The following is a 57,671-nucleotide window of genomic DNA, read 5'->3' as shown; positions in this document are numbered from 1 at the left end:
CGGCCCCCTACGGTCCGCCGCCGGGGTACGGCGCACCGGCCCCCTACCCCGACCAGCGGGTGGCCGGATACCCGCCGCCTCCGCCGTCCGGCCCGCCGGCGCCGCTCGCGCCGCCGCACCAGCCGCGTCCGCAGCCGCCTGAGCCGCGCGAGCAGCGTCCGCCGTACCGCACGGGGCACCCGCTGCTCGCCGCGTTGCTGCTCGTGACCGTGGTCGCGGGGGCCCGCATGCTCCCCGTGCTGGTCAGCACCCTGATGGTCGTCGTGGTGATGTGCCTGCGGGTCGGCGAGTACCTGTGGGCCGACCTCGCGCAGCGGCGCTCGATCAGGGGCAGCAGCCCGAGCGACCCGCTGCTCGCGGTGCTCGGCACGCCGTGGGCCCTGGTCAAGGCGGCGTTCGCCACGTTGTTCGCGAGCACGGTCGCCTTGATGTTCGGGGTGCTCGTCTGGGGAGCGCTGTACTACCTGGCGGGCTTCAACGACACGTCGTCCGGCGGGGACTCGGCCGCCGCGTGGGGTGCCGCGGCGTTCGTCGCGGGCCTGTTCCTGCTGCCAGGCGGCGGCAAGCCGCGCAAGGCGGTGGCCCGCACCCTCACCGCGGCGATCCGCAGCCCCGGAGCCGGCATGGTCGTGACGATCATCGTCGGCACGGTGGCGTTCCTCGCGGCGGCGACCGCGCTCAACACCGTGCCGTCGTGGGTGCCGTGGCGTCCGCCGTCGGACGCCATCACGGCGCTCGGCCAGTCGGCCCGCGACAGCGCCATGGGGGTGATCGGAGGCCTGCTGCAGGATCTGCTCGGCCGTAACGGATTCGGGTTCTTCCCCTTCACCAGGTGACGTCGCGCGTGGCCTCCGGTTTCCCCGCACGTGACCGTGGAAAGGTGAGGGGACGGAAGGAGAGGCATGGGTGTGCCAACGGCGGACCGCCTCGGGCCCTACCGCCTGCTTTCCCGGCTCGGGGCGGGTGGTTTCGGCGAGGTCCATCTCGCGCTCGACCCCGAGGGCCGCACCGTCGCGGTGAAAGTGCTGCATCCACATGTCGCGGCGGACCAGACGGCGCTGGCGCGGCTGGCCCGCGAGGTCGAGACGATGCGGCGGGTACGCGGGCCGCACGTCGCCGAGATCCTCGACGCCTCGCTCGACGGTGAACAGCCGTACGTCGTCACGCGGTACGTCCAGGGCCGTTCGCTCGCGGCGCTGCTCGCGGGTGGTGAGCCGCTGCGTGGGGAGGGCCTCACGCGGCTGGCCAGGGGGCTGGCCGAGGCGCTGGCGGTCGTCCATGGCGCGGGGGTGGTGCACCGCGACCTCAAGCCGGCGAACGTCATCATCTCCGACGGCGAGCCGTACGTCATCGACTTCGGCATCGCCTACGCACTGGACTCGGCGTCGGTGACCGCTTCGGGTGCGGTGCTCGGCACCCCCGGCTACCTGGCGCCTGAGGTGCTGGAAGGCGGCGCGGTGGGGCCGGAGGCCGACGTGTTCTCGTTCGGCGCCACGCTCGCGTACGCGGCCTCGGGACGGCAGCCGTACGGCACCGGGCCGGCGTCGGCGGTGGCGTACCGCGTGGTGCACCACCCGCCTGACCTGGACGAGGTGCCTGCCTGGCTGGCGCCGGTGCTGCGCGACTGCCTCCAGCGTGTCCCCGCCGACCGTCCCACCGCGCCGGCGCTGTGCGAACGGCTCGGCGCGGCCGTGCCGCCGCCGGCTCCGGTGGAGCGGCGGCGCCTGGTGAGCGGCGACGAGCCGCAGACGATGGAATGGCGGCCGGACCGGCGGCAGGACGAACGGACGTCGCTGGAACAGGCGCGGGCCAGGCACCGCGAGAAGGTCCGCAGGCGCTGGATGGTGTCGACCGGCGTGGTGGCGGGGCTCGCGGCGGCCGCGGCGGAGGCGTACGTGCCGGAGTTGTCGCTGCTGCTGCTGGCGGCGTACGGCCTCGGGGTGCTGACCGACGCGGCGTTCGGCCTGGCGGCCCGCGCGCGGGCCCGGATCGTGTTCGACCTGGTCAGCGGCGCGGGTACGGTCGGTCTGTACGCGCTGCTGACTACTCTGTTCAGCCCGTTCACGCTGGTGCTCGCCTTGGCGACGGTGCTGGTGGTGCTGGTCATGGTGGCGTTCGCGGGGTGAGGCACATCGGTCTGGAACTATGTTCGGTAGGGTGACCCTCGATGGTCCGGTGGGTTGCCGGAACCGTAAGCTACTGTTGAGTAACATATGACAGGGAGTGCGCGCACCCCCCGCGCGTGCGACCGAAGCGGCGCCAATGCGGCGGCGCCTGGCAAACAGGAGGTCGGCCACCGGTCATGAACATCGTCGTCTGCGTGAAGCAGGTCCCCGACACGGCGACCGAGCGCAAGCTGAGGTCCGATGACAACACGCTCGACCGTGACGCCGCGGACGGCGTCATCAACGAACTGTGCGAATACGCCGTCGAGGAAGCCCTCAAGGTCAAAGAGGCCCACGGCGGCGAGGTGACCGTGCTCACCATGGGCCCGGCCAAGGCCACCGACACCATACGCAAAGCCCTCGCCATGGGTGCCGACAAGGCCGTCCACCTGGTGGACGACGCGCTGCACGGCTCCGACGCGCTCTCCACGTCGTACGCCATCGCCGAGACGCTGAAGCGCATCGGCTTCGACCTCGTCATCCTCGGCACCGAGTCCACCGACGCGCGCATGGGTGTGCTCGCCGCCATGCTCGCCGAGCGGCTCGGCGTGGCGCAGCTGACCTTCGCGTCCAAGCTCGACATCGACGGCTCCGACGTCACCATCCACCGCGTCACCGACTACGGCTACGACAAGGTCCAGGGCAGCCTGCCTGCCGTCGTGTCCGTCGTCGAGAAGATCAACGAGCCGCGGTACCCGTCGTTCAAGGGCATCATGGCCGCCAAGAAGAAGCCGGTCGAGACGGTCGGCGCCGACGGCCTCGACGCCGGGCTGCTCGGCCTCGCCGGCGCCTGGAGCGAAGTCGCCGACTTCGCCGTCGCGCCGCCGCGCGCCGCCGGCACGATCGTCAAGGACGAGGGCGACGGCGGGGCCAAGACCGCCGAGTTCCTCGCGTCGAAGAAGTTCATCTGAGGAGTGACCTGTGGCTGAGATTCTGGTACTCGTCGAGCACGTCGACGGCGCGGTCAAGAAGGTCACCCTTGAACTGCTGACCCTGGCCCGCACCCTCGGCTCCCCCTCCGCGGTGTGGGCCGGCCCCGGCTACTCGCCGGACATCCAGGCCAAACTGGCCGAGTACGGCGCCGACAAGATCTACGTCGCCGACGCCGCCGACCTCGCCGACCACGTCGTCGCACCGAAAGCCGAGCTGCTGGCCCAGCTCGTCTCCACCGCGACCCCCGCCGGCGTCCTCGTCGCCGCCACCGCAGAAGGCAAGGAGGTCGCCGGCCGCCTCGCCGTCAAGACCGACTCCGGCATCATCACCGACGCCGTCGGCCTCGGCGAAGGCTTCACCGCAGAACAGTCCATCTTCGGCGGCGGCGTCAACGTCACCTCGCGCGTCACCAAGGGCACCCCCATCATCGCCGTGCGACCCAACGCCACCACCCCCGAACCGTCCCCCGCCGCCGGCACCGAGCAGCGCGTCGAGGTCACCCTCTCCGACACCGCACGCCTGGCCCACGTGGTGGACCGCGTGAAGCAGGAAAAGGGAGCCCGCCCCGAACTCACCGAAGCCGCCATAGTCGTCTCCGGCGGCCGAGGCGTAGGCTCCGCCGAGAACTTCTCAATCATCGAGAAACTCGCCGACTCCCTAGGCGCCGCCGTAGGCGCCTCCCGAGCCGCCACCGACGCCGGCTGGTACCCCCACCAGTTCCAGGTAGGCCAGACCGGCAAAACCGTAGCCCCCCAGCTCTACATAGCCGCCGGCATCTCCGGCGCCATCCAACACCGCGCCGGCATGCAAACCGCCAAAACCATCATCGCCATCAATAAGGACCCTGAAGCCCCCATCTTCGAACTGGCCGACTTCGGCGTAGTAGGCGACCTCCACCAAATCGTCCCCCAACTCACCGAAGAGGTAGAAAAGCGCCGCTGACCTAGCTCCGCCGTACGCCGGTAACCCGAGGTCCGCTGTACCCCGGCATCCGAGGTCTGCCGTAGGTCGGTAATCCGAGGTCCGCTGTACCCCGGTATCCGAGGTCCGCCGTACGCCAACCTCTTCCGGCGTTCCGGCCTCCCACCGCGTTCAGCGTCGCTTCCCAGCGGCGCCGACGCGGTGGGACGCGGTACGGCGAATCCGGCGCCTTCGTACGCACGTCAACCGGCGGTACGGGAGGATGCTCACCGTCCGCGCCGTGGTCCTCACCTCCAGGCGCCGAGGCGCCTTCCGGCTCGGGCCGTATTCCCCAGGGGCTTCGCCCCTTCGTTTGAAAACCCAACTTCGGCCTTGTGGCCTTAGCCCACCCATAAGAGTCGTCCCACCCTAACTCGGCCACCCACCCAACCCCCACCACGTCCTGACCGGCACATAGCGTGCCGCCTCAGACGACGTGACCGGAATCGGAACCCCACGCCGACCCCCGCAGACCCTGCCGGCACTTACCGGAGTACTCAGATTTCGGAGTGGTCCTCGCCTCCGGCGCCGGGACGCCTTCCGGCTCGTGCTGTGTTTCTCCGGGGCTTCGCCCCTTCGTTTGAAACCCCAACGTCGGCTTTGTGGCCTTGGCCCACCCATAAGAGTTGTCCCACCTCAACTCGGCCACCCACCCAACCCCCACCACGTCCTGACCGGCACATGGCGTGCCGCCTCAGACGACGTGACCGGAATCGGAACCCCACGCCGACCACCGTAGGCATTGCCGACACTTACCGGAGTCCCTGCCGGAGTTTGGGGACGGACAGCTCGACGGTGCCGGCACGGGTGTCCCATTCGCGGGTCCGATAACCGTTACGCCGGTTGGTCCACTCGCTGCTGCGGGTGCCGTATCCGGCGCCGCACAGGCCGTCGGCCTCGGCCGACATCAACGTCTCGGCCATGGTCTTCATCATGGATGGCAACAGATCCCGATCCCCGGACTCGATCTGCTTCGCCAGCCAGCCCGCAGCATCCACACTGTCGTTGACGGCCATCCTGTTCTCCTTCGATCTTGATCTTCGCACTCGAAGGATCACGTGGCCGTCCTCATTTCACGACGCCACGCTGACTACCAGCGGAAACTCGTACACCACCTCCGCGGACGCACCCCCGCACACGCCGATCACCGTAGGCATTGCCGGCACTTACCGGAGTACTCAGATTCCGGCCCCGTAAGCGCACCCCACCCCCACCATGACCTGTCGGCATAAAACAACGCCGCGAGTCACGAGACAGGATGTGTCGGTCGAAACGAACCCGCCGGAACAGACCCGCCACCCGGACCCGGACAGGAAAGCACCAGACCGGCCCACGTTCCCCTCCCTGGACCTGTTCCTCCCCGGCGCCGACGCGGCGGGAAGTGGTACGACGAATCCGGCGCCTAAATACGGCGGCCGACAGGCCGTGGCCGGTCGTCAGGCGGCGAGTCGGGCCGGCTCTCGTGTGGTGGATTCCTTTTCGCGCGGTGGTTCACGCCGTGCCTCGCCTAGGACAGGTAGGGAGACGCGGGGGAGGAGCAGGGCCGTGACGGTCATGAGGAAGCCGAGGCCGATGGTCAGGGTCAGAGCGGCGCGCAGGGACGTGGCGTGGGTGAGCATGCCGATGACCACAGGGCCGAGGAGCAGGCCGGCGTAACCCATGGCGCCGGTCTGTGCGATGGCCGGTCCAGGGGTGCGGGTCGCGGAGCCGGCCAGGGACAGGGCCATGGGGGAGACCGTGGCGACTGCCAGGCCGATGAGCACCATGCCTGCGACGGCCACCACCACCGATGACGTGCTGAGGACCAGTGCGAAGGCGGCGGCCGTGGCCAGACCGGAGGCCGCGATGAGAGCGCGGGCACCGAAACGGGCCCGCAGGCGGTCACCCGTGAGGCGGGAGATCAGCATGCCGCCTTCGAAGATCGGGTAGCCGATCGCGGCGACGGCCTCAGGCGCACCGATGGTGTCGCGCAGGAACAGGCCGTTCCAGTCGGCCACCGCGCCTTCCACCATGAACGCCGCGAACGCGATGACACCGAGCAGGTAGACCACCGGTGGCATCCGGCGCCGCGCACCACCGGACGACGTACCGGCCGCGAGGTCAGGCACATACGTACGGCCGAGCAGGAACGCCGCGGGAACGGCCGCCAGGGCCACGGCCACGAGGTTGGCGGTGAAGGACATGCCGAGCGTGATCGCCACGGTGCCGAACACCCCGGCGGACATGGCGCCGACGCACCACCCGGCGTGCATGCCGTTCATCAGCGGACGGCCGTACGACCGCTCCACCGTCGACCCTTGCGCGTTCATCGCCACGTCCACCGTGCCGAAGAACATGCCGAACAACGCGGACGCCGCCACCACCAGCGGGTACGACGGTGCCACGGCCACCGCGAGCAGCGACACCGCGCACAGCGGCGCCGCGACCCGCAAGACCGCCGCGCTTCCCATCCGGGCCATCACCCCCCGCATGGCCTGCATCGTCACCAAGGCCCCAAGACCCCAGGCGAGCAGCACCACCCCCATCGCCGCCTCGGACACGCCGAGTTTGTCGGTGAGGGCTGGAATGCGGACGGTATACGTACCGCACACCAGTCCGGCGAGAACGAAGGTGAGGATCACGCCGTAACGAGCGGTCCTCAGAGCGCGGCTCATCGCTGAGCTCCTTTCACGTACTTTCAGGGCAGGCGTCACCACGCGGTGACGCAGGAGAGAACCGGCGCGCCGGGGAACGACAGGCACGCCGGGAGTAGTGATATCGGGACGGAAAGTGGAATCGGGTCGAGGAGCGGCAGGCCGCCATCTCCGGCGGAGACTTCCACGAGGGGACTCCGGCGACCGGACTTCGGCAGACCAGACCGAGACCAGGATCAGGTCTCGTATCTGAACCAGGACTCCGGCCCGGACCAGGACGTGGACCAAGTTCAGGACTCAGGGCAGGACGGGAAGACCCTGGTCAGGACTGGGACCTTGGTCAGGACAGGAACTCGGACCTGGACCAGAACTCAGACCGAAACCGGGCCTTCGACCCGGACCGGGCCCCAGCCGGGGTCCGGACGCGGACCAGGACTTCGACCCGGCCCCGTGCTGTGACACGGGCCGAAACCCGGGCCCGGACTTCGACCCGGACTTTGACCAGGACCCGACTTTGACCAGGACCAGGACCAGGACCAGGACCAGAAGCAGGACCAGGCCCCGGTCTTTGACCTGACCTGGTCTTTGATCTGGACCTGGATCCGGACTTCGACCCTGACCCTGACCCGGACCTCGACCCGGTCTCAGCCCTCAGCCCGACCCAGAACCCGAGCCGGGCCCAAGGCCCAAGGCCCAGTCCACAGGTGGAATGAACGTGTCGCGCCGTCCCATCACCCTGGCAGCAGCCCGCAGAGCCGCTGGTACAGCTCCTCGTACTGACCCTCGTCGTAGAAGCCGGGGTCGTGCGTAGCCACTTCCCAGAGCCCTTCGCAGGCCAGGCGCACGATCCGGGCCGCCATCGGGTCCGGCTCGTCGGCCAGGCCCTCACGATGCCAGCGCGCCATGGCCTCCCGTAACGGCGCCAGCAGCTCGGGGTCCCCCGCCGCACCGGTCGCCACGGCCCAGCGCCGCAGGCTCCCGCTCCGCACGGCGGCAAATGTCGCCGCGAGGTAAGCCCGCGTGTACGACGGCTCGTCCTGCGCCGCCACCAGCTCGTCGAAATCACGGACCAGCCGCTCGATCAAGCCCTTGATCAGCGCTTCTTTGGTGTTGAAGTGATAGAGAAGCCCTCCTTTGCTCACACCGGCGCGCTCGGCCACGGCCGCCAGCGTGAGGCACGGGGCCCCCTGCTCGGCCAGGAGCGCCTCCGCGGCGTTCAAAAGCTCATCTCTTCTCACACCCGTTACTGTACCGTCCGGACGGTACACCTGGCAAAGTGGGTACGCTTGAGTACGCCATGGCTTATCTCGACCACGCGGCGACCACGCCGATGCTCCCCGAAGCGATCGAGGCGATGACCGCGCAGCTCATGCGCGTCGGCAACGCCTCCTCCCTCCATTCCGCCGGCCGCCGCACCCGCAGGGTCGTCGAGGAGGCGCGCGAGACCATCGCCGCGGCCCTCGGCGCACGTCCCAGCGAGGTCGTCTTCACCGGCGGTGGCACCGAGGCCGACAACCTCGCCATCAAGGGCCTCTACTGGTCCAGACAGGCCGCCACCGGCGCCGGCCGCGTCCTCATCAGCGCCGTGGAGCACCACGCCGCTCTCGACCCCGCACACTGGCTCGCCGACCGGCAAGGCGCGTCCGTGGAGCATCTGGCCGTCGACGAGTACGGCATGGTGCATCCCGAGACCCTCCGCGCCGCCATCGAACGCGACCCCGCGAGCGTGGCCCTGGTCAGCGTCATGTGGGCCAACAACGAGGTCGGCACGATCCAGCCCGTCAGCGAACTGGCCGCCATCGCCGCCGAGTACGGCATCCCGTTCCACACCGACGCCGTCCAGGCCGTCGGCCAGCTCCCCGTCTCCTTCGCCACCTCAGGCGCCGCCGCTCTCACCGTCTCCGCGCACAAGCTCGGCGGCCCCATGGGAGTAGGCGCACTCCTGCTCGCCAGAGGCGTCGACCCCGTCCCCGTCCTCCACGGCGGCGGCCAGGAACGCGAAGTCCGTTCCGGCACCCTGGACGCCCCCGCCATCGCCGGCTTCGCCGCCGCCGTCCACACCGCTGTGGAACGCCGCGAAGCCAACGCCGCTCACCTCCGCACCCTGCGCACCGACCTGATCACCAAGATCCGCGAAGCCGTCCCCGACGTCATCCTCAACGGCCACCCCGACCACCGCCTCCCCGGCAACGCACACTTCTCCTTCCCCGGCTGCGAAGGCGACGCACTCCTGATGCTCCTCGACGCCAAAGGCATCGAATGCTCCACCGGCTCCGCCTGCTCAGCAGGCGTGGCCCAGCCGTCCCACGTCCTCCTCGCCATGGGCGCCGACCCCATCCGTTCCCGAGGCTCCCTCCGCTTCTCCCTGGGCCACACCTCCACCAACTCCGACATAACCGACCTCATCACCGTCCTCCCCCCCGCCGTGGAACGAGCCCGCCGAGCCGGCATCAGCTGACGAACCAGAACCGACCACGTGGAACCGACTGACCAGAACTTTCCGTGACGGTTACGGGTGGTCGTCCTTCCCTGCGGAGGCCCCGGCCGGCCGAGGCTTCTGCTGTGAGCATTGGCCGGACGGCACCGGGCCGGACTCGTAACCGGACGCGGTGCTGGAACCGGACCAGATTCGGACTCGGTACGTGACTGCGAACCGGACGGGACTCGGAACCGGCACTGGACGCGGCACCGGACTGGATTCGGCACCGAATTCGGCACCGAATTCGGACCCGGAACCAGCCTCGGACTTGGAACGGGAGTCGAAACCGGACTCGGTACTGGATTCGGACTCGGACCGCGACGCGGGAACCGGAACCGGACCGGACGCGTAACCGGAACGGACGCGGAACCGGAACGGACGCGGAACCGGACTCGGAACCAGACCGGACTCGGAACCGGAGACGGAACCGGAACCGGAGACGGAATCAGACGCTGAACGGGACGCGGTACCGGACTGGACGCGGTACGGATTCGGACTCGGTACGGGACTCGGACTCGGACTCGGTACGGGACTCGGACTCGGACTCGGTAGGGGACTCGAACCGGCGCGGGTGCCGGAACTGGACTTGTACCGGTGACGGAACCGGACGCTGAACGGGACGCGGTACCGGACTGGACGCGGTACCGATTCGGACTCGGTATGGGATTCGGATTCGGTAGGGGACTCGAACCGGCGCGGGTGCCGGAACTGGACTTGTACCGGTGACGGAACCGGACGCTGAACGGGACGCGGTACCGGACTGGACGCGGTACGGATTCGGACTCGGTATGGGATTCGGATTCGGTACGGGACTCGAACCGGCGCGGGTGCCGGAACTGGACTTGTACCGGAGACGGAACCGGAGACGGAACCGGACGCGGTACGGGACTGGACGCGGTATGGATTCGGACTCGGTAGGGGACTCGAACCGGCACCGGTGCCGGAACTGGACTCGTAACCGGGCCGGATCGGGCTCGGAACCGGAAACGGAAACCGGCCAGCCGGATCGGCTGGCCGGTTGTACATCTTGTGTCCGGTGTGGTGACTGCTCACCTTCGCCGGTGTCGCCACTTCCCCGTCACGTCTGGTGTGACCTTGTCGGCGCCGGTACGGCGGGACGTGGTGCGGTGAATCCGGCGCCGTTTACGGCGGTTCACCCGGCGGACGTTCGCAGAGCACCATCAGAAGATGATGTCGAAGGCGCTCCAGTTGTTGCCGATGTTCTCGCCGGTGCCGCTCTGGAAACCCCCGGATCCGTTCCCCCGGTAGAGGTGCAGGTCCGTGGTGGACGCGTTTCGAGCCAGCACATCGGCCTTCCCGTCACCGTTGAAGTCACCGACCGAGAAGACCTTGTCGAAGGCGCTCCAGTTGTTGCTGATGTTTTCCCCGGTGCCGCTCTGGAAGCCCCCGGAGCCGTTCCCGCGGTAGAGGTGGAGGTCCTTGGTGGTGGCGTTCCGGGCCAGGATGTCGGCCTTTCCGTCGCCGTTGAAGTCGCCAGGCGAGAAGAGGACGTCGAATGCGCTCCAGTTGTTGCCGATGTTCTCGCCGGTGCCGCTCTGGAAGCCGCCGGACCCGTTACCCCGGTAGAGGTGCAGGTCCTTGGTGGTGGCGTTGCGAGCCACCACGTCGGCCTTTCCGTCGCCGTTGAAGTCGCCGGCGGAGAAGATCAGGTCGAATGCGCTCCAGTTGTTGCCGATGTTCTCGCCGGTGCCGCTTTGGAACCCGCCGGACCCGTTACCCCGGTAGAGGTGCAGGTCCTTGGTGGTGGCGTTGCGAGCCACCACGTCGGCCTTTCCGTCGCCGTTGAAGTCGCCGGCGGAGAAGATCAGGTCGAATGCGCTCCAGTTGTTGCCGATGTTCTCGCCGGTGCCGCTTTGGAACCCGCCGGACCCGTTCCCCCGGTAGAGATGCAGGTCCTTGGTGGTGGCGTTCCGGACCAGGATGTCGGCCTTCCCGTCACCGTTGAAGTCCCGGTCCGCTCCGCCGCCGACGCTGTCGTCGACGATGTTGTCGTACCGGATCGGCCGGTAGTTCTGCATGCTCGACCACGACTCGCTGCCGACCTGACCGTGCGAGTTCTCGCTCGGTCCCTTGGCCCAGTCGTTCTCCCAGCCGTCGCCGTCCGGGTCCGACCCGCCGTTCAGCGAGTACGTCCAGGCCCCCTGCGTGTGGTCGGAGGAGTTCTTCCACCGCGCGAACAACTCCATGTGCCCGTCCTTGAGAATGGCATCCCCAGGCTTGAGCTCATGCAGACTCGACAGGTAGGACTTACCGGACCATCCCGCGAAATCGGAGGTGCTGTTCCCACCCTTGCCGGAGTTCGCCGTGATGTGCCAGGCCATGGACACCAGCCCGGAGCAGTCCGGCCCGTACTTGTGCGACCCGTCCACATCGGTCACCAGCGTGTTGGACCGGCGTGTCAGGTTGTACTGCACATTGCGGTTCACCCAGTTCTGCGCACGAGCGAGCACCTCGGAACGCGTGATGGGCCCCCCGGCGGTACTCGCGTCCGCATGATTCCTCTTCGCCCCCTCGTCCAGCGCGGCAAGAGCGAACATCGCGGTGACGAGCGCCGCGAACACCGCGACCGTACGGACCAAGCCGAGGCGTATGACTGATTGATTCATTGCCACTTTCCTTCGTCGTGATCAAGTGTCTGTGGATGAAAGCCTGATGTGTGGCGCTGTAAATCCTCTGGAAGTCCCCGACAGAGCGGCCGGGACAACGGCGCCGCCAGCCCGACGCCGGCCCTACGTCCGCACCGGTCAGAAGATGGCGTCGAAAGCGCTCCAGTTGTTGCCGATGTTCTCGCCGGTGCCGCTCTGGAACCCGCCGGAGCCGTTCCCGCGGTAGAGGTGCAGGTCCTTGGTGGTGGCGTTCCGCGCCACCACGTCCGCTTTCCCGTCCCCGTTGAAGTCGCCAGGCGAGAAGATCAGATCGAAAGCGCTCCAGTTGTTGCCGATGTTCTCGCCGGTGCCGCCTTGGAACCCGCCGGAGCCGTTCCCCCGGTAGAGGTGCAGGTCCTTGGTGGTGGCGTTCCGCGCGAGGATGTCGGCTTTCCCGTCGCCGTTGAAGTCGCCGGCGGAGAAGACCTTGTCGAAGGCGCTCCAGTTGTTGCCGATGTTCTCCCCGGTGCCGCTTTGGAACCCGCCGGAGCCGTTCCCGCGGTAGAGGTGCAGGTCCTTGGTGGTGGCGTTGCGAGCCACCACGTCGGCCTTTCCGTCCCCGTTGAAGTCGCCAGGCGAGAACACGACATCGAATGCGCTCCAGTTGTTCCCGATGTTCTCCCCGGTGCCGCTCTGGAACCCGCCGGACCCGTTACCCCGGTAGAGGTGCAGGTCCTTGGTGGTGGCGTTCCGCGCCAGGATGTCGGCCTTTCCGTCCCCGTTGAAGTCGCCAGGCGAGAAGAGGACGTCGAAGGCGCTCCAGTTGTTGCCGATGTTCTCGCCGGTGCCGCTCTGGAACCCCCCGGAGCCGTTCCCCCGGTAGAGGTGCAGGTCCTTGGTGGTGGCGTTCCGCGCCAGCACATCAGCCTTACCGTCGCCACTGAAATCAGTCGCCGAAACCCCGCCCCACAGCGTGTCCACGATGATCTGCGCGTCGCCGGCCTGCGGCTGGTACCGGTCCGGGTAGGCGGACACCTGTACCGCCTGGCATATCTCCCCGATCGGCGCCGTCCGCCAGGCGTTGTTCGGATACTTCGACAGCATCTTGTTCAGAAAAGCGTTGGTGGCCCATATCGGGTCCAGACGCTGTGCTCGCGTCCCCCAGGAAGCCCGCTGCTGGAACAACCCCAAACTGTCGTGGTCGAGTTCCTCACTGATGTTGTCGATGCTGCTCTCCACGATCGTCGTCGTGATCGCGATCACCGCGGCCCGCGAGTGCAGCCCTCTGTCCCGCACCGCTTTGACCACCATCCGCGCGCACGACACCCGGTACGCCGACATGTAGCCGCGCATCTTCGCCTTGAGCTTGCCGTTCAACTCCGCCGCGAGCGCCGAGTCCGTCCCCGTCGTCCCACTCGGATCACACGCCGCCAGAGCCCGCGCCGCGTTGACATCACTGGCCTGCGGCCCCGGCGTCGGCTCCGCCACCGCCGGCCCGGGAAGCCCCACCACCAGCCCGGCCGAGATCGCCACGACCAGCCCGGCCGGCTTGCCGGCACGCCGCCGCGTCTGCCGAGTCCATGCGAAAGAAAGGTTCATCGAAGTTCTCGTCTCCTCGGTATCGGGACGAGATCAACGAGACTCCGAAGCCCTGTAAATCCGCTCCAAGACGGCTGCAAGCCGCTGATGGAACCGCCTCGGCAACGGTAAAGTATCCAGTAGCTGGAGTCTTCGAGGTGGTCTGGAGGAGCCGTGGCGCCGGGGGAGGGGTACACGATCGGACAGCTCTCCCGCATGTCAGGGCTGCCGGTGAAGACCATCCGCTTCTACTCGGACGCCGGTGTCCTGCCTGAGCGGGACCGCACCGCGGCCGGATACCGCGTGTACGGCGAGGACGATCTGGCGCGGCTGGAGCTCGTGCGAGCGTTGCGCGAGATGGGGGTGAACCTCGCGACGATCCGCACACTGGGGGAGCAGGACCTCAAACAGGTCCTCGCGCTGCATCTGCGCACAGTGGAGACGCAGCTCACGAATCTCCAGCGAACCCGTGCCGTGCTCCGGGCCACCCTGGAGAAAGACGACCCGTCCGAAGCCGACCTGCGCAAGCTCAACACCCTTGGACGCCTCGGCGCGGCCGAGAGAGCGGCGCTGCTGGACTCGTTCGTGGCCGAGGTCGGCGGCGGCAACGAAGCACGCGAGCGGTGGCTCACCGGCCTGCGGGAGGCCATGGTCCCCGACCTGCCGGCCGAGCCCACCCCCCGGCAGCTCGACGCCTGGCTCGAACTCGTGGAACTGATGTCCGACGAGGACTACCGGGCCAGCCTGCGCCGCCAGAGCGAGGAGTTCTGGGAACGCCGGCAACGCGAAGGAGCCGCCGACCTCGACCGATGGCGCCAGGACAACGAGACCGTCACCCGCATCGCCCTGACCGCGGTCTCCGACGACATCGACCCCGCATCCCCCCGAGCCGTCCCCATCCTGAACAAGATCGCCTCTCTCCTGGCCGCCATGCACAAATCCGAAGACGGCCCCACCTTCCGCCGCACCCTGGCCCGCACCTACCAGGACCACGACCCCCGCGCCACCCGCCAGTGGCAACTGGCCGCCATCATCACCGGCTCCCCCTGGCCCCACCCCGAGACCAAGGCCCACGACTGGATCGGCAAAGCCCTCCAAGCCCACACCTGACCCATCTCCACCACCGGCTGAACCGTGCCACTACGGCGCCGGCCCGGCGCACGCTCAAGGACACCCGGACCCCTTTCTCCGGCTGACACGATTGCGACTTTGCCATGTACGGAGAGTATTCATAAGATAACTTTGCGTCATGCCCGCTTCCACTCACGAGGCGCTGCACAGGATCTTCCAGCGAGACACCGACCTGCTGCCTCGCGTCCTTCGGAACGAACTGTCCATGCCCCTTCCCGACACGGTCAAGGTCGAGATCATGAACGTCGACCTCACCGACCTCACCCCTGTCCCCCGCTGGGTCGACACCCTGCTCAAGCTCCATCTCCCCGACAAACAGATCATCGCCGCCATCGAAGCGCAGACCGGTCGATCCGAGGAGAAGCGCCGCCGCTGGGCCCGATACCTGGCGCATCTGCACGACACCTACCAATGTGACGTGCTGCTCATCGTCACCTGTCCCACCGCCGCCACCGCCTGCTGGGCCCGCGAACCCTATTTCGTGGGCCTTCCCCAGTGGCACACCATGACCATCCGGCCGCTCGTCCTCGGCCCCGACAACATCCCCGTGATCACCGATCCGGTCGAAGCGGCCCAGGACATCCACCGCGCCATCTTGTCTGCCGTCGTACACGCCACGTCACCCAGCGTGGATGCGATACTGAGCACACTGTCCGACGCACTGCGCGACATCGATACGCGAGAAGCCGCCGACCTCGCCGAATTCACCGAATCCGGCCTCGGCAAGGGGCACGCACTCGACATCTGGAGGACACTTATGACCACTCGGACCCACCCTTACGTGTCCGAACTCCGCCTCAAGGGCCGCGAAGAAGGCCGCGAAGAAGGCCGCGCGGAAGGACTGCTGGAGGGCGAGGCCAAGGGCGAGGCCAAAGGTGAGGCCAAAGGTGAGGCCAAGGCCGTCCTGCTGGTGCTGGAGGGACGCGGCCTCCCGGTCACCGATGAGCAGCGGCAGCGCGTGACGTCCTGCACCGACACCGGTCAGCTCGAAGGATGGCTGCGCCGCGCGGCCACCGCCGCGAGCGCCGACGAGCTTCTCGGCTGATCGGCCTCCTGGCCTGAGGGCTCCTCGTCGAGAGGCGTCCTTTCCGTGATCCACCCCCGGCTGCTTCGTCCACAGTGCGGCGGCCAGGGGGTGGGGGAAAGGTAGTCTCGAAGGGTTATGAGTCTTCGTGTGCTGGCCGCCATGTCCGGCGGTGTGGATTCCGCGGTGGCGGCGGCTCGGGCGGCTGAGGCCGGTCATGACGTCACCGGGGTTCACCTTGCGTTGTCGTCCAATCCGCAGTCGTACCGGACCGGGGCCCGGGGGTGTTGCACCCTGGAGGATTCCCGGGACGCTCGGCGTGCGGCCGATGTGATCGGGATCCCGTTCTACGTGTGGGACATGGCGGAGCGGTTCCATCGGGACGTGGTCGAGGACTTCGTCAGTGAGTACGCGGCGGGGCGGACGCCTAATCCTTGTCTGCGGTGCAACGAGAAGATCAAGTTCGAGGCGGTGCTCGACCGTGCGGTGGCGCTGGGGTTCGACGCGGTCGTGACGGGGCATCACGCGCGGCTGGACGGCGGGGTGCTGCGGCGCAGTGTGGACGCGGGGAAGGACCAGTCGTACGTTCTCGGGGTGCTGACGCGGGAGCAGCTCGCGCGGGCCGTTTTCCCGCTGGGGGGGTCGACCAAGGCCGAGGTGCGGGCCGAGGCGGCGGTGCGGGGGCTCACCGTGGCCGACAAGCCGGACAGTCATGACATTTGCTTCATCGCGGACGGGGACACGCGCGGGTTCCTCGCCGACAGGCTCGGGTCGGAGCCGGGGCCGATCGTGGACGAGTCCGGTGAGGTCGTGGGGGAGCACGCGGGGGCTTACGGGTTCACGATCGGACAGCGCAAGGGGTTGCGGATCGACCGGCCGACGCCGGACGGACGGCCGCGGTACGTGTTGTCCATCGAGCCGGTGTCCAACACGGTGACGGTGGGGCCGCGGTCGTCCCTGGCGGTGAGTTCGATCGTGGGGAGCCGGCCGATCTGGAACGGGCCGGTCGCCGAGCCGCGCGAGCCACTGGTCTGCCAGGTGCAGCTGCGTGCGCACGGCGAGGTGTACGGGTGCCGGGTGCAGCTTTCGGGTGACGATATGCACATCGAGCTGGACAGTCCGGCGACGGGTGTGGCGGCGGGCCAGGCGGCCGTCCTCTACGACGGGGACACCGTGCTGGGGTCCGCCACCATCACCTCGTCGTCCTGAGCGAGGCCGCGCGTTCTTGAGTGGTCATGCGGGTCCCGGTACGGACGGCGTCTTCCCGCCGGGACCGGCGGCCGGCGACGGGTCGCCTGTCCCTGTGGGAACGTCAGGGCAGGGTGACGCTTTCGCCGGGCTTGAGGCGGCGGAAGTCGGCGTTCTGGGCTTCGCCGCGACGGTTCAGTGTGTTGTCCACCAGGGCCAGGCCGATGTCGTTGTACAGGCCGTCGTGGATGGAGTACGCGCGCTGCGGCGCGACCTCACGCAGGTAGTCCACGAATTCGGCCGCCTTGAGCCAGGGGCCTGAGGTCGGGGTCAGCAGGGTGCCGACGGGGACGCCGGGGACGGTGAAGGCGTCGCCGGGGTGGAACAGCTCGCCGTCCACCAGGAAGCCGATGTTCGGCACCACCGGCATGTCGAAGGCGATCCTCGCGTGCTGTCGGCCGGCCACCCCGACGTCGAATCCGGCGGCGGTGAAGGAATCGCCTTCACCGACGACGTTGACCGTGGCGCCGATGCCGTCGAGTTGACTGGCCACGGCGTCGCATGTCCAGATCTGGACGTGCGGTCCGAGGGCGGCGAGGCGTTCGACCTCCAGGTGGTCGAAGTGCTCGTGCGTGATGAGCACGGCGTCGGCTCCGTCGAGCGCCGACTCCTCGGTCAGCCCTCCGGGGTCGATGACCAGGGTGGCCCCGTCCTTCTCCAGCCGCACACACGCGTGCCCGTGTTTGGTGAGCTTCATATCTCCCATCATGGTCCTCGCCGCGCGGCGTTCCCCGGCACCCCGTGAAGTACGGCGCGCGCCGGGCTGCCGAGCAGGTGGAGGCCATTTCTCTACGGCTTCTCTATGGCCGGCACTCCGGAGACGTGAAGGCGCGGAAGGCCGGAGTCGGCCGGACCCGGAGTCGCCTGGGTCGGAGTCGCCACGGCCGGAGCCGCTGGGGTCGGAGTCGCCACGGCTGGAGTCGTCCGGGTCCGGTCGGAGCGGACGATGTGTGGCGGTAGCAGATGGCGCCGACATTCCTTGCGTTGTCCACAGGGCTCGTCCGGGCTGTTCGCGCCGGTCCTAAGCTTCGGGCTGTGAGTCAATTTCCCTGGAATCCCGCTGCGGCGACAGGGGTGGGTTCCCATCCCGGTAACGATCACGTCGAGACGTTGCGAGTGGTCTTCGGCGAGTTGCCTGATCTGCCTTATCTACCCGAGTTGCCGGATCGCGGTGTGGGAGCCGACATGATCGGCCGCACGGCGTCCCTGCTGGTCGAGTTGCCTGTGGAGGTGCAGCCGTCGGGGTGGCGCATGGCCGATCATCCGGGACGGGACGCGCGCAGGGCCAAGGAACATCTGGCACGCGACCTCGACGGGCTGGAGGAGGTCGCGCAGGGGTACGAAGGGCCATTGAAGATCCAGGTCTGCGGGCCGTGGACGCTGGCGGGGGCCATCGAGCTGCGGTACGGCGACAAGGTGCTCGCGGACGGCGGCGCGGTGCGCGACCTCGCCGACTCGCTGGCCGAGGGGCTGGCGGGCCATGTCGCGGCGGTGCGTTCACGGGTGCCGGGAGCCCAGGTGGTGGTGCAGATCGACGAGCCGGGGCTGCCGGGTGTGCTGGCCGGCACCGTGCCGACCGCCTCGGGGTTCGGCCGGCTCGCGGCGGTGGAGCCGCCGCTGGTGTCGGAGCGGTTGCACGCCGTGCTGCCGGCGGACGTTTTCACGCTGGTGCACTGCTGCGCGCCGGGGGTGCCGTTCGATGTGCTGCGTGGGGCCGGGGCCGGTGGTCTTTCTCTCGATCTCTCCCTGCTGCGGCGCCGCGACGAGGACCACATCGGCGAGGCCGTCGAGGCCGGCACCGCCTTGTTCTTCGGCGTCGTCCCCGGCAGAGGCGGCACGCGGCTTCCCGACAAGGGGGTCGTCGCCAAGCCCGTCATCGAGTTGTGGCGCCGTCTCGGCTTCGACCCCGGCGCACTGGCGGCACAGGCGGTCCTCACGCCGTCCTGCGGCCTGGCCGGCGCCTCCCCGGCGTACGCGCGCGCCGCTCTGGCCCGCTGCCGTGAGGCCGCGCGTGTGCTGCGCGAGGACCCGGAGGATCGTGAGGACTGACTCCTGATAGGGGTGTATTGATGGGACTTGTGGGGCGATGGTGGTGATGGCGAGGTTCGTGGAGAAATGTCGGTGCCGAATGGCATGGTGGAAGTAACGATTCCCCAGGTAGAGCGGCCAAGCGGGGGTGCGGGAGCATGTCGGCGGCCGTAGCTTTTCTGCGGGGGACGAACGATGAGGGGAGACGGCATGGCTGACGAGGTGGAGAACGTTCCGGTCGAGGCGCCGGAGCGTGACACCGCACCCGCCGGACCGGCCAAGGACGCGGCGGACGTGCCGGAGCGCGACGCCGAGCCGTCCGGCTTGGTGGAGGACGCGGCGGACTCGTCGGAGCGTGCGGCCGGGTCGGTGGAGTCGTCGTCCGTGCCGGCGGTGGAGGTGTCCGGGGAAGGTGTCGAGCCGTCTGCCGCGGTGGACTCGTCGGTTGTGGACGGGTCGGAGCGTGGTGGTGGTGGGGCTCGATCTGATGAGGTCGAGGGTGTTCCGGTGGAGGCGTTGGAGCGGCACGCCGAGTTGGCCGAGTTGGCTGATGAGGCGAACTGGCGGTATTACGTGCTCGACGCGCCGACCGTCAGTGACGGCGAGTACGACGTGTGGATGCGTGAACTGCGTGAGCTTGAGGCGGCGCATCCCAGCCTGGCGACGCCTGATTCCCCCACGCAGAAGGTCGGCGCGCCGATCTCCACCGAGTTCGCGCCGGTCTCCCACCTCAGGCGCCTGGAGAGCCTCGACAACGCCTTCAACGACGCCGACCTCGCGGGGTGGCTGGCCAGGGCCGAGCGGCTGCTCGAGCGGGACCCGGCGCCGTTCCTGTGCGAGCTGAAGATCGACGGGCTGGCCATCGCCTTGGTGTACGAGAAGGGACGCCTGGTCCGCGGCGCGACCCGCGGGGACGGCCGGGTCGGTGACGACGTCACGCCGAACGTCCGCACGGTGGCCAACATCCCGCACCGGCTCAAAGGGGACGTGCCTGAACTGCTGGAGGTCCGTGGCGAGGTCTATCTCACGGTCGACGGCTTCGAGCGGCTCAACGAGCAGCTCGTCGCGTCCGGCAAGCCGCCGTTCGCCAACCCGCGCAACTCGGCGGCGGGTTCGCTGCGGCAGAAGGACCCGCGTATCACCGCGCAGCGAGCGTTGCGCATGATCGTGCACGGTGTCGGCGTGTGGGATGGCGGGCCGCCGTTCCCGACGACCCAGTCGGGTGTGTACGAGAAGCTGCGCGACTTCGGGTTGCCGGTCAGCGATCTGTACCGGGTCGTGCCCGGCCTCACCGAGATCACCGAGTTCGTCGAGCACTACCGGCAGCACCGTCACGACACCGAGTACGAGATCGACGGTGTGGTGGTCAAGACCGACCGCATCGAGCTGCAGCGGCAGCTCGGCTCCACCTCACGGGCCCCCCGCTGGGCCATCGCGTTCAAGTACCCGCCGGAGGAGGTCAACACCAAGCTCCTGGACATCCAGGTCGGTGTCGGCCGCACCGGCAGGGTCACCCCGTACGGCGTGATGAAGCCGGTGATCGTCGCGCAGTCCACCGTGGAGCGGGCCACGCTGCACAACGCCTCTGAGGTGGCGCGCAAGGGTGTGCTGATCGGCGACACCGTGGTGCTGCGCAAGGCCGGCGACGTGATCCCCGAGATCGTCGGCCCGGTGGTGCCGCTGCGCGACGGCACCGAGCGCGAGTTCGTCATGCCGACCCACTGTCCCGAATGCGGCACCGAGCTGCGGCACATGAAGGAAGCCGACGTCGACATCCGCTGCCCCAACGCGCGCTCGTGTCCCGCGCAGATCCGGGAGCGCATCTTCTTCGCGGCGGGCCGCGGCGCGTTCGACATCGAAGGCCTCGGCTACGTCGCCGCGACCGCGCTGACCGCGCCTGAGCCGCCGGAGGAGCCACCGGTGCGGACCGAGGCCGACCTGTTCGACCTCACGATCGAGCGTCTGCTGCCGATCCGCTCGGTGGTCCGCGACCAGGACACCGGCCTGCCGAAGACCGACCCCGAGACCGGCGAGCGCAAGATCGTCACGTTCTTCGCCAACATGAACGGCGAGCCGAGCAAGAACGCTCAGCACATGCTGGCGCAGCTGGAGAAGGCCAAACAGCAGCCGTTGTGGCGTGTCCTTGTGGCCCTGTCCATCCGCCACGTCGGCCCGACCGCCGCGCAGGCTCTCGCCATGTCGTTCCTCTCCCTGGATCGCGTCTTCGGCGCGTCCGAGGAGGAACTCGCCGCCGTGGAAGGCGTCGGCCCCACCATCGCCGCGAGCATCCGCGAGTGGTACGCCGAGGACTGGCACCGCGAGATCGTCGAGCGCTGGCGCCAGGCCGGTGTCCGCATGGCCGACGACCCGCCGGCCGCCGCCGGCCCCCAGTTCCTCGCCGGCCTCACCTTCGTCGTCACCGGCACACTGACCGACTTCACCCGCGACGAGGCGAGCGAGGCCCTCGCCGTCCGCGGCGGCAAGGTCACCGGCTCGGTCTCGAAGAAGACCAGCTTCCTCATCGCCGGCGAGAACGCCGGCTCCAAGTACGACAAGGCCGAGAAACTCGGCGTCCCCATCCTGGACGAGGAGGAGTTCCACACCCTCCTGCGGGACGGCCCCGAAGCCGTGACCCCCGTCGGGGACGTCGAGCCCGAGGACTCCGCCGACGAGCCGGCCCCGGCGGAGGCCGAGGCGGCGGAGACTCCACAGGAGGCCACTGTCGAGACCGTGTGACCGTACAACGGCTCCCACCGATGAGCCCGTCCTGGGTGAGGGCCGTGATCGGGTTCGCCTGACCGTGCCGCGCGGTGCGGTGCGGTGCCGTGCCGTGCGGTGCGGTGCCGTGCCGTGCCGTGCGGTGCGGTGCCGTGCCGTGCCGTGCGGTGCGGTGCCGTGCCGTGCGGTGCCGTGCGGTGCGGTGCGGTGCGGTGCCGTGCGGTGCGGTGCGGTGCGGGTTTTCCGGCTCGGCGAGGTGGGGGCCAGGGTTGTGTAGCCGTGTCGTGTGGTTTCCATGGTGCAGGGTGTGGTCGCCGCCTCGGGTGGTCAGGAGGAAGGCGCCGGTGATGGCGGGGCCCAGATGATGTCGCCGACGATGACGGCGGCGGAGGCGTTCGTAGATGGGTGGCCGTGGTCTGACGTCTCGCTGATCACTGGGTGGGCCTCGGCGCTGGGTGCGAGGGAGTAGGGGTCGTCCACGCCGGCCAGGCGCCGGGTGCTGACGGACTGGCCGATCGTGTCGGGGTGGTCGCGCGGCTCGGCCGGCGGAGGCGAGGGTTGAACGGGGCAACCGCGGACGCCTCCGATGCCCGCGGCGGGGTAGCCCGTCGACGACGGCACGGTCCTCGGCGGAGGCAATCTGGCGTGCGGCGGCCTTGACCGGCTTTCTGCCGACGTCCACGGCTCGCGGTCGGTGGGAAGTATGCCGTCGCGCAGGTTAACGGGATGTTCCAGAGGAACGGCGCGGGAAGGTGTCGGTGGGTTTGTGATCAGTCGTGGAAACTTCTGGTGACGGAACGTGCCCAACCGGTTTCGCGAAGTGGCCCAGAGGTCGTACCCTCCCATAGTGACCTCTTGGGGGTTTAGTTGCCTATGACGGACCCATCCGACACGCGCGACCTCGGGCCGAGGCGCTACTCGCCGCTGTGGACGTACCTGGTGGCGGTCATCGCCGCGGGCCTCGCGGCGCTCGTCGTCGCCGAGATGCGGCTCGGCGTCGAGGAGTTCGCCGCGCTCGCGCGCACGTCCTCGCTGTTTTGGATGCTGGTCGTCCTGGTCGTGCTGGGGGAGCTGCGGCCGATCATCGTCTCCAACTCCCGGCTGGCCGGAGGCACGGCGACCTCGACGCTGTTCACCTTCGCGGTCCTGCTCTACCACGGGCTCTCCGTGGCCCTGCTGATCCACACGCTGGCGGTCGTGGTGAGCGGACTGCTGCACCGCAGGGCCTGGCACCGGGTGGCGTTCAACGTCTCCCAGGTGGCTCTGGCCTCCACGGCGGCGGCCGTGGTGCTCGGCGCGTTCGGCCACCATCCCCACCCGGCGGCCCCGTGGGTGCCGGACGGCGCGGACATCGCGCCGGTCGGGCTCGCGGCGGTGGCGTACTTCGCGGTGCGCTGCGTGCTGGTCTGCGGCGCCGTCGCGCTGCATGAGCGCCGTCCGCTGCGCCGCGTGCTGCGGACCACGATCGGCCACCAGAGCGCCATGTACGCCGCGCTGCTCGGCCTCGCGCCGCTGGTCGTCGTCGTGATGAGCCGTTCCCCGGCCATGGTGCCGCTGTTCGTGGCGCCGCTGGCGACGATGTACTTCACCGCGTCCCTGTCGCGCCGCCGCGACCACCAGGCCATGCACGACGGCCTGACGTCGCTGCCGAACCGCAAGATGCTGATCCTGCGCACCGAGGAGGCCCTGGCCGAGGCCCGCGACCGGCAGCGTGTCGGCCTGCTGCTGCTCGACCTCGACCGGTTCAAGGAGGTCAACGACACTCTCGGCCACCCTGTGGGGGACCGGCTGTTGCAGATCGTCGCGCACCGCCTCACGCACAGCGTGCGGCCCGGCGACGTGGTGGCGCGGCTCGGCGGCGACGAGTTCGCCGTGCTGCTGCCGACCGTCCGCGACGCGTTCGCCGCGCGCGAGGTCGCGGCACGCCTGCGGGTCGCGCTGACCGAGCCGGTGCGCCTCGAGGGCCTGACCTTCGACCTGGACGCCTCCGTCGGCATCGCGCTGTACCCCGACCACGCTCCGGACTTCGAGTTGCTGCTGCAACGCTCCGACGTGGCCATGTACTTCGCCAAGGAGGCGCGTACCGGCGTCGAGGTGTACGTCGCGGAGAAGGACCGCAACTCGCCTGAGCGTCTCAACCTGCTCGGCGACCTGCGCAGAGCCATCGGCGGCAACGAGCTCCAGCTCCACTACCAGCCCAAGGTGGGCCTCGCCACCGGCGTGGTGGAGGGTGTCGAGGCGCTGCTGCGCTGGTGGCACCCGGTGCGCGGCCCGGTGTACCCGGCCGACTTCATCCCGCTGGCCGAGCAGTCGTACCTCATGCGCGAGCTCACCCAGCACGTGATCGACATGGCGCTCGAACAGGCCGCCGAGTGGTGGCACCAGGGCCTCAAGGTCCCCGTCGCGGTCAACGTCTCGGCCCGCGACCTGCTGGACCCCGCGCTTCCCGACCTGCTGGAGGCCGGTCTCGTCCGCCTGAGCCTGCCTCCTGACGCGGTCCAGCTGGAGGTCACCGAGCGCATCTTGATGACCGACCAGGCCTACACCGCCGATTCGGTGCGCGCTCTGGTGCGGCTCGGCGTGCCGCTGGCCCTGGACGACTTCGGCACCGGTTACAGCTCGCTGGTACGCCTCCAGCGCCTGCCGGTGTCCGAGGTCAAGATCGACGGCTCGTTCGTGCAGCGCATCGGCAAGTCCGGTGACGACGAGCGCATCGTCCGTTCCATCGTGGACCTCGTGCGCTCGCTCGGCCTGCGTTCGGTCGCCGAAGGCGTGGAGACCGAGGAGGCCGCGATCCTTCTGACCGAGATGGGGTGTGACGCGGGCCAGGGCTGGTGGTTCGCCGAGGCGATGCCGGCCGTGGAGACCACCACCTGGCTCAAGGCCCGCCGCATGCGCGGCGCACTGCCGCTGTGCGGTTCGGCTGAGGTCACCGCGTCCTAGCCGCCGGGTCGTCACGGCCGGGAAAGCGGTGGTTAACGGTTCGGTCCCGTCCGGTGGCGAGCCCTAGGATGACACTGTCCGATTGCCGTCCATGAAACGGGTTGACGACTCATGTCCGCCATAACCCGCGACGAGGTCGCTCACCTCGCCCGCCTGTCACGGCTGGCGCTGGCCGACGCCGAGCTCGACCACTACGCCGCGCAGCTCGACCAGATCATCGCCGCGGTCGCGCGTGTCGCCGAGGTGGCCTCCGGTGACATCCCGCCGTCGTCGCACGCTCTGCCGCTCACCAACGTCTACCGGCCTGACGAGGCGCGGCCCTGCCTGACGCCGCAGGAGGCGCTGGCGATGGCCCCGGCGGTCGAGGACGACCGGTTCCGCGTGCCGCGCATCCTCGGGGAGGAGGCATGAGCCTCACCCGCAGGACCGCCGCCGAGCTCGGCGAGCTGATGGCCGCCGGCGAGGTGTCGGCCGTCGAGGTCACGCAGGCCCACCTGGACCGCATCGCCGAGGTGGACGGCAAGGTCGGCGCGTTCCTCCACGTCGCCGCCGAGGCGGCGCTGGAGCAGGCCCGCTCGGTCGACGCGCGCCGCGCCGCGGGGGAGGCGCTCGGGCCGCTGGCCGGGGTGCCGATCGCGCACAAGGACGTGTTCACCACCAAGGACATGCCGACCACGGCCGGTTCCAAGATCCTCGAAGGTTACCGGCCGCCGTACGACGCCACGGTGACGGCCCGTCTGCGCGAGGCGGGCCTGGTGATCCTCGGCAAGACCAACCTCGACGAGTTCGCGATGGGCTCCTCCACCGAGAACTCCGCGTACGGCCCGTCGCACAACCCGTGGGACCTCGGCCGCATCCCCGGCGGCTCGTCCGGCGGTTCCAGCGCGGCCGTGGCGTCCTACCAGGCGCCGCTGTCCACCGGCACCGACACCGGCGGCTCGATCCGCCAGCCGGCCGCGGTCACCGGCATCGTCGGCATGAAGCCGACCTACGGCGGTTCGTCACGGTACGGCCTGATCGCCTTCGCGTCCTCGCTGGACACCCCCGGCCCGTTCGCGCGCACCGTGCTCGACGCGGCGCTGCTGCACGAGGCGTTCTCCGGCCACGACGTGATGGACTCCACGTCCATCCACGCCGAGGTGCCGCCGGTGGTCGAGGCCGCGAGGCACGGCGACGTCGCGGGCCTGCGGGTCGGCGTGGTCAGGGAGCTGTCCGGCGAGGGCTACCAGCCCGGTGTGCTGGCCCGCTTCCAGGAGGCGGTGGACCTGCTGGAGTCCCTCGGCGCCAAGGTCACCGAGGTCTCCTGCCCGAGCTTCACCTACGCGCTGCCGGCCTACTACCTGATCGCGCCGTCGGAGTGCTCGTCGAACCTCGCGAGGTTCGACGGCATGCGGTACGGCCTGCGTGTCGGCGACGACGGCACCCGCAGCGCCGAGGAGGTCATGGCGCTCACCAGGGCCGCCGGTTTCGGCGCCGAGGTGAAGCGGCGCATCATGCTCGGCACGTACGCGCTGTCCAGCGGTTACTACGACGCCTACTACGGCTCGGCGCAGAAGGTCCGCACGCTGATCTCCCGTGACTTCGAGGCGGCGTTCCACCAGGTGGACGTGCTGATCTCGCCGACCACGCCGACCACGGCGTTCCCCATCGGGGAGCGCGCGGACGACCCCATGGCGATGTACCTCGCCGACCTGTGCACCATCCCGGCCAACCTCGCCGGAAACGCCGCCATCTCGGTTCCCTGCGGCCTGGCCGACGAGGACGGCCTGCCGGCCGGGTTGCAGATCATGGCGCCGGTCCTCGGGGACGACCGGTGCTACCGCGTCGGCGCCGCCGTCGAGAAGGCGTTCCAGGACCGCTGGGGCGGCCCGCTGCTGAAGGAGGCTCCGGCACTGTGACCACCACCCGCGCCACCATGCCGTTCGACGAGGCGCTTGAGCGCTTCGAGCCGGTGCTGGGCCTTGAGACCCACGTCGAGCTCGGCACCGAGTCCAAGATGTTCTGTGGCTGCCGCACCGAGTTCGGCGCGCCGCCGAACACCCATGTGTGCCCCGTGTGCCTGGCCCTGCCGGGTGCGCTGCCGGTCGCCAACGACAAGGCGATCGAGTCGACCATCCGCATCGGCCTGGCGCTGAACTGCGGCATCGCCGAGTGGTGCCGTTTCGCCCGGAAGAACTACTTCTATCCGGACATGCCGAAGAACTACCAGATCAGCCAGTACGACGAGCCGCTGTGCAGCGACGGCTACCTCGACGTCGAGGTCGAGGGCCGCACGTTCCGCGTCGGCATCGAGCGGGTCCACCTGGAGGAGGACACCGGCAAGTCCACCCACGTCGGCGGCGCCACCGGCCGCATCCACGGCGCCGACTACTCGATCGTCGACTACAACCGCGCCGGCATCCCGCTCGTCGAGATCGTCACCCGGCCCGTCGAGGGGGCCGGTCATCTCGCGCCTGAGGTCGCCAAGGCGTACGTCACCGAACTGCGCGAGCTGATGCGCACGCTCGGCGTCTCCGACGTGCGCATGGAGCAGGGCTCGCTGCGCTGCGACGTCAACGTCTCGCTGATGCCGCGCGGCGCGAAGGAGTGGGGCACCCGCACCGAGACCAAGAACGTCAACTCGCTGCGCAGCGTCGAGCGCGCGGTGCGCGGCGAGATCGAGCGCCAGGCGGCGATCCTCGCCGACGGCGGCCGCATCGTGCAGGAGACCCGCCACTTCCACGAGGACACCGGCGCCACCACCTCCGGCCGGTCCAAGGAGGAGGCGCAGGACTACCGCTACTTCCCCGAGCCCGACCTGCTGCCGATCGCGCCGGCCCCCGAGTGGGTCGAGGAGCTGCGCGCCACCCTCCCCGAGCCCCCGGCGGCACGCCGCGCGAGGCTCCAGGCCGAGTGGGCCCTGTCCGACCTCGACATGGCCGCCATGCGCAACGCCGGCGCGGTGGACCTGGTGGAGGCGACGGTCGCCGCCGGTGTGCCGGCGGCCGACGCGCGCAAGTGGTGGATGGGTGAGCTGGCCCGCCGCGCCAACGAGTCCGGCACCGCGCTGGCCGACCTGCCGATCACGCCGCAGCAGATCGCCAGGGTGGTCGAGCTGGTGGCCTCCGGCGCGCTCAACGACAAGCTGGCCCGGCAGGTGCTCGAAGGCGTGCTGGCCGGTGAGGGCACCCCCGACGAGGTGGTCGAGGCCCGCGGTCTGCGCATCGTGAACGACGAGGGTGAGCTGACGTCCATCATCGACGACGTGCTCGCCGCCAACGCCGACGCCGCCGACAAGGTGCGCTCCGGCAAGATCGCCGCGGTCGGCGCGCTGGTCGGCGGCGTCATGAAGGCCAGCCGCGGCAAGGCCGACGCGGGCCGTGCCCGCGAGCTCATCCTGGAACGCCTCGGGGTCTCCGGCTGACCCGGTCCGCCACCGCGCATCCGCCGCGCATCCGCCACGCACCCGCCGCGCCACAGTGATGTGGGGTGGCGGGTGCGGCATCGGAAGGGGGAGGAAATCCCTATGTGGTGGCGGTGGATTCATCTCGCGATGTAGAAGAATTTACGCGGGGTGGTGGTTTAGTGTGAGGCGGGGGAGTCGGGTTTCGAGTGGGAGGAGGCAGAGGCGTGCGTGACGCCGGACCTTCCGTCGATCCGCCGTCCGAGCCTTTCTTATCCACCCGCCGCAAGAACCGTTCCTCCGATGACCGTTCCCAAGGGGACGCCGAAGCCGGAGCGAAGAAGAAGCGCCTGCCGCGTGGGGTGTCACCGCTGCCGCCGGGGGTGTCCCCCGAGGTCTTCGAGCCCCCCGCGTCCGGCAGCCTGCCTGGTGCCGGTGTCCCGTCCGGTGGCGTCAACCGCTCCACCCCGTTGCCGCCGCCGGCACCCGAGGCCCAGTTGTGGACGGTGTCCAGCCGTCGTGGCGCGGACATCGGTGGCGAGCCGTCCGTCGTCATCGCGCCTGAGGCCCCCGAGGAGGAGCCGCCGAGCCGCCTGCGCACCCCGTTGATGATCGTCGGTGCGTTCGCGTTGCTGCTCCTGCTCGCCTACGCCGTGCCGGCCATGTACATGTGGGGCCGTGTCCTTCCCGGCACCCACGTGGCGGGTGTGCGGATCGGCGGCATGAGCGAGACCGCCGCCATCGACCGCGTACGCCAGCGGTTCGAGGGCCTGGAGCGTCAGCCTGTCCCACTGGTCGTGGACGGCCGGCGGGTCGGCGTGCTCGACCCTCAGGAGGCGGGCCTGGCGTTCGACGTGGAGGCCACGATCGCCTCGGCGCAGCGGGGCTTCCCGAGCCCCGTCGCAGTGGTGCGGGCCCTCACCAGCGACCGGGAGATCCCCCCGCTGATCTCGGTCAACACCGCCAAGTTCGCCTCGTGGCTGCGCGGTGTGGCCAAGGACGTCGACCACCCGGTGCGTGAGGGTGCCATCGTCTACACCGGGACCACGCCGAAGGTCGTCCCGCCGCGTGACGGCGTCGCGCTCGACCAGGGGGCCGCCGCCGAGGTGATCAAGGACGCGTTCCTGAGCCGTCCCCCGTCGATCACCCTGCCGGTCGTCCCGGTGCGCGCGCGGGCCGACACCGCGGCGTTCAACCGGCGGCTCACCATGGCGCGCGAGGCCGTGGCGGGTCCGATCACGCTGGTGAACGGCGCACGCAAGGTGTCGCTGTCGCCTGAGGTGATCGCCGCCAACCTCGTCTTCGTGTCCGACACCGGCGGGGTGGTGCGGCCGGAGTTCGACGCGAAGACCGCGGTCACCGGGTACGAGTCCGCTCTGGTCGGCTCCGCGCAGGCGGCCCGCGACGCCGGGTTCGTCATCGAGGGAGGCACGCCACGCCTGGTCCCGGCCCGCACGGGCCGGGGGGTGGACGTGAAGGAGCTCTGCACGGCCGTGTCGAAGGCGATCGCCAAGGGGGGAGATCGCACCATCCCGGTCGCCCTGGCCATCACCGAGCCGGCCCTGCGTGACGAGCAGGCCGCGAAACTCGGCATCAAGGAGCGGATCAGCCGGTACACCTCGGTGTTCCCGTGCTGCGCGGCCCGGGTCACCAACATCCAGCGTGCCGCCGACCTGCTGGACGGACACCTGGTGCGTCCGGGTGAGACGTTCTCGATGAACGAGGTCATCGGCCGGCCGGACAAGGCTCGGGGTTTCGTGCGTGCGCAGCTCATCGACGGCGACCGGCTCGCGATCGGCATGGGTGGCGGCGTGTCGCAGGTCGTCACCACGGTGTACAACGCGGCGTTCTACGCCGGCATGGCCGACCTCGAACGCGTCGCGCACGCGTTCCATGTGCGCCGCTATCCGGCCGGCCGGGACGCCGTGCTGTCCTACCCCGACCACGACATGCGGTTCCGCAACGACTCCGGCTACGGGGTGCTGATCAAGGCGGCGTACACCGACGCGTCGGTCACCATCGAGATGTGGAGCACCAAGCGGTACGAACGGGTGGAGCCCGAGACCTCACCGAAGTCCGGCATCACCCAGCCGCGCACGGTCACCGACGACTCACCCGGCTGCCTGCCGATGGACGGCGCGCCGGGCTTCACCGTCACCGTCACGCGAGCCTTTTACCAGGGGGGTCGTGTGCTGCGCCGCGACCAGCCCGTGATCACGGTGTACCGGCCGCGCGACCACGTGATCTGCGGGGCCCCGGTGACGCCGGACGACGAGCCCCCGGTGAGCGACGACCGGTCCGGCGTCCCCCCGTCACTGTCTCCCACGGGCCGCGACAACTCCAACGGGAACGGCGGCAGAGGCCGTAACGGCACCCCGCCGGGCCAGGACAAGGACCAGAAGAACGGTCTTCCGGCCGGTCCGAACAAGCAGTCGACCCCGCAGGGTCAGAACAAGGGCAAGAAGAAGGGGCAGGGCGGGAGCAGGTGAGCCGGTTCGCCGCTCACGACCCGGTCGTGCGATCCCTTCCACCGGCCGTCGGCTCGTCCCTGTTCAGCCGGTGGGGATGACCAGGATGCGGTCGTCGTCACCGTCCGGTGAGCCGCGGCCGTCCTTGTTGCTGGTGGTGACCCACAGGCTGCCGTCAGGAGCGCGTTCGGCGGCCCGCAGGCGTCCGTAGTCGCCGTCGAAGCGCGCGACCGGGGTGCCGAGGCCGCCGTCCTCGCCGACGGGGATCTGCCACAGGCGGGTGCCGCGCAGGCCGGCGGCCCACAGGGACCCGCCGGCGTACGCGAGGCCGGACGGTGAGGCGTCGGCGGTGGACCAGGTGACCAGCGGGTCGGTGAACTCGTCGCGTCCGCCGGCGCCTTCGACGGTGGGCCAGCCGTAGTTGCCGCCTCTCTCGATGCGGTTGATCTCGTCGTAGGTGTTCTGGCCGAACTCGGTGGCGAACATGCGGCCCTGGTCGTCCCAGGCCATGCCTTGGACGTTGCGGTGGCCGTAGGACCAGATCACGTTCTGGAACGGGCTCTCGGGGGGTGTCGCGCCGTCCACCGTCATCCGGAGGATCTTGCCGCCGAGTGAGCCGAGAGCCTGTGCGAGGGAACGGTCGCCTGCGTCTCCGGTGGCGGCGTACAGGTAGCCGTCGGGGCCGAATTCGAGACGTCCGCCGTTGTGGTTGCCGGCGGCCGGGATGCCGTCCAGGATGGTTTTGGGGTCTTTCAGGGTTTTGTCGTATCGGTAGCGGACGATCCGGTTCTCGTTCACTGCCGTGAAATAGACGAAGACGTAGTGGTCTTTCGGGAATTCCGGTGACACGGCGACTCCGAGCAGCCCTCCCTCACCGGAAGGAGAGACACCGTCGATCGTCCCGACCGTGCTCACCGCACCTTCCGGCGTCACCCGCAGCAACCGCGCCGAGTCCCGCTCGGTCACCAGCGCGTCGCCGTCCGGCAGGAACGCGATGGCCCACGGCACACTCAGACCCTTCACCAGGGTCCGCGGCTCACCCGGCTTCGCGACCGCCGTCCCGTCCTGCGACGGGGCTCCTGTCGCCGATGTGGCGCCTCCCTCCGGTACGGCCTCGCCACGCGTGCATCCCGCAGCCAGCGAAATGGTGAGCACCCCCACGAGAGCGCGGCGTCTCAGGTCAGCGAGAGGACGCCGGGTTCCCGGAGTGGTGGTCGATGTCCAGACGTTCATGTGGGACCTCCTCAGTGCTCAGTACTGCTGCCCCAGCGGCGGAGGTTCCTGCGCCGAGGACGGTTCTTCCAGTCTCAGGCCCGCCGTGACCGGAGGTGAGGAGGGTTAGGGTTGGGGGTCATGAGGGTTTGGGCTCCGTCGCAGGATGTCGCGGGTGTTCTGGTCGATCTGCCGGATGTCGAGTGCAGTGTCTATGACGGGGGGGACACGCCGCCTGAGGGGGCCGAGTCGGTCGAGGTGTGGATTCCGCCGTTGATTCCGCCGGGGCCGCTTCGGGAGATGCTCGGGAGGATGGCGAAGCTGCGGCTGGTGCAGACGGTGACGGCGGGGGTGGAGCCGTATCGGCCGTACATTCCCGACGGGGTGATCCTCTGCAACGCTCGCGGGGTGCACGACGCGGGGACGGCGGAGTGGGCCGTGGGGGCGATGATCTCGGTGGTGCGAGACTTCCCGGCGTTCACCCTGGCGCAGCGGACAGGGGAGTGGACCTACCGGCACACGGGGGTGCTGGCGGACTCGACGGTGCTGATCGTGGGGTACGGGTCGATCGGTCAGGCGCTCGAACGCAGGCTCGCGGGGTTCGAGGTGGAGGTCGTGCGGGTCGCGCGCACGGCGCGTGAAGGGGTGTACGGCATGGACGACCTGCCGGCGCTGCTGCCGCAGGCGGACGTGGTCGTGCTGCTGGTGCCGGTGACCCCGGACACGGTGAAGATGGTGGACGCGGGGTTCCTCGCGCGCATGAAGGACGGCGCGGTGCTGGTGAACGCCGCACGCGGGTCGGTCGTGGAGACCGACGCACTCGTGGCGGAGCTCACCGCCGGACGGCTGCGCGCCGCGCTCGACGTGACCGACCCCGAGCCATTGCCGCAGGACCACCCCCTGTGGACGGCCCCCGGCGTGCTGATCACCCCGCATGTGGCAGGCAGCACACCGGCCTCCGTGCGGCGCACCTGTAAACTCGTCCGGTCTCAGATGCTGAGATACTTGTCCGGCGAACCGCTGAACAACGTGATCACAGGGTCGTATTGACCGTCCTGACAGGAGTTGCTGACTCCGACCGATAGGAAAGCAAACCCGGAACGTGGCTGCGTCGTGACCTCCGATGCGTACGGTGAATCTCACCGCGCGACCGTCCGGAGGCATAAGGGCGCTTATCAGATCGGTGACGACTGGGCGGTTGCCGCCTCCCGCACAGCCGGGAGGACGCGACACTTGGCGACGTGACAGGGATGAGCCGCATGGGCGACGACGTTGATCGGGCTTCGTGACCCCCGGGTCCCGTTGACCGCCGCCGGCCTCGCCGCGGTGGCGCTGGCGGCTGCCCTCATCTGGAACGGCTCCTCCGCGGTGCTGGCGGCGGCGGCCACGGTCGTCGCGGGGGTCCTCGCGGCGGCGTCGCTCGGCGTCGCCTCGGTGAAGGCCACCCGTTCCCCGCACCGCTCGGCCTCGTGGCGCTGGCTCGCCGCCGGCGCGGCCATATGGGCCGCCGGCGCGGGGGTGCGGCCGCTCGCCGAAGGCACGCCGTTCGTGCTGACCTTCGCCGACCTGCTTTTGTTCGTCGGCACCGCGCTGCTCGCCATCGGCGCGGCCCGCGCCGCGCGCCGCCGCGCGTACGGCCGGTCGCTGCTCCACTACATCCTCGGCGCCTACCTCAGCGGCGCCTCGGTGTTCGCCGTCTGCTGGGTGCTGCTGCTCGGCCCCGCGTACGCCGACGCCGACGAGCCCGGCACGCTGGTGCTGCCGGTGTTGTGCCTGATGGCGGCGTGCGCCGTCGCGCCGGCCGTGCTGGCGGCGCGCTCGGCGGGCCGCAGGGTCGGGGTGGCGGCCCTCGTGACGCTCGTGGCGATCACGGCCGAGGAGTTCGTCACGGCCCTCGGCCGCCTTGAGGGAGGCGGCACGACGCCGCTCGCCGTGCTCCCCGCCTGCGCCGCGTTGCTCCTGCTCGCCGCCGCGCCGTGGTCCGGCCGCGCGCTGATCCGGCCCCCGCGTCCCGTGGCGGACGTGGTCGTCGACGGCCTGCCGCTGGTGCTCGCCGGCGCCGCCACCGTCGTGCTCGCCGTCCGGGTGATCACCGGTGTGCCGGCCCGGCCGGTGGCCGTGCTGCCTGTGGTGGCCGCGTCCGTCGTGCTGGTGCTGCTGGTCAAGGTGTTCTTCCTCGCGCTGGCCACCGCCGGCATGCGCGGCACCATCGAGTCCGGCGAGCGCCGGCTCATGCACATGGCCGAGAGCGCGGGTGACCTCGTGCTGGTCTGCGACCCCGACGGCATGGTCCACGAGATGGGCCCCGGCGTGGAGGCCCTGTACGGCTACCAGCCGCAGGAGCTCGTCGGCCGGTCCATCTTCGACTATGTGCACTCCGAGGACGCCGAGGCCGTGCAGTCGGCGTTGCGCGCCATGTCCGACGACGAGACGGCCGACCGGCAGACCGCCTGCCGCCTGTCGTGCCGGGTGCGTGCCGCCGACGGCACGTGGCGGCCCGCCGAGTCGGTCGCGACGCGGCACCCGAGCGAGGGTGAGGACCTGGTGCTGATCTCCACCAGGGACGTCAGCGACCAGGTGGCGCTGCGCAACCAGGTGGCCCACCTGACCTTTCACGACGGCGTGACCGGCCTGCCGAACCGCGCCTACTTCGAGGAGCGCACCCGCGAGGTGCTGGCCCGCCATGCGGGCGGCCGTACCGCGGTGGTGTTCCTGGACCTCGACGGCTTCACCGGCGTCAACGACTCGGTGGGGCACGCCGCCGGTGACCACCTGCTCAGCCAGGCCTCCCGCCGCCTGCGTTCGGTGCTGCGCACCGGGGACACGCTGGCGCGCTGGGGTGGCGACGAGTTCGCCGTGCTCATCGAGGCGGCGGCGGGCCAGCCGGACGACGCGCGGGTGGCGATGGAACTCGCCGAGCGCATGGTGCGCGCGGTGTCCGCCGAGTCGTTCCGGGTGGCCGACCGCGACATCGTGCTCACCGCGAGCGTCGGGGTCGCGTTCGCCGACGAGGAGATCACCGCAGGCGACCTGATACGCAACGCCGACGTCGCCACGGCCCGCGCCAAGGAGCTCGGCGGCGGCCGGGTCGAGGTGTTCGCCGCGCACATGCACGCCGACGTCGTACGCCGCCTGGAGCTCGCCGCGGACCTGCGGCGCGCGCTGCTCGCCGAGCAGTTCGCCGTGGAGTACCAGCCGGTGGTCGACCTGGTGACCTCCAGGGTGATCGCCGTGGAGGCCCTGGTGCGCTGGTGGCACGCCGGCACGTACTCGCCGCCGAGGCAGTTCCTCGGCGCGGCCGAGGACACCGGCCTGATCGTGCCGCTCGGCGAGTGGGTGCTGGCCCAGGCGTGCCGCGACGTGGCGGCCTGGCGCGCGTCGGCGTGGGACATCGGGCTGTCGCTCAACCTGTCGACCCGGCAGATCACCGCGCCGCGTTTCGTGGAGACCATCGAGGCGGCGCTGGCCGAGAGCGGCCTGCCGCCGAGCGCGCTCACCCTCGAAGTGATCGAGGAGATGCTGGTCGAGGACGCCGAGGAGGTCGTCGAACGGCTGTCGCGGCTGCGTGAGCTCGGCGTGCGGCTCGCCATCGACGACTTCGGCACCGGCTACGCGTCGCTGGCCCTGCTGCGGCGCCTCCCGGTCGACATCATCAAGATCGACCCGTCGTTCGTCTCCGGCCTCGGCAGGGACGACGCGCTGACCATGCTGACCCGCACCATCGTGCGCGTGGGTCACGACCTCGGCCTGACCGTGGTGGCCGAAGGCATCGAGTGTCCCGAGCAGCTCGAACTGCTGCGTGAGATGGGCTGCACGCGCGGCCAGGGCTACCTCGTGGCCCGTCCGACGGACGCGCGCGGCATCGAGACCCTCATGCCGGCCGGCCTGTCCCCGCTGCAGAACACCGCCTGACCGCGACACGCGTGAACGCACGGCTCCACGTCCCGGCACGACCGCGGGGACATGGGTTCCGCCGTCCGGATCGTGAGACATGTGTCCGGGGATTTGACACCCCCGCACGCTCAGGGGCTAAGGTTGCGGCATGCATATCACTGGGGACTTCAGCGCCGGGCCCTCCCGGTTCCTGGACGTAGTACTTCGCCGGCGCGCAGGCCGCTGACGAAGAGTCCCCAGCCTGCGCGCAGCCCCAGCGCCGCCATCCCGGCGGGCGGGGCCTTTTTTATGGCCACACGCAGCTCAGCCAGGCAAGGAACGAGCCGATGACCGAACAGATGACAGGTGCGCAGGCCCTCGTCAGGGCACTGGAGCAGGTCGGGGCCGACACGGTGTTCGGGATCCCGGGCGGCGCCATCCTCCCCGCCTACGACCCGCTCTACGACTCCACCAAGGTCAGGCACGTGCTCGTACGCCACGAGCAGGGGGCCGGCCACGCCGCCGAGGGGTACGCGCAGGCCACCGGCAAGGTCGGGGTCTGCATGGCGACCAGCGGGCCCGGCGCCACCAACCTGGTGACCGCCATCGCCGACGCCTACATGGACTCGGTCCCGATGGTCGCGATCACCGGCCAGGTCGCGACGCCGCTGATCGGCACCGACGCCTTCCAGGAGGCCGACATCTCCGGCATCACCATGCCGATCACCAAGCACAACTTCCTGGTGACCGACGCCGGTGACATCCCCCGGATCATCGCCGAGGCGTTCCACATCGCCGCCACCGGCCGTCCGGGACCGGTGCTCGTCGACATCGCCAAGGACGCGCTGCAGGCCACCACGACGTTCTCCTGGCCGCCGGTCATGCGGCTGCCGGGGTACCGGCCGGTGACCCGGCCCCACTCCAAGCAGATCCGCGAGGCGGCCCGGCTGATCGGCGAGGCCCGCCGTCCGGTCCTGTACGTCGGCGGCGGCGTCCACAAGGCGCGCGCGTCGGCGGAGCTCGCGGAGCTGGCCGAGCTGACCGGCATCCCGGTCGTCACCACGTTGATGGCCAGGGGCACCTTCCCCGACGGTCACCCGCTGCACCTCGGCATGCCCGGCATGCACGGCACGGTCGCCGCCGTGGGGGCCCTGCAGCGCAGCGACCTGATCATCGCGCTCGGCACGCGTTTCGACGACCGGGTGACCGGCCGGCTCGACACGTTCGCGCCGCACGCCAAGATCGTCCACGCGGACATCGACCCCGCGGAGATCTCAAAGAACCGCCACGCCGACGTCCCCATCGTCGGCGACTGCCGCGAGGTGCTGACCGAGCTGCTGGCGGCCGTGCGGCATGAGCGCGCCGAGGGCCGCAAGGGTGACTACTCGGCCTGGTGGTCCCTGCTGGACGGCTACCGCGACACCTACCCCCTCGGGTACGACGACCCCGAGGACGGCACGCTGTCGCCGCAGCACGTCATCAAGCGCATCGGTGAGATCGCCGGCCCCGACGCCATCTACCTGGCGGGGGTCGGACAGCACCAGATGTGGGCCTCGCAGTTCATCAACTACACCAAGCCCGGAGCGTTCATCAACTCCGGCGGCGCCGGCACCATGGGGTTCGCGGTGCCGGCGGCGCTCGGCGCCAAGATGGGCCGGCCGGAGACCGAGGTGTGGGCCATCGACGGCGACGGCTGTTTCCAGATGACCAACCAGGAGCTCGCGACCTGCGCGCTGGAAGGCGTGCCGATCAAGGTCGCCGTCATCAACAACGGTAACCTCGGCATGGTGCGCCAGTGGCAGACGTTGTTCTACAACGAGCGCTACTCCAACACCGACCTGCAGGCGGTGCGCCGCATCCCCGACTTCGTGAAGCTCGCCGAGGCCTACGGTTGTGTGGGCCTGCGCTGCGAGCGTCCCGAGGACGTCGACGCGGTGATCGCGAAGGCGAGGGAGATCACCGACGTGCCGGTGGTCATCGACTTCGTCGTGCACAAGGACGCCATGGTCTGGCCCATGGTGGCCGCCGGCACGAGCAACGACGACATCAAGTTCGCCAGGGACCTGGCTCCGGTGTGGGACAACGAGGAGGACGCATGAGCCGCCACACGCTGTCGGTTCTCGTCGAGAACAAACCCGGTGTGCTCGCACGGGTGGCCGCGCTGTTCAGCCGGCGCGGCTTCAACATCGACTCCCTGGCGGTCGGGCCGACCGAGCACGACGACGTGTCCCGCATGACCATCGTCGTGAACGTCGCCGAGCTGCCGCTCGAACAGGTCACCAAGCAGCTCAACAAGCTGGTCAACGTGATCAAGATCGTGGAGCTCGACCCGTCGCAGTCCGTGCAGCGGGAGCTGACACTGATCAAGGTCCGGGCCGACGCGGAGAACCGCTCGCACGTGCTCGAGCTGGTGCAGCTCTTCCGCGCGCGGTGCGTGGACGTCGCCACGGACGCGGTGACCATCGAGGTCACCGGCACGCCGGACAAGCTCGCCGCCTTCATCAGGGTGCTCGAGCCGTTCGGAATCAAGGAGCTTGTCCAGTCGGGCATGGTGGCCATCGGCCGCGGTGCGCGTTCCATCACCGATCGCTCGCTCCGGGCCCTGGACCGCAGCGCGTAGCCGTACGGCGACGCCGGGGTGAGCCGTACGCAAATCCATTGAAAGGCATTGGCAGTGACTGAGATCTTCTACGACGACGACGCCGACCTGTCGATCATCCAGGGCCGGCACGTGGCCGTCCTCGGCTACGGCAGCCAGGGCCACGCACACGCGCTGTCGCTGCGTGACTCCGGCGTGGACGTCCGGGTGGGCCTGCCGGAGGGCTCCAAGAGCCGCGAGAAGGCCGAGAACGACGGTCTGCGCGTCGTCACCCCGGGGGAGGCGGCCGAGGAGGCCGACCTCGTCATGATCCTCGCGCCGGACCACCTGCAGCGCGCGCTGTACGCCGAGCACGTGGCGCCGAACCTCGTCGAGGGTGACGCGCTGTTCTTCGGCCACGGCCTGAACATCCGGTACGGCCTCATCGAGCCGCCGGCCGGTGTGGACGTCGCCATGGTCGCGCCGAAGGGCCCCGGTCACCTGGTCCGCCGCCAGTTCACCGCCGGTCGCGGCGTGCCGGTGCTCGTCGCCGTCGAGGCGGACGCCACCGGTAACGCCTGGCCGCTCACCCTGTCGTACGCCAAGGGCATCGGCGGCACCCGCGCCGGCGCGCTGAAGACGACCTTCACCGAGGAGACCGAGACCGACCTGTTCGGCGAGCAGGCCGTGCTGTGCGGCGGCGTGTCCGAGCTGATCAAGACCGGTTTCGAGACGCTCATCGAGGCGGGTTACCAGCCGGAGGTGGCGTACTTCGAGTGCCTCCACGAGATGAAGCTGATCGTGGACCTCATGTACGAGGGTGGCATCTCCAAGATGTACTGGTCGGTGTCCGACACCGCCGAGTACGGCGGCTACACCCGCGGCCCGCGGGTCGTGAACGCCGAGACCAAGGCCGAGATGCGCCGCATCCTGGACGAGGTCAAGTCCGGTGCGTTCGCGCGTGAGCTGGTCGCCGAGTTCGACGGCGGCCAGGGCAACTTCCGCAAGTACCGCGAGGAGCTGTCCGGCCACCCGATCGAGGAGACCGGCGCCAAGCTGCGTCCGATGATGAGCTGGCTCAAGGAGAAGTGACGTCCGCCGCGTCCGCGGCGTTCACGGCCCCGCCTGGTGTGCTCCAGGCGGGGCCGTTCCGTTGCCTTCAGGTCAGCACTGCACCGGGTCTCCAGGTCAGCACTGCACCGGTTTGCGCCATGAGCACTCCAGGTCCCCGTCGTCCTGCTGATGAGTGCGCAGCGGTACGGCGGTGGTGACGTCGGCCGGGGTGTCCCTGCTGAACCGCGCGAGGCGCACCGCGATGGCGTCCTCAAGGTTCTTCGGCGACGCCGACAGGTAGTCGTTGATCAGGACGGAGAACACCAGCGGCTCGCCGTCCGCGCCGGTGACGTACCCCGACAGGCCGGTGACGCCGGTCAGCGACCCCGTCTTGGCGTGCACGTTGCCGGCGGCGGGGGTGCCGGCCATGCGGCTGCGCAGGGTGCCGCCGGTGAACCGGTCGGACACGCCGGCGATCGGCAGCGCGTCGTACCACGTGCGGAACCACGGCTTGCCGCGCAGCGCGATCAGGTACGCGGTCAGCTCACCCGGCGTGAGGCCGTCGACGCGGGACAGCCCTGAGCCGTCGCGGAACCTGGCCATGCTCACCCCGGCCGCCGCGGCGAACTTCGCGACCACGGCCAGCCCGGCGTCCCAGGTGCCGGACCCCGACACCTCGCGGCCCATCGTCTTGACGAGGATCTCGGCGTGGATGTTGTTGCTGAGCTTCATGAACGGCACCAGCAGCTCGCCGAGCGGCATCGAGGCGCGCTCGGCGACGCTCGCGGCCGACGCGGGGGAGGCGCCGCGGCGGGTCGGCCCGTGCACCTTGACGCCGTGCCTGGCGAGGGCCGCACGGAACAGCGACGCGGCGTACCCGGTGGGGTCGTCCACCGCGATCCACTCGTCGTAGCGCGCGGCCACGGTGCCGGTGACGAGGATCCGGCCGGTGCCGTGGACCCTGGTGACGAGCACGTCGGTCTTCGCGCCGGTCGTGGCGCGGTTGTCGATGGTGACGTGCGAGGTCGGCGGGGTGGTGGTCACCTTGGCCTTGGCGCCGGCCGCCGGGCCCGGAGCGACGGACACGATGACCGACCCGGCGTCGAAGTCGGTGTCCGGTGCCGCGGTGAGCGCGGAGATCTGCGCCGCGTAGTAGTACGGCTCGTCGTCCTGGGCCCAGTCGGTGCCGAGCCGCTGGTCGTCGAACCATGTGTCGTCCGCGACGAGCCTGCCGGTGACGACCTTCACCCCGGCCGCCGCGACCTTGGCCGCCAGCGCGTCGTAGTCGGCGGCCAGCATCGTCGGGTCGCCGGTGCCCTTGAGGTACAGGTCGCCGTCGAGCGTGCGGCCGGAACGGCGGCCCGTGCTCAGCACACTGGTGGTGAAACGGTGATCGAGACCGAGGGTGTCCACGGCCGCCGCCGAGGTGAGCAGCTTCATGTTGGAGGCCGGCGCGAACAGCTTGCCGGCGTCCTGGCCGTACAGCTGCTCGCCGGTCGCCGCGCTCTTGACCACGACCCCGGCCTTGGCCACCGTGAGCCGCGAGTCGTTCAGTAACCGGTCGAGGTCCTGCACCAGGTCCGCCACCCCCGGCGGCGGGTCCGCCGCGTTCGCGGGGACGGCGACGCCGGAGGCCCATGTCAGGGTGAGTGTCAGCAGCACGGCCGTGAGCGGGCCTGCCGTTCGTCGTGGCATCCGCACGGTTCCTCCAAGGTCGGTGGCCGGGGGTATGCCAAGGATCCTGGGAAACCGCCGCCGCCGCGGCAATACGAAAATGTTCGTATCTTGAGGGAGGTTCACCGCCGCCGGTCAAGGGCCGCGGCCACTGGAGCGCTCTACTGCGGCGCGCAGACCAGGAAGGCGCACTCGCCGAAGCAGATCTCGTCGCCGGCGTGCACCCGCGCGGGCCCGACCAGACGCCAGCCGTTCAGGCGGGTGCCGTTGAGCGAGCCGAGGTCGACCAGCAGCCAGGCCTCGCTGTCCCTGCGCAGCTCGGCGTGCACACGGGAGACGGTGAGGTCGCTGAGGATGAGGTCGCACTCGGAGCCGCGGCCGACGACGTACCGCGTGCGGTTGTCGCCGGGGAGCGCGAGGCGGGGGAGGCGGGGACGGCGCCAGGCCGTCTCGATGCGGGTGGTGAGGTCGGACACCGAGGCGACGGCGTCGGTGAGCCTGCGCCGCCATCTGCCGCGCGGCGGCAGGTCCGACATCAGGTCGGTCAGCTCGCCTCGGTTGCGCGCGCGCAACGCGCGGTCGACGCGGCCGAGGAAGGTGTCGTGGGAGATCTGACCGTCGAGCGCATGGTCACGGAGCTCGTTGATGGCGCGATCACGGTCGCCATCGGAGGCGCGCACAGGCGGATGCGACGAGCTCATGTCCCGAGTATCGGCCCGCCACCGGCGGAGTGTCCAGATTATGCGGGATATGGTTCCCCGGCGTCGTGGGACGCCGGGGAAGCCTGTGGATACGGCGTTTTCAGGCGGGCCGTGGGGTGGCGGCGGCCTCGTCCAGGTGAGCGGAGGTCAGCCGGTACTTCAGCGTCATGAGCACCCCGGTGAAGATGATGACGGCCGGGACGATCGTGTCGGCGAGCAGCACGGCGTCCACCGCGCTGCCGGGCTGCGTGACGGGGTTCTCGGGGTCGGAGGAGATGAAGCCCCCCATGGCGATCGCGCCGCCGAACACCAGCGCGCCGAGCGCGCTCACCGCGCTCTCCACCGCCGTCCACAGGCCGGTGAACACGCCGCCTCTGCGCAGGCCGCTCACCAGTGAGTCGTGCGCGATCACGTCGGCCAGCATGGAGAACTGCAGCAGCGTCAGCCCGGCGTACCCGAGGCCGACGACGAACATCGCCGCGTACGCGAGCCACGCGCCGGCGAGGGGGGTGAGCACGGCCGCCAGCGCTCCTCCCATGAACAGCGCGCCGGAAAGGACCATCGCGCCGCGCTTGTCGAGCCTGCGCGCCAGCCACACCCACAGCGGCATGGTGAACAGCATCGGCCCGACGAGCGCGGCGAACAGCAGGCTGGTCGTGCCGGGGTCGCCGAGGATGTACGCCGCGAAGTACGGCCCGCCGGCCAGCATCACCCCGGCGGCGAGCGTCTGCGCGCTCGACAGGCCGAGCAGCCACAGGAACGGCTTGCTGGCCCGCGCGGCGGCGATCTGCTCACGCAGGGTGCCTTCGGACAGGACGCTGCCGGTCAGCGGCGCGTTGCGCGTGCCGAAGAACGACGCGATCATCGCGGCGAACAGGATGGCCGCGAAGATCAGCCCCATCGAGCGGTAGCCGTCCAGCGTGCCACCGGCGATGGCGGGGGCGAGGATGCCGCTCAGCGCCACGGCGATCGCGACGAACACCATGCGCCACTGGAGCAGCGAGGTGCGCTCGTGGTAGTCGTCGGTCATCTCGGCCGGCATCGCCTTGTACGGCACCTCGTACAGCGCGTACCCCGTCGCGGCGATCAGGAAGAACAGGCCGACGAACAGCGCGGCGCCTGTGCCTTTCAGCGGAGGGCCGATGAAGGTCAGCGCGAAGGCGACCGGCAGCACGGCCGCGCCGGCCAGCAGCCAGGGACGCCGGGGGCCCCACCGTGAGGTGGTGCGGTCCGACCACCGGCCGACGAGCGGGTTGAGCACGAGGTCCCACGCCTTCGGCGCGAAGACCACGACACCCGCCAGCCACGGGGGTACGGCGAGCACATTGGTCAGGTAGAAGAGGAGCAGCAGACCGGGGATGGCGGTGAAGGACGCCGTGCAGAACGACCCCACCCCGTAGCCGAGGCGCACACCACGGGAGACGGCGTGCGGTCGGGGGGTTGCCGTGGATGGCAGCATTGCGTCATTACAGCCCAGCCGATGCTCGACTGACCAGACTTTCCCCGTGTGCGAGGGTCACCGATGCGTCACAACTGCGCGGCCCGCGTGGTGCGGAGGCGTACGCGCAGGTCACGGCGCGTCCCCGCGTGGCGCGGGGACGGCCGGTGCCTTCTAGAAGTCGCGGACGTCGGCGCAGACCACGTGCGCGCCGAGCTCGATCATGCGGCGTTCGGTGTTGGCGTCGGCGACCCGCGCCATGAGCACCGGCGCCTCGCTCGCGGCGAGCTGCGGCAGCCGGGCCCTGACCATGCGGTGCAGGTCGCGCACGATGTCCTCGGCGGCACGGGTGTGCACCTTGACGTGGAGCATGATGCCGGACGACCCGGAGACCGTGCGAGCCTCGGAGATCCACACGTGGTGGACCAGCGGGAAGTCCCGCAGCAGCTCGGCGATGGCGAACCGCAGCGCGGGGAGTATCGGGTGGTGGCACCGCTTGTAGCCGGGGTCGACCTGCTGCATCGGGCCCGACAGGTGGGGCCGCGGCGCGGGGATCCAGGCGCGCGCCGCGTCCTCGGTGCGGTTCGGCACGGGTGCGGTCAGGGTCTCCCCGTAGCCGCGGGCCTGGGACGGCGGGCCGACCGACGCCATGGCGCCGGTGGCGTACGCGGTGGGGGAGGCGCTGGACATCGCGGGGGTGTGCCTGGCGTTGCGCGACGAGGCGAGGTGACGCTGGAGGTCCTCGATCGGGACGGCCGCGGCGGCGGGGCCTGCCGCGTCGATCACGATCTCGCGTACGCCGGTCACCCGCTGGATGTCGAGGATCGTCTCGGCGTCGCAGGCCGACAGGGCGTGGTTGCCGCGGTGCCGCATGTAGGTGTCCTGGCCCGTGTAGCCGAGCAGGACTCGCTCACCGGTCTGGGTCGTGCCGAGGACGACGGACCGATCCGGCCGCACGGCCACCAGGATGCCCCATTCGGCCAGCGCCGCGAGCAGTCGCTGCGGGCTGCCGTGCTGCGCGAGCACTTCTCCGAGAGCGGGGTTCCCGATGCTCATACTGCACACGATAGGTAGTGGGACACAGCTTATCAGCCTAATCGTCAAGAAATGTTGTGATCAATACCAACTTGGCGACTTGCGGGTGGAATCCAGTTTAGGGGGGTACCCCGGGTCCTCGTCTCGTATGCCGGACGCTCGTGAGTTGTTTCACAAGCGGGGATAGACTCTGGCCTTGTCCGTGCATCCGCACTTCCTGAAGGACCCACCAGTGAACAAGCCCGTCGTCCTGGTCGCAGAAGAGCTGTCCGAGGCAGGGCTCGCCCTGCTCGGGACGGACTTCGAGGTCCGTCACACCGACGGCGCCGACCGGTCCAAGTTCCTGCCCGCTCTCGCCGGGGTGGACGCGCTCATCGTGCGCAGCGCCACCCAGGTGGACTCCGAGGCGCTGTCCCACGCGCCGAGCCTGCGCGTCGTCGCCAGAGCCGGGGTCGGCCTGGACAACGTGGACGTCGAGGCGGCCACCAAGGCCGGTGTGATGGTCGTCAACGCGCCGACGTCCAACATCACCAGCGCCGCCGAGCACACCGTGGCGCTGATCCTCGCCAGCGCGCGCAACGTGGCCCAGGGCCACGCCGCGCTGAAGAACGGTGAGTGGAAGCGGTCCAAGTACACCGGTGTGGAGCTGGACGCCAAGGTCGTCGGCATCCTCGGTCTCGGCCGCATCGGCCAGCTCGTCGCGCAGCGGCTCGCGCCGTTCGGTGTGGAACTCATCGCCTACGACCCCTACCTGCAGCCGGCCCGCGCCGCGCAGATGGGGGTGCGCCTCGCCTCCCTGGAGGACGTGCTGCGCCAGGCCGACTTCATCACCGTCCACCTGCCGAAGTCCAAGGAGACGCTCGGCCTGATCGGCGACCGCGAGCTCCACCTGGTCAAGCCGTCGGTGCGCATCGTCAACGTCGCGCGCGGCGGCATCGTGGACGAGAGCGCGCTGTACGCCGCGATCAAGGAGGGCCGCGTCGCCGGCGCCGGCATCGACGTGTTCGCCAAGGAGCCCTGCACCGACAGCCCGCTGTTCGAGCTGGACAGCGTGGTCGTCACCCCGCACCTCGGCGCCTCCACCCACGAGGCCCAGGAGAAGGCCGGCACGCAGGTCGCGCGCAGCGTCAAGCTGGCCCTGGCCGGCGAGTTCGTGCCGGACGCCGTCAACGTCCAGGGTGGCGCGGTGGCCGAGGACGTCAAGCCGGGCCTGCCGCTGGCCGAGAAGCTCGGCCGGGTGTTCACCGCGCTGGCCGGCGAGGTCGCCACCCGGCTGGACGTCGAGGTGCGCGGCGAGATCGCCTCGCAGGACGTGCGGGTGATCGAGTTGGCCGCGCTCAAGGGTGTGTTCACCGACGTCGTCGAGGACTCGGTGACGTACGTCAACGCGCCGCTGCTCGCCAAGGACCGCGGCGTGACCGTCGAGCTGGTCACCAGCGACGAGAGCCCCGACTGGCGCAACGTCGTCACCGTACGGGGTGTGCTCGCCGACGGCCGCACGGTCTCGGTGTCCGGCACCCTGTCGGGGCCGCGTCAGATCACCAAGATCGTCGAGGTCAACGGCTTCCAGATGGAGATCGAGCCGACCGACCACCTCGCGTTCTTCGACTACACCGACCGGCCCGGCATCGTCGGCATCGTGGGCCGCATCCTTGGCGAGCGCCAGGTGAACATCGCCTCGATGCAGGTGGCCAGGGACGCCAAGGGGGGCAAGGCCCTCATCGCGCTGACCGTCGACTCGGCCATCCCGTCGGAGGTCGCCGACCAGATCGCGCAGGAGATCGGCGCCGACGGCGGCCGCACGGTCGATCTCGGCGACTGACGCCGTTCTTATGGCTGCTGTGAAACGGTCGGAAACAGGTTGATCGCGTCTGTTTCCGAAAGGCCCGTCATCCTCCCAGGTTGACGGGCCTTTTTCATCTCAGTATGACGGTCAAGTATCTCACATGGTGAGATAATAGGTCGTCCTAGGAGACAGCGCGGGAACCGCCGGGTACCGTGAATGGTGATGACGTGCCAGGTACGTGTACTCGTGACCTGCCGCGGCGGGGCCTGACGCACCACAGGCCGGCGACCCGTCGCGGTGCGTGGTGTGCCCGCCGGCCGGTTACCGGTTCTTTCGTCCGCGACCCGGATTACGGACCGGATCCCGCCGGGTTTCGCCGACCCAAAGCTGTTCATCCAATTTGTCCGCGCCATGTGCCGACGGGCTTCGCCGTGCCGTCGGACGCGACCGCGAAACAGAGACGACGAAAGAGCGCCGTGATGTACGACATGTATCCGTGGGACCGTGCCGAAGAGCACCACCACCACACCGACGAAGAGACGCCGGACCCCGTGCAGACGGCCCTGGACCGTCGCGACAACGGCGGCGAGCCCATCCGCTGACGCGTCTCGTTCACTGAGATGTGTTGTTCGGCCAACGAGACGGCCCTGTAAGGTACCAGCATGCGGGATTCCCACGACATCCGCCTCGCGGTCATTCCGGGAGACGGCATCGGCAAGGAAGTGGTCGACGAGGGCCTCAAGGTGCTCGACGCGCTCGGCCTCAAGGCCGAGACCACGACGTACGACCTCGGCGCCAGGCGCTACCACGCGACCGGTGAGACCCTTCCCGAGGAGACCCTCGCCGAGCTGCGTGGCTACGACGCCATCCTCCTCGGCGCGGTCGGCGACCCGAGCGTGCCGCCAGGCGTGCTGGAGCGTCAGCTGCTGCTCAAGCTGCGCTTCGAGCTCGACCATTACGTGAACCTCCGGCCCGTCAAGCTCTACGCCGGGGTGGACACCCCGCTCGCGGGCTCCCCGGAGATCGACATGATCGTCGTCCGCGAGGGCACCGAAGGGCCGTACACGGGGGCCGGTGGCGTGATGCGCCGCGGCACCGCGCAGGAGATCGCCACGCAGGAGAGCTTCAACACCGCGTTCGGAGTCGAGCGGGTCGTCCGCTACGCCTTCGAGAAGGCCGTCACCCGGCCGCGCCGCAAGCTGACCCTCGTGCACAAGACCAACGTGCTCACCTACGCCGGCGACCTGTGGTCCCGCGTCGTCGAGCGGGTCTCCACCGAGTACCCCGAGGTCGCCACCGACTACTGCCACGTCGACGCCGCCTCGATGTTCTTCGTCACCCAGCCCGAGCGGTTCGACGTCGTCGTCACCGACAACCTGTTCGGCGACATCCTCACCGACATCGGCGCCGCCATCGCCGGCGGCATCGGCCTGGCCGCCAGCGGCAACATCAACCCCGCGCAGGCCGGCACCTCCTCGTGGGCCCCGAGCATGTTCGAACCCGTGCACGGCAGCGCACCCGACATCGCGGGCCAGGGCAAGGCCGACCCCACGGCCACCGTCCTGTCCGTCGCCATGCTGCTCGACCACCTCGGCCTGACCGGCGAGGCCGCTCGCGTCGAGAAGGCCGTGGCCGACGACCTCGCGGGCCGGCAGGTCGCCGGCATCGTCCGCACCACGCGTGAGATCGGCGACGACCTCGCCGCACGAGTATCCGGCTAGGGGCCGACCCGACGCCGCAACCCACGCGCACGGTGGCCCGCCAGAGGGTCCGCCGTGCGCGTTTTCGCGTCCGGCGGTGCACTCAGTGGGCCACACTCCCGTTTGCCCAGATGTTGCAGTAGTTTCCCGTTACCAGGTCCGTCGCACAATGGACACAAGGCGCGACCTCCGCAAGAAGATAAGGATCTTCGACATGACCACCGCTCCGCAGCTCAGCTTCGACGTGCAGCAATCCGAGTCCGCGCGCACTCCGGCCGAGCGCGAGCGCGTACTCGCCGACCCGGGGTTCGGCACCCATTTCACCGATCACATGATCAGCATCGACTTCACCGAGGGCCGCGGCTGGCACGACGCGCGCCTCACGCCGTACGGCCCGCTGACCCTGGACCCCGCCACGTCGGTGTTCCACTACGCGCAGGAGCTGTTCGAGGGCCTGAAGGCCTACCGGCAGGCCGGCGGCTCGATCGTGACGTTCCGGCCCTACTCGAACGCGGCGCGCTTCAACCAGTCGGCGGCCCGCATGGCGATGCCGGAGCTCCCCGAGGACGTGTTCGTCGAGTCGCTCGAACTGCTCGTGCAAAAAGACCGCGAGTGGGTGCCGACCACCGAGGGCCACAGCCTGTACCTGCGACCCTTCATGATCGCAACGCAGCCGGCCCTCGGCGTGAACTACCCCTCCAGGACCTACCGGTTCATGGTCATCGCCTCACCCGCCGGAGCCTACTTCACCGGCGGCGTGAAGCCCGTCTCGGTCTGGCTGTCGCGCGACTACACCCGCGCGGCCCCCGGCGGCACCGGGTTCGCCAAGTGCGGCGGCAACTACGCCGCGGCGTTCGTCGCGCAGCGCCAGGCGGTGGAGAACGGCTGCGACCAGGTGGTGTGGCTCGACGCCTTCGAGCACCGCTACGTGGAGGAGATGGGAGGCATGAACCTCTTCTTCGTGTACGGCGACCGTCTCCTCACCCCCGCGCTCACCGGCACTCTGCTTCCCGGCATCACCCGTGACTCGGTGCTGACCCTCGCGGCCGACCTCGGGCTCAAGGCCGAGGAAGGCAAGCTCTCGATCGAGGAGTGGCGGGCCGGCTGCGAGTCCGGCGAGCTGACCGAGGTCTTCGCCTGCGGCACCGCCGCGGTGATCACCCCGGTCGGCAGCGTCAAGGGCACCGACGGCGGCTGGACCGTCGGCGACGGCACACCGGGCCCGCTGACCATGCGCCTGCGCGAGTCCCTCATGGCCGTCCAGTACGGCACCGCTCCCGACCCGCACGACTGGGTCCACAAGATCTGCTGACGTGCCGGCGGCCCGTCCCGGCTCTGACCCGGGACGGGCCGCCGTGGCTCAGTTCCTGATGGCCAGCGTGAGTCCGTCGGCGACGGGGAGAATGGTGCTGGTCACGCGCGGGTCGTTCAGCACGTGCGTGTTGAAGTCGCGCATGACGGCGGCCTCGCCGTCGGTGTAGTCGGCGACGCTGCCGTGGCGCAGGGTGTTGTCGGCCAGCACGATGCCGCCTCTCTTCAGGCGGGTCATGATCGCCTCGTAGTACGCCGGGTAGCCCGGTTTGTCGGCGTCGATGAACGCCAGGTCGATCTCGGGACGGATCGGGAACTCGGCCAGGCCGTCGACGGCGTTGCCGAGCCGCAGTTCGACGCGGTCGGCCACCCCCGCCTTCTCCCAGTACCTGCGCGCGATCGCCGTCCACTCCTCGCTGACGTCGAAACAGGTCAGCCGGCCTCCCTCAGGCAGCCCTCTGGCGATGCAGATCGAGGAGTATCCGGTGAAGGTGCCGACCTCGACCGCGTTCATGGCGCCGCTGATGCGGGTGAGCATCGTGAGGAAGGTGCCCTGTTCAGGCGATATCTGCATCACGGCGCGCTTGTCCGTGGCCGCGACGGTCTCCTCGACGAGCTCCTTGAGCACGTCGTCCGGCGGGGTCGTGTGGTTCGCCACGTACTCGGCCACGGCGGGAGTGATGAACGAGAAAGCCTTCATGCCTGCCATTCTTGTCCACCGGCACCGGTGACGGGCCCATGGCCCCCGATCGGATCGAGACCGTCCGCGCAGGTCAGACAGGTAATGATTCCCCCTCCTCACCGGAATTCGTCTCAGATGGTGAGAACACGGCCTCACCTGATGGCGGCGTGTGGCAGACTGAGCGACATCATGCTCAACAGTCTGCTCATTATCGGCAGGCGCGCCGGCTGACCCAGGGACAGTGCCGGCGCGCAGACCTCTCACGTCCGTGAGGGGTCTTTTTGTTTGGGCCACTGGTTCCAGGCCGGCGCGCGGCGCTCACCGATAAGCACCCCGAAGGAGACGAACCATGGCCGACGACCGGTTCCATGTGTACGACACGACGCTGCGTGACGGCGCTCAACAGGAGGGCCTGTCCCTCACCGTCGCGGACAAGCTCGTCGTGGCGCGCCAGCTCGACCGGCTCGGCGTCGGCTTCATCGAGGGCGGCTGGCCCGGCGCCAACCCCAAGGACACCGAGTTCTTCCGGCGGGCTCGGACCGAGCTCGACCTGAAGCACGCGCAGCTCGCCGCGTTCGGCGCGACCCGCCGGGCCGGTGTGCGAGCGGCCGACGACCCCCTGGTCGCCGCACTGCGCGAATCGGGTGCCCCGATCGTGACCCTTGTCGCCAAGAGTCACGACAGGCACGTGGAGCTGGCCCTCCGTACGACCCTGGAGGAGAACCTCGCGATGATCCGCGACACGGTCTCCCACCTTCGTACGGAGGGGCAGCGGGTCTTCCTGGACGCCGAGCACTTCTTCGACGGCTACAAGTCCAACCCCGCGTACGCGCTCGAAGTGCTGCGGGTCGCCGCCGAGGCCGGGGCCGACGTCGTCGCGCTGTGCGACACCAACGGCGGCATGCTCCCCGAGGAACTCGCCGACGTCGTCCACGAGGCCGTCGGCACCGGAGCGCGCGTCGGCATCCACTGCCACGACGACACCGGCTGCGCCGTCGCCAACTCCCTGGCCGCCGTGCGGGCCGGCGCCACCCACGTCCAGGGCTGCGCCAACGGCTACGGCGAACGCTCAGGCAACGCCAACCTGTTCACCGTGGTCGCCAACCTCCAGCTCAAGCGGGGCTTCGACCTGGTGCCGCCGCAGGCGCTCGCCGAGATGACGAGCATCGCGCACGCCATCAGCGAGGTCACCAACGTCACCCCCAACTCGCACCAGCCGTACGTCGGCGTCTCCGCCTTCGCGCACAAGGCCGGCCTGCACGCCAGCGCCATCAAGGTCGACCCCAACCTGTACCAGCACATCGACCCCGCACAGGTCGGCAACGACATGCGCATGCTGGTCTCCGACATGGCCGGCCGCGCCTCGGTCGAGCTGAAGGGCAAGGAACTCGGCTACACCCTCACCGCCGACCAGTCCCGCGACCTGGTGGCCCGCGTCAAGGAACTGGAGTCCGCCGGCCACACCTTCGAGGCCGCCGACGCGTCCTTCGAGCTCCTCCTGCGCGACACCGTCAACGGCGACCGCCGCCGCCACTTCACCGTCGAGTCCTGGCGCGTCATCGTGGAACGCCGTCCCGGCGGCGACGTCGTCAGCGAGGCCACGGTCAAGCTCCTCACCAAGGGCGAGCGCATCGTCGCCACCGGCGAAGGCAACGGCCCCGTCAACGCGCTCGACCGCGCCGTCCGCCTCGCGCTGGAACGCCTCTACCCCGAGCTCGCCGCCGTCGAGCTCATCGACTTCAAGGTCCGCATCCTCGAAGGCACCCACGGCACCGACGCCATCACCCGCGTCCTCATCACCTCAAGCGACTCCACCGGCGAATGGGCCACCGTAGGCGTCGACGAGAACATCATCGAAGCCTCCTGGCAGGCCCTGGAACAGGCCGTCACCTACGGCCTCCTGCGCGCCGGCCACCCCGCCTGAGCACCGTGCCGCCTCGGCGGATCTGCGGCTCAGATCCGCCACGGCATGTGCTGAAGCGTCCAGGTGTTGCCGTCCGGGTCGGCGAAGTTCGCGTAAGTGACGCCGTGGCCGACGTCGTAGATCTCACCGACCTCGGCGCCGCGTTCGATGAATGTGGCGAGGGCCTTATCGATGCCGTGGACGACCAGGTGGAGGCTCCGCTGCGTCCCCGGATGCCTGATGTCCAATCAAGAATGATCACAATTAGTGCATCGGTGGTGTCTCGCAGCGAGCGGGGGTCGACGATATCCATGTGAGAGGGAAGGGCTCGGGCCGGGTATTCGGGGCCGTGGCGGTGGTGGCGGGGCTCATGACCGCCGTCGCCTTCGTGGCCCGGAGGCTGGATGCGCACGCTGGGGTAAGCCTGGCAGATTTTACGGCCGTGGCGCTGACAGCGGTCACCTTGATACCGGTGGTCTGGTCCTGGTACCGCCGGGGGAGTGCCCCGGAGTCCGGGCTCGACGTGGAGGACGCGGCACGTACCTTCGCGGCGGCCGTGCGGGAGCAGTGGCGCACCGAGATGCGCGTGCGAGCGGTGCACAGCCCCGAGCCGATCCCCGTGATGTGGCAGCTCAGCTCCAACACCGCCGTGATGAGCAAGCCCCATCTGATCAGCGACGACCCTGATTTCGTCTTCGCCGGCAACAGCGCGGACATCGAGGGGGTGGCGCGGCGCTTCCGGGCGTTGAGACGTCGCCGGCTGGTCATCATGGGTGGTGCCGGGACCGGGAAGACGACGCTCGCGGTGCAGCTCATGTCACAGTTGCTGGACTCCCGCGAGACCGACATGTCCGGCAGCGCCGGAGAACCGGTGCCGGTCCCGGTGCTGCTGCCGGTCTCCGGATGGGACACGACGGTGTATCCGCGATTACAGGACTGGCTGGTGGTGCGGCTCGCGCAGGACTACCCGGCCCTGGCGTCCCGAGGGCACAAGAGCACGTTGGCGGAAACGCTCGTGGCGCGAGGATACATCCTGCCTGTCCTGGACGGACTGGACGAGGTCCCGCAGAACCACCGGGCGGACGTGATCAAAGCGCTGAACCATTCACTCGGCGCGGACGACCAACTGATCCTGACCAGCCGCACCACGGAGTTCGCCGCCGCCGTCCCTCAGGCGGGCCAGCCGGTGCACGGCGCGGCCGTCATCACCCCCAGGATGCTGACCCCGCTCACCGCGGCCGCCTACCTTGAGTCCTGCCTGCCGGCGAAGCCGTCTGCGACATGGCGGGCCGTGCTGGACGCCGTAACGGCCGGAAGAGCGCCTGGACTGGCCAAAATCGTGTCCACGCCACTCGGGTTGTGGCTGGTCCGTACCGTCTACATCAGTACCGGCGCCGACGCCTCCCCGCTGATCGGCCCACTCGGTGAGGACTATGCCGCTCTGCGCTCCCACCTGTTCGATGAGCTCATCCCAGCGCTTGTCCAGACCCGCCCTCCCAGCGTGGACGCCGCCGATCACTTCCGCCCTCGCCGTCGATGGGATCCTGTCGCGACTCGCCGTTACCTGAGCAATCTGGCTCGCATCTTCCCCCCGGACAGCACTCGGGATCTCGCGTGGTGGCACATCGCCCGTACCGTCCATGGTTTCCGGTCGGCGGTGGGCATCTTGGTGGTGGCCCGCCTGGGGCCGGGCAGATGGCCGTACGCGGTCGGGGTCGCCACGTTGATCGGCATGGCGGTCGGACTTGTGCTGGGAACGCTGCTCGCTCTCACGGTTGTGTTACCGCCACTGAGACCGGGTTCCGGCATGGTGCCGGACCGGACTGCGAGGTCGACAACCTACGGCCGCAGGCTGGCCTTGAGGGTCGCGGCCGGGGTATCGGTCGGACTCGCGGTGAGAATGCTGGTCGGCTTGGTCACCGGCAGTACCGGGTGGGTGCTCGCGACCGTGCTCGGGCTGGTGGCCGGAGCGGTGGTCGTGGTCGCGTCCACCGGCAGGTGGGAGTACGAGGCGCCGGGTTATGCCGATCTGCGTCTGCGCCGCGGGGCGGCTCTGCTCACGATCGGCCGTGGTCTCGCGCGTTGGCTCTTCAACGGGCTGCGGATCGGACTGGTGTTCGAAGCCGTACGTCTGTGGTTCGGTATCAAGACCGACACCGGGGGTGAGCCGCCGTCCATGATCCTGATAGGGCTGGTGGCCGGTCTTGCGGCCGGCTCCGTGATGGAAGTGGTCAAATGGGCGGAGACGCCGGCGCTCACCTCGATCACGACTCCGCGGCTGAGCCTGCGCGCCGACCGTACCCTCACGTTGCTCCGGATGCTGATCCTCGGGCTGATGGTCGCGGTCTTGTCCGGGGGCTTCTTCTGGGGCTTGCTCGCGACCACGTCCGGGATGGATCGGACGCTCGGGACCGCGGTCTTCGTGGCGATCGGGTTGGCTTTCGGCGCGGTGCTGGGTCTGACGATCGGAAAGCACCACGCATGGCTGACCTTCACCATCGCTGCCGGAGTGCTGGCGCTGCGGCGGGAGCTGCCGTGGCGGCTGATGGACTTCATGGAGGACGCGCACCGGCTTGGTCTGCTGCGGGCTGTCGGTCCCCTCTACCAGTTCCGGCACGCCAATCTGCATGACCATTTGTCCGCCGGCCCGGGCGCCGCACCCGTGGCCCGGCGGACGGTCGCCGGTGTCTACGCCAGGGTGCCGGACGCCGAGTAGCGGAAGCTGGTGGTCGTGTCGCCGGTCTTGACCGTGACGCGGGACGCCGTGCAGGTGACGTCCGCGTCGCCGGTGCCGGGGACGGTCAGGGTGAGCAAGGACTTGGCGGCGGGGGAGACGATGACGGAGGCGGGGACCTTGCGCATGTAGGACGGGGAGATCCAGCCCTGGTAGGGGTTGGTGCGTGCTCGGACCACCGACTGGCCGGTCACCGGCTTGCAGCCCGGCATGGAGAGCTGGAGGACGGTGGCCTTCCAGCCGGTCTTGTCCTTGACGACCACGCGGCCGGATGCGGTGGAGACCGGGGTGAGGGCCGGGTCGAGGTGCCAGTAGCCGCGGACCTGAGCGCCGGGGGCGGTGTCGAGTACGGCCATCAGGGGGTTGTCGTGGTCGACGAGGACCGAACGGTACCTCGGGACGCCGTAGGCCTTGTCGGTCAGCTTGTAGGACTGGCGGTCCGGCTTGATGTTCGAGGCCACCAGAGACGTGGGGGTGCGGTTGCGGAACGGTTTGCCGGCGACCACGGGGACGTTGTGGGCCTCGGGGGACATGGTCCAGTAGCGGTAACCGGTGCGTTCGTAGGAGTGGAAACCGGCCTCCACCAGGATGTCGCGGCCCTGCGCGAAGTACGTGACACCGAGGTGGTCCTCGTGGCCGTGGAACTTCTGGCCGGGGCCGAACCGGATCGAGTAGTACGACGCCTCGGGGTCGTCCCACTTGGTGCGGCCGAAGACGTAACCGGCCTTGAACACCTTCACCGTCTGCTTCGGGTGGTCGAAACCGGCCGGCCGGACGTCGGCGGCGCCGTCCCCGATCGGCACCATGAAGCCGTTCGGCTGGGTCGCGTGGGTGATGTAGTTCTCCAGGCTCTCCCACCGCTTGGCGATGTCCGCCGGCACCTTACGGCCGCAGTCCTTGATGGACTCCATGCCGACCTTGAGCCGTTCGTACACATAGATGCCGTACCGAGGGGCCTGCTCCTGCAACGCACCCTGGCTGTCCACATCAAGCCGGATGGTCCCGGTCATCCGCCGTATCGCCAGGTCGGCCCATTCCTTGTGGCCGCTGCGACAGCCGAGCCGCAGCAGCGCGATGTCCTGGTCGAGGCCGTGGTTGTGGCCCTTCTCGTACTTGGCGGGGTCGGCCAGCTCACGGCCGTGGTCCACCATGCTCGCCGTGAGCCACGACGCCTTCACGTGCCTGCTCAGGCACACCAGCACCGGGGCCCGCAGCGCGATGGGGTGCTCCTGCCAGGCGTACCGGCTGGCGCGCGAGCCGCGCCTGGGGTTGCTCTCCACCCAGCTCTTGATCAGCTCGGTGGCGCGGCTGAGATACGCCTCCTTGCCGGAGGTCTCGTAGTCGGCGACCAGCCGGCCGACCCAGCGCAGCGACGAGAACACCATGTCCCACGAGCGGTTGCCGTACGGGCTGCGGTTCCAGTCGATCCTTTTGCCGATCTTCACAGGCGGCAGGTCGAGGAACTGCACCTCACCCGCCATGACCTGCTCGGACGTCGGCGTTGCGGGGAGCCAGTCCCCCTGGCATTCCGCCGTCTGCCGGACCGCGGCGGTGGCAGGCACGACCTGGACGGCCCCCGCGAGGACGAGACCGACGATGAGCGCAAGGGTCCGGCGGGGCACAGCCAGTTCCTTCCAGTGGCAGGGGGGAAAGCCGGATCATGTTGTCGGATCCTCAACTGACCGGTCAAGTCGCACAGGTCCCCTGGAACACATCGTTAACAACCAGTTGTGCAGGGGGAGGACCGCCGGCCGGAGGCGTGCCGGTGGCGTCGGACGCCGGCCGGAGACACCGCGGTGTCGTCGACGACGGTCAGGACGCGTCCGCCTGTCCCCCGGTGTCGGCGACCCGGGAACCGCCGGCACGTCCCCCGGTGTCGTCGACAGCGGTCATAAACCGTCCGCACGTACCCGGCGCCGGCAAAAGCGGTCAGAAACCGTCCGCAATAGCCCTCATGATGGCCTCATGGCCAACACCAGCTCACGGACCCTCCGGCTCCTGTCGCTGCTCCAGACCTACCGGTACTGGCCGGGTACCGAGCTGGCCGAACGCCTGGAGGTGTCCCCGAGGACCCTGCGCAGGGACGTGGACCGCCTGCGTGAGCTCGGCTACCCCGTCACGGCCAACCGCGGCGTGGACGGCGGCTACCAGCTCTCCGCCGGCGCCGTGCTGCCGCCGCTCCTGGTGGACGACGACGAGGCCGTCGCGCTGGCCATCGGCCTGCGGCTCGCCGCGCAAGGCGCCGTCTCCGGCATCGGTGAGGCGTCCGTACGGGCCCTCGCCAAGGTCGTCCAGGTCATGCCGCCGAGGCTGCGGCGCCGCGTGGAGGCCCTGCGCGCCGCGACCGTCCCCACCATCCCCGGCGGCGGCCCCACGGTGGACGCCGCCGTGCTCACCACCCTCGCTCAGGCCTGCCGCGACGAGGTACGCGTCCGCTTCGCCTACGAGGCCCGCACCGGCGACCGCACCGACCGCCACGTCGAGCCGCACCGCCTGGTGCCGCTCGGCCGCCGCTGGTACCTCGTGGCCTACGACCTCACCCGGCACGACTGGCGCAGCTTCCGCCTGGACCGCCTCACCGACCCCGTCACCACCGAGGAGCGTTACCGTCCCCGAGAGCTGCCGGCCGGGGACGCGGCCGCCTTCGTCCGCGGCGGCATCGACGTCGCCTTCGCTCCGGTGCACGCCGTCGAGGTCATCGTCCACGCCTCCGTCGCGGAGGTCCGCCGTACGACGGGGAACTGGGCCACCGTCGAAGAGGTGGACGCCGGCCGCTGCCGCCTGCGCATGAACACCGACAACCTCAACTGGCCCGCGCTGGCCCTCGGCTCCATCGGCGCCGACTTCGAGGTCGCCTCCCCACCCGAGCTCGTCACCCACCTCCAGGAGCTGTCACGGCGCTTCGGCCGCTGCACGGAAAAGCGGCGGCACCCCCGCTCGTGACAGGGGTGCCGCCGCCGGAGGGTCAGGCGATGCTGCAGGAAAGGGTGGGTGTGGCCGCGCTGCCGGTCGCGGTGAAGCCGAACGTGGTGCTGCCGTTGGCCGCCACCGAGCCGTTGTAGGCCTCGTTACGGACGGTCACGTTCGACCCGGAGCCCGAGCGGACGCCGTTCCACAGGCTGCTGATGCTCTGGCCACCGGGCCAGGTCCAGGACACGGTCCAGCGGCTGATGGCGCTGGTGCCGGCGCGGACGGTGACGGTGGACTGGAAGCCACCCGGCCAGGAGTTCGTCGTCTCCATGGTCGCCGAGCAGCCACCGGGGACCGGCGTCGGGGTGACCGTCGGCGTCGGGGTCGGCGTCGGGGTCGGGGTGACGGTGGGGGTCACCGTTGGGGTGGGGGTAGGCGTGGGGTTCGGGTTCGAGGTGCTCTGGAACTGGGAGATGAACCGATAGACCTCGTTCTTGGTCCAGGTCTGCGCGCCGTTGTCGCCGCCGCTGCCGTCGACCGGAGCGGGTCCGTGGCCGCCGTCGAACGCGGCCCAGACGACCGGGTAGCCGGCGCGGCAGCCGGAGTACTCGGTGGTGATGTGCGTGCGGCTGCCGGCGGAGGGCTCACGCGGGTTCTGCGCGGTGCAGCCGTTGTTCCGCACGAATCTGTCGCGCAGCGAACGTCCCTGCGAGATGTTCAGGACGTTGTCGGAGATTCCGTGGAGCCCCATGTAAGCGATCGGGTCGTTGCCGCCGCTGCATCCG

The 57,671-nt window shown here is 69.8% G+C and carries 41 protein-coding genes and 2 pseudogenes (2 of these 43 cut by a window edge); 27 read left to right on the top strand and 16 right to left on the bottom strand.

Annotated elements, in window-relative coordinates:
- The 4 genes from BJ992_RS27020 to BJ992_RS27005 all read left to right on the top strand — a co-directional run.
- Positions 1-836, top strand: partial view of a serine/threonine-protein kinase gene (locus BJ992_RS27020; RefSeq protein WP_246496784.1) — the end only. It extends 1,132 nt beyond the left edge of the window; only the last 836 of its 1,968 coding nucleotides appear in the window; the start codon falls outside the window, past its left edge; the stop codon is at positions 834-836.
- Between the two features lie 66 nt (positions 837-902).
- Positions 903-2,126, top strand: coding sequence for a serine/threonine-protein kinase (locus BJ992_RS27015; RefSeq protein WP_184985716.1), 1,224 nt, complete (start codon positions 903-905; stop codon positions 2,124-2,126).
- A 176-nt stretch (positions 2,127-2,302) separates the two neighbouring features.
- The gene (locus tag BJ992_RS27010; protein ID WP_184985714.1) at positions 2,303-3,076 is read left to right on the top strand and encodes an electron transfer flavoprotein subunit beta/FixA family protein; all 774 of its coding nucleotides are present in this window, start codon (positions 2,303-2,305) and stop codon (positions 3,074-3,076) included.
- A 10-nt stretch (positions 3,077-3,086) separates the two neighbouring features.
- A complete protein-coding gene (locus BJ992_RS27005) occupies positions 3,087-4,040 on the top strand; it encodes an FAD-binding protein (RefSeq protein ID WP_184985712.1) in 954 nt (317 codons plus the stop codon).
- Between the two features lie 779 nt (positions 4,041-4,819).
- On the opposite strand, the pseudogene BJ992_RS27000 reads toward BJ992_RS27005, so the two are convergent.
- The 3 genes and pseudogenes from BJ992_RS27000 to BJ992_RS26990 all read right to left on the bottom strand — a co-directional run.
- Positions 4,820-5,074, bottom strand: a pseudogene (locus BJ992_RS27000) (transposase); the annotation flags it as partial.
- 420 nt (positions 5,075-5,494) lie between these two features.
- The gene (locus BJ992_RS26995; protein ID WP_184985710.1) at positions 5,495-6,712 is read right to left on the bottom strand and encodes an MFS transporter; all 1,218 of its coding nucleotides are present in this window, start codon (positions 6,710-6,712) and stop codon (positions 5,495-5,497) included.
- 710 nt (positions 6,713-7,422) lie between these two features.
- The gene (locus tag BJ992_RS26990) at positions 7,423-7,929 is read right to left on the bottom strand and encodes a TetR family transcriptional regulator (RefSeq protein WP_184985708.1); all 507 of its coding nucleotides are present in this window, start codon (positions 7,927-7,929) and stop codon (positions 7,423-7,425) included.
- Positions 7,930-7,988: 59 nt separating this feature from the next.
- On the opposite strand from BJ992_RS26990, the gene BJ992_RS26985 reads away from it, so the two are divergent.
- Positions 7,989-9,149 carry a cysteine desulfurase family protein gene (locus BJ992_RS26985; protein WP_184989063.1) on the top strand — a complete coding sequence of 387 codons (1,161 nt, stop codon included), beginning with the start codon at positions 7,989-7,991 and terminating at the stop codon, positions 9,147-9,149.
- Positions 9,150-10,351: 1,202 nt separating this feature from the next.
- On the opposite strand, the gene BJ992_RS26980 is transcribed toward BJ992_RS26985, so the two are convergent.
- The gene (locus BJ992_RS26980; protein WP_184985706.1) at positions 10,352-11,797 is read right to left on the bottom strand and encodes an FG-GAP repeat domain-containing protein; all 1,446 of its coding nucleotides are present in this window, start codon (positions 11,795-11,797) and stop codon (positions 10,352-10,354) included.
- Positions 11,798-11,935: 138 nt separating this feature from the next.
- On the bottom strand, positions 11,936-13,375 hold the full coding sequence (locus tag BJ992_RS26975; RefSeq protein WP_184985703.1) for an FG-GAP repeat domain-containing protein: 1,440 nt from the start codon (positions 13,373-13,375) through the stop codon (positions 11,936-11,938).
- A 153-nt stretch (positions 13,376-13,528) separates the two neighbouring features.
- On the opposite strand from BJ992_RS26975, the gene BJ992_RS26970 reads away from it, so the two are divergent.
- The 3 genes from BJ992_RS26970 to mnmA all read left to right on the top strand — a co-directional run bounded on the left by BJ992_RS26970 (position 13,529) and on the right by mnmA (position 16,718).
- Entirely contained in the window at positions 13,529-14,464 is a 936-nt protein-coding gene (locus BJ992_RS26970; protein WP_184985701.1) for a MerR family transcriptional regulator, read from the top strand.
- Between the two features lie 139 nt (positions 14,465-14,603).
- Positions 14,604-15,530, top strand: a complete 927-nt coding sequence (locus tag BJ992_RS26965) for a hypothetical protein (RefSeq protein ID WP_184985699.1) — start codon at positions 14,604-14,606, stop codon at positions 15,528-15,530.
- 117 nt (positions 15,531-15,647) lie between these two features.
- Complete coding sequence (gene mnmA / locus BJ992_RS26960) at positions 15,648-16,718, top strand: tRNA 2-thiouridine(34) synthase MnmA (protein ID WP_184985697.1); 1,071 nt, start codon at positions 15,648-15,650, stop codon at positions 16,716-16,718.
- Between the two features lie 103 nt (positions 16,719-16,821).
- Here mnmA and BJ992_RS26955 read toward each other — a convergent pair whose 3' ends face one another.
- The gene (locus BJ992_RS26955; RefSeq protein WP_184985695.1) at positions 16,822-17,454 is read right to left on the bottom strand and encodes an MBL fold metallo-hydrolase; all 633 of its coding nucleotides are present in this window, start codon (positions 17,452-17,454) and stop codon (positions 16,822-16,824) included.
- 338 nt (positions 17,455-17,792) lie between these two features.
- On the opposite strand from BJ992_RS26955, the gene BJ992_RS26950 reads away from it, so the two are divergent.
- Positions 17,793-18,806 carry a methionine synthase gene (locus BJ992_RS26950; protein WP_343072865.1) on the top strand — a complete coding sequence of 338 codons (1,014 nt, stop codon included), beginning with the start codon at positions 17,793-17,795 and terminating at the stop codon, positions 18,804-18,806.
- A 189-nt stretch (positions 18,807-18,995) separates the two neighbouring features.
- Positions 18,996-21,521, top strand: coding sequence for an NAD-dependent DNA ligase LigA (gene ligA / locus BJ992_RS26945; protein WP_184985691.1), 2,526 nt, complete (start codon positions 18,996-18,998; stop codon positions 21,519-21,521).
- Positions 21,522-21,830: 309 nt separating this feature from the next.
- Here the strand turns inward: ligA and BJ992_RS26940 are convergent, their stop codons facing one another.
- A complete protein-coding gene (locus BJ992_RS26940) occupies positions 21,831-22,124 on the bottom strand; it encodes an encapsulin (RefSeq protein ID WP_184985689.1) in 294 nt (97 codons plus the stop codon).
- 252 nt (positions 22,125-22,376) lie between these two features.
- On the opposite strand from BJ992_RS26940, the gene BJ992_RS26935 reads away from it, so the two are divergent.
- The 5 genes from BJ992_RS26935 to BJ992_RS26915 all read left to right on the top strand — a co-directional run bounded on the left by BJ992_RS26935 (position 22,377) and on the right by BJ992_RS26915 (position 30,317).
- A complete protein-coding gene (locus BJ992_RS26935; protein ID WP_184985687.1) occupies positions 22,377-24,446 on the top strand; it encodes a putative bifunctional diguanylate cyclase/phosphodiesterase in 2,070 nt (689 codons plus the stop codon).
- A 111-nt stretch (positions 24,447-24,557) separates the two neighbouring features.
- Entirely contained in the window at positions 24,558-24,857 is a 300-nt protein-coding gene (gatC, locus tag BJ992_RS26930) for an Asp-tRNA(Asn)/Glu-tRNA(Gln) amidotransferase subunit GatC (protein ID WP_184985685.1), read from the top strand.
- A complete protein-coding gene (gatA, locus tag BJ992_RS26925) occupies positions 24,854-26,344 on the top strand; it encodes an Asp-tRNA(Asn)/Glu-tRNA(Gln) amidotransferase subunit GatA (protein WP_184985683.1) in 1,491 nt (496 codons plus the stop codon). The genes gatC and gatA overlap by 4 nt, the downstream gene beginning before the upstream one ends.
- Positions 26,305-27,849 (top strand): Asp-tRNA(Asn)/Glu-tRNA(Gln) amidotransferase subunit GatB, encoded by a 1,545-nt coding sequence (gatB, locus tag BJ992_RS26920; protein WP_281390724.1) that lies wholly within the window; start codon positions 26,305-26,307, stop codon positions 27,847-27,849. The genes gatA and gatB overlap by 40 nt, the downstream gene beginning before the upstream one ends.
- Positions 27,850-28,055: 206 nt before the next feature.
- On the top strand, positions 28,056-30,317 hold the full coding sequence (locus tag BJ992_RS26915) for a VanW family protein (protein ID WP_184985681.1): 2,262 nt from the start codon (positions 28,056-28,058) through the stop codon (positions 30,315-30,317).
- Between the two features lie 63 nt (positions 30,318-30,380).
- On the opposite strand, the gene BJ992_RS26910 is transcribed toward BJ992_RS26915, so the two are convergent.
- Entirely contained in the window at positions 30,381-31,529 is a 1,149-nt protein-coding gene (locus BJ992_RS26910; protein ID WP_184985679.1) for a PQQ-dependent sugar dehydrogenase, read from the bottom strand.
- A gap of 120 nt (positions 31,530-31,649) precedes the next feature.
- On the opposite strand from BJ992_RS26910, the gene BJ992_RS26905 reads away from it, so the two are divergent.
- The 5 genes and pseudogenes from BJ992_RS26905 (at position 31,650) to ilvC (ending at position 39,051) form a co-directional block, all read left to right on the top strand.
- Positions 31,650-32,558: a 2-hydroxyacid dehydrogenase gene (locus BJ992_RS26905; protein WP_184985677.1), complete on the top strand. Its 909-nt coding sequence runs from the start codon at positions 31,650-31,652 to the stop codon at positions 32,556-32,558.
- A 222-nt stretch (positions 32,559-32,780) separates the two neighbouring features.
- Complete coding sequence (locus tag BJ992_RS26900; protein ID WP_246496781.1) at positions 32,781-35,420, top strand: putative bifunctional diguanylate cyclase/phosphodiesterase; 2,640 nt, start codon at positions 32,781-32,783, stop codon at positions 35,418-35,420.
- A 296-nt stretch (positions 35,421-35,716) separates the two neighbouring features.
- Positions 35,717-37,480 (top strand): annotated as a pseudogene (locus tag BJ992_RS26895) (acetolactate synthase large subunit); the annotation flags it as partial.
- Positions 37,477-38,001 carry an acetolactate synthase small subunit gene (gene ilvN, locus BJ992_RS26890; RefSeq protein ID WP_184985672.1) on the top strand — a complete coding sequence of 175 codons (525 nt, stop codon included), beginning with the start codon at positions 37,477-37,479 and terminating at the stop codon, positions 37,999-38,001. The pseudogene BJ992_RS26895 and the gene ilvN, both read left to right, overlap by 4 nt.
- A 63-nt stretch (positions 38,002-38,064) precedes the next feature.
- Positions 38,065-39,051, top strand: coding sequence for a ketol-acid reductoisomerase (gene ilvC, locus BJ992_RS26885; protein WP_343072993.1), 987 nt, complete (start codon positions 38,065-38,067; stop codon positions 39,049-39,051).
- Between the two features lie 96 nt (positions 39,052-39,147).
- Here ilvC and dacB read toward each other — a convergent pair whose 3' ends face one another.
- The 4 genes from dacB to BJ992_RS26865 all read right to left on the bottom strand — a co-directional run bounded on the left by dacB (position 39,148) and on the right by BJ992_RS26865 (position 43,881).
- On the bottom strand, positions 39,148-40,707 hold the full coding sequence (gene dacB / locus BJ992_RS26880) for a D-alanyl-D-alanine carboxypeptidase/D-alanyl-D-alanine endopeptidase (protein ID WP_184985668.1): 1,560 nt from the start codon (positions 40,705-40,707) through the stop codon (positions 39,148-39,150).
- Positions 40,708-40,847: 140 nt separating this feature from the next.
- Positions 40,848-41,387: an FHA domain-containing protein gene (locus BJ992_RS26875; RefSeq protein ID WP_184985665.1), complete on the bottom strand. Its 540-nt coding sequence runs from the start codon at positions 41,385-41,387 to the stop codon at positions 40,848-40,850.
- Positions 41,388-41,487: 100 nt separating this feature from the next.
- Positions 41,488-42,846, bottom strand: coding sequence for an MFS transporter (locus BJ992_RS26870; RefSeq protein ID WP_184985663.1), 1,359 nt, complete (start codon positions 42,844-42,846; stop codon positions 41,488-41,490).
- Positions 42,847-42,999: 153 nt separating this feature from the next.
- Positions 43,000-43,881, bottom strand: coding sequence for a hypothetical protein (locus BJ992_RS26865; RefSeq protein ID WP_184985661.1), 882 nt, complete (start codon positions 43,879-43,881; stop codon positions 43,000-43,002).
- A 211-nt stretch (positions 43,882-44,092) separates the two neighbouring features.
- Here BJ992_RS26865 and serA point away from each other — a divergent pair, with 211 nt between their 5' ends.
- The 4 genes from serA to BJ992_RS26850 all read left to right on the top strand — a co-directional run bounded on the left by serA (position 44,093) and on the right by BJ992_RS26850 (position 48,658).
- Entirely contained in the window at positions 44,093-45,682 is a 1,590-nt protein-coding gene (gene serA / locus BJ992_RS26860) for a phosphoglycerate dehydrogenase (RefSeq protein WP_184985659.1), read from the top strand.
- Between the two features lie 443 nt (positions 45,683-46,125).
- On the top strand, positions 46,126-46,248 hold the full coding sequence (locus tag BJ992_RS34005) for a hypothetical protein (RefSeq protein ID WP_281390473.1): 123 nt from the start codon (positions 46,126-46,128) through the stop codon (positions 46,246-46,248).
- A 60-nt stretch (positions 46,249-46,308) separates the two neighbouring features.
- The gene (locus BJ992_RS26855; RefSeq protein WP_184985657.1) at positions 46,309-47,367 is read left to right on the top strand and encodes a 3-isopropylmalate dehydrogenase; all 1,059 of its coding nucleotides are present in this window, start codon (positions 46,309-46,311) and stop codon (positions 47,365-47,367) included.
- A 184-nt stretch (positions 47,368-47,551) separates the two neighbouring features.
- A complete protein-coding gene (locus BJ992_RS26850) occupies positions 47,552-48,658 on the top strand; it encodes a branched-chain amino acid aminotransferase (RefSeq protein WP_425503736.1) in 1,107 nt (368 codons plus the stop codon).
- A 48-nt stretch (positions 48,659-48,706) separates the two neighbouring features.
- On the opposite strand, the gene BJ992_RS26845 is transcribed toward BJ992_RS26850, so the two are convergent.
- On the bottom strand, positions 48,707-49,357 hold the full coding sequence (locus tag BJ992_RS26845; protein WP_184985653.1) for an O-methyltransferase: 651 nt from the start codon (positions 49,355-49,357) through the stop codon (positions 48,707-48,709).
- 331 nt (positions 49,358-49,688) lie between these two features.
- Here BJ992_RS26845 and cimA point away from each other — a divergent pair, with 331 nt between their 5' ends.
- Complete coding sequence (cimA, locus tag BJ992_RS26840) at positions 49,689-51,263, top strand: citramalate synthase (RefSeq protein ID WP_184985651.1); 1,575 nt, start codon at positions 49,689-49,691, stop codon at positions 51,261-51,263.
- A gap of 29 nt (positions 51,264-51,292) precedes the next feature.
- Here the strand turns inward: cimA and BJ992_RS26835 are convergent, their stop codons facing one another.
- On the bottom strand, positions 51,293-51,490 hold the full coding sequence (locus BJ992_RS26835; RefSeq protein WP_184985649.1) for a VOC family protein: 198 nt from the start codon (positions 51,488-51,490) through the stop codon (positions 51,293-51,295).
- 122 nt (positions 51,491-51,612) lie between these two features.
- Here BJ992_RS26835 and BJ992_RS26830 point away from each other — a divergent pair, with 122 nt between their 5' ends.
- On the top strand, positions 51,613-53,958 hold the full coding sequence (locus BJ992_RS26830; protein ID WP_184985647.1) for a hypothetical protein: 2,346 nt from the start codon (positions 51,613-51,615) through the stop codon (positions 53,956-53,958).
- Here BJ992_RS26830 and BJ992_RS26825 read toward each other — a convergent pair.
- Positions 53,931-55,598: a heparinase II/III domain-containing protein gene (locus tag BJ992_RS26825; RefSeq protein ID WP_184985645.1), complete on the bottom strand. Its 1,668-nt coding sequence runs from the start codon at positions 55,596-55,598 to the stop codon at positions 53,931-53,933. The two genes, BJ992_RS26830 and BJ992_RS26825, sit on opposite strands and share 28 nt — an antisense overlap.
- A 343-nt stretch (positions 55,599-55,941) precedes the next feature.
- On the opposite strand from BJ992_RS26825, the gene BJ992_RS26820 reads away from it, so the two are divergent.
- Positions 55,942-56,919 carry a helix-turn-helix transcriptional regulator gene (locus BJ992_RS26820; RefSeq protein ID WP_184985642.1) on the top strand — a complete coding sequence of 326 codons (978 nt, stop codon included), beginning with the start codon at positions 55,942-55,944 and terminating at the stop codon, positions 56,917-56,919.
- A 22-nt stretch (positions 56,920-56,941) separates the two neighbouring features.
- Here the strand turns inward: BJ992_RS26820 and BJ992_RS33335 are convergent, their stop codons facing one another.
- Positions 56,942-57,671 carry the 3' portion of a cellulose binding domain-containing protein gene (locus BJ992_RS33335; RefSeq protein WP_184985640.1) on the bottom strand. It continues 605 nt past the right edge of the window, so the window shows 730 of its 1,335 coding nt (coding positions 606-1,335); its start codon lies beyond the right edge, outside the window; it ends in the stop codon at positions 56,942-56,944.

It is taken from the genome of Sphaerisporangium rubeum (assembly GCF_014207705.1).
Lineage (GTDB): Bacteria > Actinomycetota > Actinomycetes > Streptosporangiales > Streptosporangiaceae > Sphaerisporangium > Sphaerisporangium rubeum.
Note: the sequence above shows the minus strand (reverse complement) of the source record. Positions and strands in the feature narration are given on the sequence as shown.

Coding starts and splice junctions, on each gene's coding strand:
- BJ992_RS26820 (WP_184985642.1), top strand. CDS start 55,942: ATGGCCAACACCAGCTCACGGACCCTCCGGCTCCTGTCGCTGCTCCAG.
- gatC (WP_184985685.1), top strand. CDS start 24,558: ATGTCCGCCATAACCCGCGACGAGGTCGCTCACCTCGCCCGCCTGTCA.
- BJ992_RS26910 (WP_184985679.1), bottom strand. CDS start 31,529: ATGAACGTCTGGACATCGACCACCACTCCGGGAACCCGGCGTCCTCTC.
- BJ992_RS26965 (WP_184985699.1), top strand. CDS start 14,604: ATGCCCGCTTCCACTCACGAGGCGCTGCACAGGATCTTCCAGCGAGAC.
- mnmA (WP_184985697.1), top strand. CDS start 15,648: ATGAGTCTTCGTGTGCTGGCCGCCATGTCCGGCGGTGTGGATTCCGCG.
- dacB (WP_184985668.1), bottom strand. CDS start 40,707: ATGCCACGACGAACGGCAGGCCCGCTCACGGCCGTGCTGCTGACACTC.
- ligA (WP_184985691.1), top strand. CDS start 18,996: ATGGCTGACGAGGTGGAGAACGTTCCGGTCGAGGCGCCGGAGCGTGAC.
- BJ992_RS26955 (WP_184985695.1), bottom strand. CDS start 17,454: ATGAAGCTCACCAAACACGGGCACGCGTGTGTGCGGCTGGAGAAGGAC.
- BJ992_RS26935 (WP_184985687.1), top strand. CDS start 22,377: ATGACGGACCCATCCGACACGCGCGACCTCGGGCCGAGGCGCTACTCG.
- BJ992_RS26980 (WP_184985706.1), bottom strand. CDS start 11,797: ATGAATCAATCAGTCATACGCCTCGGCTTGGTCCGTACGGTCGCGGTG.
- cimA (WP_184985651.1), top strand. CDS start 49,689: ATGGCCGACGACCGGTTCCATGTGTACGACACGACGCTGCGTGACGGC.
- BJ992_RS26995 (WP_184985710.1), bottom strand. CDS start 6,712: ATGAGCCGCGCTCTGAGGACCGCTCGTTACGGCGTGATCCTCACCTTC.
- BJ992_RS26845 (WP_184985653.1), bottom strand. CDS start 49,357: ATGAAGGCTTTCTCGTTCATCACTCCCGCCGTGGCCGAGTACGTGGCG.
- BJ992_RS26975 (WP_184985703.1), bottom strand. CDS start 13,375: ATGAACCTTTCTTTCGCATGGACTCGGCAGACGCGGCGGCGTGCCGGC.
- BJ992_RS26855 (WP_184985657.1), top strand. CDS start 46,309: ATGCGGGATTCCCACGACATCCGCCTCGCGGTCATTCCGGGAGACGGC.
- BJ992_RS26865 (WP_184985661.1), bottom strand. CDS start 43,881: ATGAGCATCGGGAACCCCGCTCTCGGAGAAGTGCTCGCGCAGCACGGC.
- BJ992_RS26905 (WP_184985677.1), top strand. CDS start 31,650: ATGAGGGTTTGGGCTCCGTCGCAGGATGTCGCGGGTGTTCTGGTCGAT.
- BJ992_RS26870 (WP_184985663.1), bottom strand. CDS start 42,846: ATGCTGCCATCCACGGCAACCCCCCGACCGCACGCCGTCTCCCGTGGT.
- BJ992_RS26875 (WP_184985665.1), bottom strand. CDS start 41,387: ATGAGCTCGTCGCATCCGCCTGTGCGCGCCTCCGATGGCGACCGTGAT.
- BJ992_RS26985 (WP_184989063.1), top strand. CDS start 7,989: ATGGCTTATCTCGACCACGCGGCGACCACGCCGATGCTCCCCGAAGCG.
- BJ992_RS27010 (WP_184985714.1), top strand. CDS start 2,303: ATGAACATCGTCGTCTGCGTGAAGCAGGTCCCCGACACGGCGACCGAG.
- ilvN (WP_184985672.1), top strand. CDS start 37,477: ATGAGCCGCCACACGCTGTCGGTTCTCGTCGAGAACAAACCCGGTGTG.
- BJ992_RS27015 (WP_184985716.1), top strand. CDS start 903: ATGGGTGTGCCAACGGCGGACCGCCTCGGGCCCTACCGCCTGCTTTCC.
- gatA (WP_184985683.1), top strand. CDS start 24,854: ATGAGCCTCACCCGCAGGACCGCCGCCGAGCTCGGCGAGCTGATGGCC.
- BJ992_RS26830 (WP_184985647.1), top strand. CDS start 51,613: ATGACCGCCGTCGCCTTCGTGGCCCGGAGGCTGGATGCGCACGCTGGG.
- BJ992_RS34005 (WP_281390473.1), top strand. CDS start 46,126: ATGTACGACATGTATCCGTGGGACCGTGCCGAAGAGCACCACCACCAC.